The 57671-nt window shown below is 72.5% G+C and carries 55 protein-coding genes (1 of these 55 running past the window's edge); 48 read left to right on the forward strand and 7 right to left on the reverse strand.

Translation table 11 applies throughout. The features are described from left to right. The 7 genes from OGL89_RS05240 to OGL89_RS05270 form a co-directional block, all read left to right on the forward strand. Window positions 1-747: pilus assembly protein FlpE (locus OGL89_RS05240; RefSeq protein WP_263118843.1), on the forward strand; the 747-nt coding region annotated here is incomplete at its 5' end. After that, entirely contained in the window at window positions 744-1919 is a 1176-nt protein-coding gene (locus OGL89_RS05245) for a TadA family conjugal transfer-associated ATPase (protein WP_263118844.1), read from the forward strand. The genes OGL89_RS05240 and OGL89_RS05245, both read left to right, overlap by 4 nt. Before the next feature lie 28 nt (window positions 1920-1947). Then, entirely contained in the window at window positions 1948-2622 is a 675-nt protein-coding gene (locus tag OGL89_RS05250) for a hypothetical protein (protein WP_263118845.1), read from the forward strand. 107 nt (window positions 2623-2729) lie between these two features. Next, the gene (locus OGL89_RS05255; protein ID WP_263118846.1) at window positions 2730-3251 is read left to right on the forward strand and encodes a secretion system protein; all 522 of its coding nucleotides are present in this window, start codon (window positions 2730-2732) and stop codon (window positions 3249-3251) included. Window positions 3252-3395: 144 nt separating this feature from the next. Next, window positions 3396-3698, forward strand: coding sequence for a DUF4244 domain-containing protein (locus OGL89_RS05260; RefSeq protein WP_263118848.1), 303 nt, complete (start codon window positions 3396-3398; stop codon window positions 3696-3698). Between the two features lie 22 nt (window positions 3699-3720). After that, complete coding sequence (locus OGL89_RS05265) at window positions 3721-4038, forward strand: TadE family type IV pilus minor pilin (RefSeq protein WP_263118849.1); 318 nt, start codon at window positions 3721-3723, stop codon at window positions 4036-4038. A gap of 13 nt (window positions 4039-4051) precedes the next feature. Further along, entirely contained in the window at window positions 4052-4495 is a 444-nt protein-coding gene (locus OGL89_RS05270; RefSeq protein WP_263118850.1) for an Rv3654c family TadE-like protein, read from the forward strand. 89 nt (window positions 4496-4584) lie between these two features. On the opposite strand, the gene OGL89_RS05275 is transcribed toward OGL89_RS05270, so the two are convergent. After that, on the reverse strand, window positions 4585-7200 hold the full coding sequence (locus tag OGL89_RS05275) for a DEAD/DEAH box helicase (RefSeq protein WP_263118851.1): 2616 nt from the start codon (window positions 7198-7200) through the stop codon (window positions 4585-4587). A 218-nt stretch (window positions 7201-7418) separates the two neighbouring features. Here OGL89_RS05275 and OGL89_RS17130 point away from each other — a divergent pair, with 218 nt between their 5' ends. The 26 genes from OGL89_RS17130 (at window position 7419) to mmsB (ending at window position 39010) form a co-directional block, all read left to right on the forward strand. Next, window positions 7419-7772 (forward strand): STAS domain-containing protein, encoded by a 354-nt coding sequence (locus tag OGL89_RS17130; protein WP_263118852.1) that lies wholly within the window; start codon window positions 7419-7421, stop codon window positions 7770-7772. 150 nt (window positions 7773-7922) lie between these two features. Further along, on the forward strand, window positions 7923-10220 hold the full coding sequence (locus OGL89_RS05285) for a sodium-translocating pyrophosphatase (RefSeq protein WP_263118853.1): 2298 nt from the start codon (window positions 7923-7925) through the stop codon (window positions 10218-10220). 84 nt (window positions 10221-10304) lie between these two features. Then, window positions 10305-10715 carry a hypothetical protein gene (locus OGL89_RS05290; protein ID WP_263118854.1) on the forward strand — a complete coding sequence of 137 codons (411 nt, stop codon included), beginning with the start codon at window positions 10305-10307 and terminating at the stop codon, window positions 10713-10715. 8 nt (window positions 10716-10723) lie between these two features. After that, a complete protein-coding gene (locus tag OGL89_RS05295; RefSeq protein ID WP_263118855.1) occupies window positions 10724-11377 on the forward strand; it encodes a histidine phosphatase family protein in 654 nt (217 codons plus the stop codon). Window positions 11378-11742: 365 nt separating this feature from the next. Then, complete coding sequence (locus OGL89_RS05300; protein ID WP_263118856.1) at window positions 11743-12864, forward strand: extracellular solute-binding protein; 1122 nt, start codon at window positions 11743-11745, stop codon at window positions 12862-12864. Next, entirely contained in the window at window positions 12861-13700 is an 840-nt protein-coding gene (locus tag OGL89_RS05305) for an ABC transporter permease (protein WP_263118857.1), read from the forward strand. The genes OGL89_RS05300 and OGL89_RS05305 overlap by 4 nt, the downstream gene beginning before the upstream one ends. After that, window positions 13697-14491 (forward strand): ABC transporter permease subunit, encoded by a 795-nt coding sequence (locus OGL89_RS05310; RefSeq protein ID WP_263118858.1) that lies wholly within the window; start codon window positions 13697-13699, stop codon window positions 14489-14491. Before OGL89_RS05305 ends, OGL89_RS05310 begins: the two co-directional genes overlap by 4 nt. Next, the gene (locus OGL89_RS05315; protein ID WP_263118859.1) at window positions 14488-15567 is read left to right on the forward strand and encodes an ABC transporter ATP-binding protein; all 1080 of its coding nucleotides are present in this window, start codon (window positions 14488-14490) and stop codon (window positions 15565-15567) included. The genes OGL89_RS05310 and OGL89_RS05315 overlap by 4 nt, the downstream gene beginning before the upstream one ends. A 64-nt stretch (window positions 15568-15631) precedes the next feature. After that, entirely contained in the window at window positions 15632-16399 is a 768-nt protein-coding gene (locus OGL89_RS05320) for an amidohydrolase family protein (RefSeq protein ID WP_263118860.1), read from the forward strand. Continuing rightward, a complete protein-coding gene (locus OGL89_RS05325) occupies window positions 16396-17100 on the forward strand; it encodes a GntR family transcriptional regulator (RefSeq protein ID WP_263118861.1) in 705 nt (234 codons plus the stop codon). Before OGL89_RS05320 ends, OGL89_RS05325 begins: the two co-directional genes overlap by 4 nt. 11 nt (window positions 17101-17111) lie before the next feature. Then, entirely contained in the window at window positions 17112-18554 is a 1443-nt protein-coding gene (locus OGL89_RS05330) for a hypothetical protein (protein ID WP_263118862.1), read from the forward strand. A gap of 133 nt (window positions 18555-18687) precedes the next feature. Beyond that, window positions 18688-19779 (forward strand): succinylglutamate desuccinylase/aspartoacylase family protein, encoded by a 1092-nt coding sequence (locus OGL89_RS05335; RefSeq protein ID WP_263118863.1) that lies wholly within the window; start codon window positions 18688-18690, stop codon window positions 19777-19779. Between the two features lie 239 nt (window positions 19780-20018). Then, window positions 20019-21551, forward strand: a complete 1533-nt coding sequence (locus tag OGL89_RS05340; RefSeq protein ID WP_263118864.1) for a methyltransferase — start codon at window positions 20019-20021, stop codon at window positions 21549-21551. 163 nt (window positions 21552-21714) lie between these two features. Continuing rightward, complete coding sequence (locus OGL89_RS05345) at window positions 21715-22956, forward strand: biotin/lipoyl-binding protein (protein ID WP_263118865.1); 1242 nt, start codon at window positions 21715-21717, stop codon at window positions 22954-22956. Then, on the forward strand, window positions 22949-23686 hold the full coding sequence (locus OGL89_RS05350) for an ABC transporter ATP-binding protein (RefSeq protein WP_276582037.1): 738 nt from the start codon (window positions 22949-22951) through the stop codon (window positions 23684-23686). The genes OGL89_RS05345 and OGL89_RS05350 overlap by 8 nt, the downstream gene beginning before the upstream one ends. Continuing rightward, complete coding sequence (locus OGL89_RS05355; protein WP_263118866.1) at window positions 23683-24915, forward strand: ABC transporter permease; 1233 nt, start codon at window positions 23683-23685, stop codon at window positions 24913-24915. The genes OGL89_RS05350 and OGL89_RS05355 overlap by 4 nt, the downstream gene beginning before the upstream one ends. A 23-nt stretch (window positions 24916-24938) precedes the next feature. After that, on the forward strand, window positions 24939-25838 hold the full coding sequence (locus OGL89_RS05360) for a DUF5666 domain-containing protein (RefSeq protein WP_263118867.1): 900 nt from the start codon (window positions 24939-24941) through the stop codon (window positions 25836-25838). Further along, window positions 25831-28056, forward strand: coding sequence for an HlyD family efflux transporter periplasmic adaptor subunit (locus OGL89_RS05365; protein WP_263118868.1), 2226 nt, complete (start codon window positions 25831-25833; stop codon window positions 28054-28056). The genes OGL89_RS05360 and OGL89_RS05365 overlap by 8 nt, the downstream gene beginning before the upstream one ends. A 291-nt stretch (window positions 28057-28347) precedes the next feature. Beyond that, window positions 28348-29190 (forward strand): pyrroline-5-carboxylate reductase, encoded by an 843-nt coding sequence (gene proC, locus OGL89_RS05370; protein ID WP_263118869.1) that lies wholly within the window; start codon window positions 28348-28350, stop codon window positions 29188-29190. Between the two features lie 7 nt (window positions 29191-29197). After that, window positions 29198-30214: a LacI family DNA-binding transcriptional regulator gene (locus OGL89_RS05375; protein WP_263118870.1), complete on the forward strand. Its 1017-nt coding sequence runs from the start codon at window positions 29198-29200 to the stop codon at window positions 30212-30214. A 587-nt stretch (window positions 30215-30801) separates the two neighbouring features. Further along, complete coding sequence (locus tag OGL89_RS05380; protein ID WP_263118871.1) at window positions 30802-32340, forward strand: FGGY-family carbohydrate kinase; 1539 nt, start codon at window positions 30802-30804, stop codon at window positions 32338-32340. A gap of 22 nt (window positions 32341-32362) precedes the next feature. Continuing rightward, the gene (locus OGL89_RS05385) at window positions 32363-33070 is read left to right on the forward strand and encodes an L-ribulose-5-phosphate 4-epimerase (RefSeq protein ID WP_263118872.1); all 708 of its coding nucleotides are present in this window, start codon (window positions 32363-32365) and stop codon (window positions 33068-33070) included. An 11-nt stretch (window positions 33071-33081) separates the two neighbouring features. Beyond that, window positions 33082-34644 carry an L-arabinose isomerase gene (araA, locus tag OGL89_RS05390; RefSeq protein WP_263118873.1) on the forward strand — a complete coding sequence of 521 codons (1563 nt, stop codon included), beginning with the start codon at window positions 33082-33084 and terminating at the stop codon, window positions 34642-34644. A 415-nt stretch (window positions 34645-35059) separates the two neighbouring features. Beyond that, on the forward strand, window positions 35060-36202 hold the full coding sequence (gene chvE, locus OGL89_RS05395) for a multiple monosaccharide ABC transporter substrate-binding protein (RefSeq protein WP_263118874.1): 1143 nt from the start codon (window positions 35060-35062) through the stop codon (window positions 36200-36202). A gap of 79 nt (window positions 36203-36281) precedes the next feature. After that, window positions 36282-37832 carry a multiple monosaccharide ABC transporter ATP-binding protein gene (gene mmsA, locus OGL89_RS05400; RefSeq protein ID WP_263118875.1) on the forward strand — a complete coding sequence of 517 codons (1551 nt, stop codon included), beginning with the start codon at window positions 36282-36284 and terminating at the stop codon, window positions 37830-37832. Next, window positions 37829-39010 (forward strand): multiple monosaccharide ABC transporter permease, encoded by a 1182-nt coding sequence (gene mmsB, locus OGL89_RS05405; protein ID WP_263118876.1) that lies wholly within the window; start codon window positions 37829-37831, stop codon window positions 39008-39010. The genes mmsA and mmsB overlap by 4 nt, the downstream gene beginning before the upstream one ends. A gap of 754 nt (window positions 39011-39764) precedes the next feature. Here mmsB and OGL89_RS05410 read toward each other — a convergent pair. The 3 genes from OGL89_RS05410 to OGL89_RS05420 form a co-directional block, all read right to left on the reverse strand. Then, window positions 39765-40904, reverse strand: a complete 1140-nt coding sequence (locus OGL89_RS05410; RefSeq protein ID WP_263118877.1) for an ROK family transcriptional regulator — start codon at window positions 40902-40904, stop codon at window positions 39765-39767. Beyond that, window positions 40901-41536: a TrkA family potassium uptake protein gene (locus OGL89_RS05415; RefSeq protein ID WP_263118910.1), complete on the reverse strand. Its 636-nt coding sequence runs from the start codon at window positions 41534-41536 to the stop codon at window positions 40901-40903. Before OGL89_RS05415 ends, OGL89_RS05410 begins: the two co-directional genes overlap by 4 nt. A gap of 421 nt (window positions 41537-41957) precedes the next feature. Next, complete coding sequence (locus OGL89_RS05420; RefSeq protein WP_263118878.1) at window positions 41958-43337, reverse strand: potassium transporter TrkG; 1380 nt, start codon at window positions 43335-43337, stop codon at window positions 41958-41960. Between the two features lie 73 nt (window positions 43338-43410). Here OGL89_RS05420 and OGL89_RS05425 point away from each other — a divergent pair, with 73 nt between their 5' ends. From OGL89_RS05425 to OGL89_RS05455, 7 genes are all read left to right on the forward strand, one after another. Next, on the forward strand, window positions 43411-44592 hold the full coding sequence (locus tag OGL89_RS05425) for an acetoin utilization protein AcuC (protein ID WP_263118879.1): 1182 nt from the start codon (window positions 43411-43413) through the stop codon (window positions 44590-44592). 104 nt (window positions 44593-44696) lie between these two features. Beyond that, complete coding sequence (locus OGL89_RS05430) at window positions 44697-44945, forward strand: helix-turn-helix domain-containing protein (protein ID WP_263118880.1); 249 nt, start codon at window positions 44697-44699, stop codon at window positions 44943-44945. 205 nt (window positions 44946-45150) lie between these two features. Beyond that, the gene (locus OGL89_RS05435) at window positions 45151-45249 is read left to right on the forward strand and encodes an AURKAIP1/COX24 domain-containing protein (protein WP_003792170.1); all 99 of its coding nucleotides are present in this window, start codon (window positions 45151-45153) and stop codon (window positions 45247-45249) included. A gap of 360 nt (window positions 45250-45609) precedes the next feature. Then, a complete protein-coding gene (locus tag OGL89_RS05440; protein ID WP_263118881.1) occupies window positions 45610-46797 on the forward strand; it encodes an extracellular solute-binding protein in 1188 nt (395 codons plus the stop codon). A 10-nt stretch (window positions 46798-46807) separates the two neighbouring features. Further along, complete coding sequence (locus OGL89_RS05445; protein ID WP_263118882.1) at window positions 46808-47755, forward strand: sugar ABC transporter permease; 948 nt, start codon at window positions 46808-46810, stop codon at window positions 47753-47755. After that, window positions 47745-48674 (forward strand): carbohydrate ABC transporter permease, encoded by a 930-nt coding sequence (locus tag OGL89_RS05450; protein WP_263118883.1) that lies wholly within the window; start codon window positions 47745-47747, stop codon window positions 48672-48674. The genes OGL89_RS05445 and OGL89_RS05450 overlap by 11 nt, the downstream gene beginning before the upstream one ends. Before the next feature lie 69 nt (window positions 48675-48743). After that, window positions 48744-49772 carry a LacI family DNA-binding transcriptional regulator gene (locus tag OGL89_RS05455; RefSeq protein WP_346770679.1) on the forward strand — a complete coding sequence of 343 codons (1029 nt, stop codon included), beginning with the start codon at window positions 48744-48746 and terminating at the stop codon, window positions 49770-49772. A gap of 286 nt (window positions 49773-50058) precedes the next feature. Here OGL89_RS05455 and OGL89_RS05460 read toward each other — a convergent pair whose 3' ends face one another. Beyond that, on the reverse strand, window positions 50059-50628 hold the full coding sequence (locus OGL89_RS05460) for a GNAT family N-acetyltransferase (protein ID WP_263118884.1): 570 nt from the start codon (window positions 50626-50628) through the stop codon (window positions 50059-50061). Continuing rightward, window positions 50625-51434: an HAD-IB family hydrolase gene (locus OGL89_RS05465; protein WP_263118912.1), complete on the reverse strand. Its 810-nt coding sequence runs from the start codon at window positions 51432-51434 to the stop codon at window positions 50625-50627. Before OGL89_RS05465 ends, OGL89_RS05460 begins: the two co-directional genes overlap by 4 nt. Window positions 51435-51538: 104 nt before the next feature. On the opposite strand from OGL89_RS05465, the gene OGL89_RS05470 reads away from it, so the two are divergent. Continuing rightward, the gene (locus tag OGL89_RS05470; RefSeq protein ID WP_263118885.1) at window positions 51539-51811 is read left to right on the forward strand and encodes a glutaredoxin family protein; all 273 of its coding nucleotides are present in this window, start codon (window positions 51539-51541) and stop codon (window positions 51809-51811) included. Window positions 51812-51820: 9 nt separating this feature from the next. Next, a complete protein-coding gene (locus OGL89_RS05475; protein ID WP_263118886.1) occupies window positions 51821-52453 on the forward strand; it encodes a redox-sensing transcriptional repressor Rex in 633 nt (210 codons plus the stop codon). A gap of 120 nt (window positions 52454-52573) precedes the next feature. Here the strand turns inward: OGL89_RS05475 and OGL89_RS05480 are convergent, their stop codons facing one another. Next, the gene (locus tag OGL89_RS05480) at window positions 52574-53119 is read right to left on the reverse strand and encodes a YceI family protein (protein WP_263118887.1); all 546 of its coding nucleotides are present in this window, start codon (window positions 53117-53119) and stop codon (window positions 52574-52576) included. Between the two features lie 101 nt (window positions 53120-53220). Between OGL89_RS05480 and OGL89_RS05485 the strand changes: the two genes are divergently transcribed. The 6 genes in view from OGL89_RS05485 to ccsB are tightly spaced (at most 37 nt apart) and all read left to right on the forward strand, a layout consistent with a single transcriptional unit that may run on beyond the window. Beyond that, window positions 53221-53691, forward strand: a complete 471-nt coding sequence (locus OGL89_RS05485; protein ID WP_346770680.1) for a MarR family transcriptional regulator — start codon at window positions 53221-53223, stop codon at window positions 53689-53691. A 36-nt stretch (window positions 53692-53727) separates the two neighbouring features. Further along, the gene (locus OGL89_RS05490; RefSeq protein ID WP_263118889.1) at window positions 53728-54384 is read left to right on the forward strand and encodes a histidine phosphatase family protein; all 657 of its coding nucleotides are present in this window, start codon (window positions 53728-53730) and stop codon (window positions 54382-54384) included. Next, complete coding sequence (locus OGL89_RS05495; RefSeq protein WP_263118890.1) at window positions 54381-54968, forward strand: TlpA disulfide reductase family protein; 588 nt, start codon at window positions 54381-54383, stop codon at window positions 54966-54968. The genes OGL89_RS05490 and OGL89_RS05495 overlap by 4 nt, the downstream gene beginning before the upstream one ends. After that, on the forward strand, window positions 54965-55786 hold the full coding sequence (locus tag OGL89_RS05500; protein ID WP_263118891.1) for a cytochrome c biogenesis protein CcdA: 822 nt from the start codon (window positions 54965-54967) through the stop codon (window positions 55784-55786). Before OGL89_RS05495 ends, OGL89_RS05500 begins: the two co-directional genes overlap by 4 nt. Window position 55787: 1 nt before the next feature. Then, window positions 55788-57431, forward strand: coding sequence for a cytochrome c biogenesis protein ResB (locus OGL89_RS05505; protein WP_263118892.1), 1644 nt, complete (start codon window positions 55788-55790; stop codon window positions 57429-57431). Between the two features lie 37 nt (window positions 57432-57468). Next, a protein-coding gene (ccsB, locus tag OGL89_RS05510) for a c-type cytochrome biogenesis protein CcsB (RefSeq protein WP_263118893.1) crosses the window boundary here: on the forward strand, window positions 57469-57671 show its beginning. Its footprint extends 844 nt past the window's final position; only the first 203 of its 1047 coding nucleotides appear in the window; it begins with the start codon at window positions 57469-57471; its stop codon lies off the right edge, out of view.

A 57671-nucleotide genomic window follows, 5' to 3' on the forward strand; every position in this document is an offset into this window, starting at 1 on the left:
GTGCGGAGCCCGTGGAGCGGCGAAGGCGGGACCTGGGGCGCGGCTCGGGGCGCTGCGGCGGTGGCGGGCGCGGTCGGGGTGCTCGGCGCTCGCGGCGGTGCCGGTTCCTCGACCCTCGCCGCGCTGCTCGCGCTCACCTGCGCCCGGGCGGGTCTGACCGCGCTGGTGCAGGTGGGGCGGGGTCCGGCGCTGGACGCGGTCCTGGGCACCGAGCACGGCACCGGTCTGCGCTGGCCCGACCTGGCCGAGGCGCGCGGGGTGGTGGATCCGGAGCACCTGGCCGGGGTGCTGCCGCGCTGGCGCCGGTGCCGGGTCCTGTCCCCGGACGACACCCGGCCCGGTCCGATCCCCGGCGGGGTCGAGTCCGATGTGCTCCGGGCGCTGCGGCAGGGGCACGCCACCGTGGTCGTCGACCTGGACCGGGCCGCGGTCGGCGCGGGCACCTGCCCGGCGCTGGAGCACTGCGACCGGGTGGTGCTCCTCGTGCCCCGGGACATCCCCGCGGTGGCCGGGGCCCGCGTCCTGCTGCCGCGGCTGCCGTCCGGTGTGCGGGTCGGGGTCGTCACCCGGCGGCCGTCCCCGGGCGGACTGGGTGGGCCGGAGATCGCTGCGGCGCTCGACCGGTCGTGGTGGGGCGAGCTGCCCGGCGGACGGGCGGTGGCCCGCGCGGTGGACGCGGGGGTCGGCCCGGTCGCCGGACCCGTGCTGCGCCGTCGGCTCCGTCGTCTGGCACGGCTGCTCGGATGAGCGCCGACCGGGCGGTGGACGACGCCCTGCTCGCCGCGGTCCGGGACCGGGTGGCGCGCGGGACCGGACCGGTCACCCCCGAGCGGCTCGCCGCCGCGCTGCGGGAGACCGGCGCCGTGGTCGGCAGCGCGGCCGCGGAGCAGGTGGTGGTCGGTCTGCGTGCGGAGCTGCTCGGAGCCGGGCCCTTGCAACCGCTGCTGGACGACCCGGAGGTCACCGATGTCCTGGTCAACGGTCCGCGCGACGTCTGGATCGACCGGGCCGGGTCCCTGCAGGCCGTCCCGATCGACCTGGGCGACGCCGCGGCGGTCCGGATGCTCGCCGTGCGACTGGCTGCCACCGGCGGGCAGCGGCTCGACGACGCACGCCCGACCGTCGACGCCCGGTTGCCGGACGGCACCCGGCTGCACGCCGTGCTGCCGCCGGTCGCCGACGGCTGCACCGCCCTCTCGCTGCGTGTGGTGCGTCACCGGCCGTTCACCCCCGCGGACCTGGTCGCGTGCGGCACGCTGGCCCCCGGGGTGGACGCCGTGCTCGAGGCCCTGGTCCGGGTGCGGGCGAACCTGCTGGTCTCCGGTTCCACCGGCACCGGGAAGACCACCGTGCTGTCCACGCTGCTGTCGCTGGCGGACCCGGGTGAGCGGATCGTCTGCATCGAGGAATCCGGCGAGCTGGCTCCTCGCCACCCGCACGTGGTCCGGCTCCTGGTCCGCAGGCCCAACGTCGAGGGTGCCGGTGAGATCTCGCTCGCCGACCTGGTGCGGGAGTCGTTGCGCATGCGCCCGGACCGCGTGGTGCTCGGCGAGTGTCGCGGCGCGGAGGTGCGTGAGGTGCTCGGTGCGCTCAACACCGGACACGACGGCGGCTGCACGACGGTGCACGCGAACGCGGCGCAGGACGTGCCCGCACGGTTGGCGGCGTTGGGGGCGCTGGCCGGGATGACGAGCGAGGCCCTGGCAACGCAGGCGGTCAGCGCGCTGCACGCGGTCGTTCATCTGCGCCGCGACGGCGGATGCCGACGGGTGACCGAGATCGCGGTCGTCGGTCGGGACCGGGACACCGGCGACCTGACCGTGGAACCGGCGGTGCTGTCGCCGATCGGCGGGGAGGCGGTCGCCGGGCCGGGCTGGGCGCGGTTGGCGGACCGGATCGGGTGGGGGCGATGGGGGTGAACGCGGCCGGACGGGCCGGGTGCGGCCGATGAGCACCGTCGCCACCGTGGTGGGCGGCCTGTGCGGGCTCGCCGTGTGGTGCGGGTCCGCCCGGACAGGTCGGGGTCCGGCGTGCGGCACGCCCGGGGCGGTGCGCGGTCCACGGGGACGGGACCGCCCCCGGCCGACCGGCGATCTGGTGCGGCTCCTGGCCCGGGTCGGTGCCGGGCTCCGTGCCGGGGCCTCCCCACCCGAGGCCTGGGCGACCGTGCTCGGCCGGCGGGTCGACGCATACGGCGTGCCGACGGTCGAGGCCGTGCTGGACGCGGTGCGGTGCTCCGCGGACGCCGACCCGGTCGCCGCCCGGCACGCCGCCCACGTGATCGCGGCCTGCCGGGTCGCGACGGAACTGGGCGCGCCGCTCGCCCCGGTGCTGGAAAAGGCGGTCCGCACAGTCGAGGACGAACACCGGGCCGAGGCCGAGACCGAGGCGGCGCTGGCCGGACCGCGCCAGACCGTGCGTCTGCTGACCTGGCTCCCGGCCGGGGGCGTGCTGCTCGGTGCCGTGGTGGGGGCCTCGCCGGTGACCGTGCTGCTCGACGGCGGAGTCGGCACGTCCTGCCTCGTGCTCGGCCTGGTCGCCGCCCTGACCGGGCGCGCCTGGATCCGGCGACTGGTCGGGCGGACCCGGGCCGCGGGGGCGCCGTTCCCCGAGCGGGACTGACGGGGGTCCCGGTGATCGCGGCCGCCGTGCTGCTGGCAGTGCTCCTGGCTCTGCCGCGGCCGGACCGGTCACGGCTGTCGGTCGCCCCAGCGCCCAGGGGCGTGCCGGTGACCGATCCCGCGCTGGTGCTCGACCTGATCGCCACCGCCGTGGAGTCCGGCGCCGACCTGCCGCGCGCCCTGTCGACGGTGGGCCGGGCGATCGACGGTGGCGCCCGCCGGGACCCCGACGGTGACACCCGCTGGGCGGTCGACCGCGACACCCGCCGGACCACCGACCGCGACACCCGCCGGGCAGCCGACGGCGATGCCGGTGCGGTGCTGTGCCGGGTCGCGACCGCGCTCCTGGTCGGCTCGGACTGGACGACCGCCTGGGAGGGCGCGCCGACCGTTGTCCTGCCGGTCCGGGACGCGCTCGGCCCGGCCTGGACGGCAGGGGTCTCGGCGGTCCCGGCACTGCGCTCCGCGGCGGTGGAGGAACGGCGACGGCGACGCCGGCTGGCCCAGGAGGCGTGCGCACGCCTGGCGGTGCGCCTCGTGCTGCCGCTCGGGCTGTGCTTCCTGCCTGCCTTCGTGCTGATCGGTGTGGTGCCGGTGCTGATCTCGTTCGCCGGGCGGCTGGGCTGGTGACCGCGTCGGACGTGCCGTCGTCTGTCCACAGCCGAGGGACCGGCCCGGTGGTCCACAGGAACTCCCGCCGGCCCTGGAGCACCGCACGGGACGAGGCGCAGGGTCGTCCTGACCGGCAGGGAGCCGGACCAAGGAGAGGGAGCGATGGACAGCGAATCGCAGCAGGCACGGGTGACTCCGGGACAGGTGACCGAGCCGACGGAGACGGAGGGACGACCTCTCGCCACGGTGATCGCCCTGCGGGACCCGGCACGTGCCGACCGTCGGCACGCACGGCGTCGACGTCGGTGGCGGACCGGGACGGCCGACGCGGGCATGGCGACCGCGGAGTACGCCGTGGTGCTGTTGGCCGCGGTGGGCTTCGCCGGGCTGCTGATCGTCATCCTGACCTCGGGTGAGGTGCGGGAGATGCTCACCGGACTCGTCCGTGACGCCCTCTCGGTGTGAGCCCGCGCGGGACCGTGGGGCGGTGACCGCCGAGTTCGCGGTGCTGCTCCCGGTGGTGACGCTGATGATCGCCGGTGTGCTGGCGATCGGCTCCAGCGCGGTCGCCCAGATGCGGTGCGCCGACGCGGCGCGGGCCGGTGCGCGCAGTGCCGCGCTGGGCGAGCCGGACAGTGTGGTCGCCGAGGTCGCTGAACGGGTCGGCGGCGGGCAGGTGCGGGTGGGCGTGCAGCGGTCGCTCGAGTGGGTCCGGGTCGAGGTGCACCAGGAGCTGGGGCCGCGGGTTCCGGTGCTCGGGGCGATCACGGTACGGGCGGAGGCGACGGCATGGGTGGAGCCGTGAGCGGGGGACGGAGGTGACGGAGCCCGGGCACGCGTCGCGGACCTTCGCGTCGTCGGACCGAGGTGCGACGCCGGCCAGGGGTGCGACGTCCGACCGGGGCGCGTCGTCGGACCGGGGCGCGTCGTCGGACCGGGGCGCGGCGTCGGTCCTGGTGATCGCGATCCTCGGTCTGGTGGTCCTGCTGGCCGGGTGGCTGCTCCTGCTCGCACAAGCGCAGTCGGCGCGCGGGGTGGCGCAGACCGCCGCCGACCTGGGTGCTCTCGCGGGGGCGACCGCGATGCGCTCCGCGGGCGACGGGTGCGCGGTGGCTCGGGAGACCGTGCGCCGGAACGGTGCCGAGCCGGAGAGCTGCGAGCTGCTGGGCGGTGGGGTGCTCCGGGTGCGGAGCGCGGTCCCCACCGTCCTCGGCGCCGCGTCGGCGGCGGCACGGGCGGGTCCCGCGAGCGCCCGGGGGTGAGCGGCCACCGGGTGAGCGGCCACTGGGGTGAGCGGCTACCGGGGTGAGCGGCCACTCGGGTGGGCGGCCACCGGGAACCCCCACCCCGGTCAGGTGTGCGACAGCACCGCGTCCAGCAGCCGGACCGCGGCCGCCTTCTCCAGCGGGTTGTTGCCGTTACCGCACTTCGGCGACTGCACGCAGGCGGGGCAGCCGGTCCGGCACGGGCAGGTCTTGACGGCGTCCCGGGTGGCGCGCAGCCAGGTCGCGCCCAGGTCGAACCCGCGCTCGGCGAATCCCGCGCCGCCGGGGTAGGCGTCGTGCACGAAGACCGTCGCCGTCCCGGTGTCGGCGTGCATCGCGGTGGAGACCCCGCCCAGGTCCCACCGATCACAGGTCGCGAGCAACGGGAGGAGACCGATCGAGGCGTGCTCCGCGGCGTGCAGGGCGCCGGGGGCGAGCTCCTGGGTGACGCCCGCCTGGTCCAGGACCTCCGCGGGCGCGGTCCACCAGACCGCGGTGGTGCGCAAGGTCCGTGCGGGGAGCTCCAGGGTCTGCGATCCGAGGATCTGCAGGTCCGGGATCCGCTTGCGCTGGTAGCTCATCACCTGGCTGGTCACGTCCACCACACCGAATCCCCAGGTGATCGGGCCCCAGTGCTGCTCCTGGAGCGTCTCCTGGATCTCGACGGTGGTCAGCCAGCGCGACCAGGTGCCGTAGTCGACGTCCCGGCGCTCGGCGAGGGCGATGCCGTCCGTCAGGTTCAGCTCGGACACCACGTAGCTCGCGCCCTGGTGCACGTAGACCGCGCCGTCGTGCACGGTGGAGTCGGCGGATGCCGCGTCGACGGTGCCGAGCAGGCGCCCGGTGGCCGACTCGACCACCCGGACCGGATCGCCGCCGGTGCCGCGCAGGTCGGTGAGCCGGGTGGCCGACTCCGGGTGCGTCCAGTACCAGCCGGACGGTCGGCGCCGCAGCGCGCCCTGCGCGACCAGCACGTCCAGCAGCTCACGGGTGTGCGGTCCGAACAGGTCCAGTTCCTCGGCCCGCAGCGGGGTCTCGGCGGCAGCGGCGCACAGGTGCGGCGCGAGCACGTACGGGTTCCCGGGATCGAAGACGGTGGCCTCGACCGGTGCGTCCAGCACCGCCTCTGGGTGGTGCACGACGTAGGTGTCCAGCGGGTCCTCGCGGGCGACCAGGATCACCAGGCCGTCGGTGCCCGCCCGTCCGGCCCGCCCGGCCTGCTGCCACAGCGACACCCGGGTGCCGGGCCAGCCCGCGATCACCACGGCGTCCAGTCCGGAGATGTCCACCCCGAGCTCCAGCGCGTTGGTGGTGGCCAGCGCACGCAACCGGCCGGTGCGGATCGCCTCCTCCAGCTCCCGCCGCTCCTCGGGCAGGTACCCGCCGCGGTACGCCGCGACCGCCCCGGCGAGGTCGGGGTGCACCGGATGCAGCCGTTCGCGGGTCACGGTCGCCACCGACTCCGCGGCCCGGCGCGAACGGGTGAAGGCCAGCGTCCGCGCACCGGCGGCGGTGAGGTCGGCCAGCAGTTCGGCGGTCTCCGCGGTCGCGGAGCGGCGCGGACGGTCGGCATCCTCGGCGATCACGTCCTCCCCGGTGCCGACCGGGCCGTGGCCCTCGCCGGGAACGGGGTCGGGCGTGCCCGTGGCGGCCCCGGTGCGGCCGTGCACGTCGCCCTCGGCCTCGTCGGCACCAGCAGCACCGGCATCCGCGACCTCGGTCGTGCCGTCGCGGCCCGGCGGACCGTCGGCGCCCGCACCGTCCCCCACCCGGTCCACGTCCACCGGCACCCCGGACAGCGGCAGCGCCCAGGGGTCCTCCTCCGGGAGCAGCTCCGACCACGGCCCGGTCACCCCGGGCAGTTCCGGCGGCTGCCACAGCGCGATCGTCTTGCGCCCCGCGGGTGAGGCGTCGACGTGCACCGAGTGAACTTGGTCCGGGTCCACCCCGATCAGCCGTCCGGCGCTTGCGGCCGGGTCGGCGGTGGTGGCCGACGCCAGCAGGAACACCGGGTCCGCGCCGTACAGCCCGGCCAGCCGCCGCAGTCGCCGCAGCACCGCCGCGACGTGCGCCCCGAACACCCCGCGGAAGGCATGGCACTCGTCCAGCACCACGTAGCGCAGGGATCCGAGCAGCCGTGACCAGCGCCGGTGCTGGGGGAGCAGGGCGAAGTGCAGGAAGTCCGGGTTGGTCAGCACCACGTCGCCGTGATCGGCGATCCACCGGCGTTCCTCTCGGCCGGTGTCCCCGTCGCAGGTGGAGACCCGCAGGTCCCGGATGCGGCCCGCGGTCAGCAGGCGGTCGACCGCGCTGAGCTGGTCGGCGGCGAGCGCCTTGGTCGGGCACAGGTACAGCACCGATCCGCGCCGGGTCACGGTCTCGATCCGGCCCCGGTCGGCGGCGGGCACCTCCCTCGTCGCGCGCACCGAGGTCAGTGCGGGCAGCCAGAACGCCAGGGATTTGCCCGACCCGGTCGACGTGGACAGGACGGTGTGCCGACCGGACCACGCGGCGTCGGCGGCCTCCGCCTGGTGCTGCCAGGGCTGATCGACCCCGAGCACCTGGTACCCGGCCACCAGAGCGGGGTCGGCCCACTCGGGCCAGGGCGCGGTGCGACCGGCACGCTGCGGGAGCTCCCGGAGGTGGGTCAGCCGACCGTCGCGTCGGCCGTCGGCCAGCAGCCGGTCCAGGAGTGAGTCCACGGCACCATCCTCGCCCCTGCGTCATGACCTGGTGCCGGCGCGCTCGGGGACCGGCGTGCCCGAGGACCGTCGCTACCGCCTGGGTAGCGTGCCGCCGGCACCCGCGACGACCGACCCACGACCGGGTGCCGCAGCAGGCACGAGGAGGGGGCGAATCACCGCAGACTGCGCCCCCACTCGTCTGTTTGAATGCTCTCAGCAGGGAGGGGAGTGCATTCGTGGACGTCACTGTGTCGAGCACCACCGTGAACGGCCGGACGGTCGTCGACGTCACCGGGGAGGTGGACGTCTACACCGCCCCGGCCCTGCGCGAGCGGCTGACCGCACTGGTCGAGTCCGGTCGGACCGACCTGGTGGTCGACCTGACCGCGGTCCGGTTCATGGACTCCACCGGCCTCGGACTGCTGGTCGGCGTCCTGAAGCGCATTCGCGGGCTGGACGGCCAGCTACAGCTCGTGATCGACGCCGAGCGGCTGTTGAAGGTCTTCCGGATCACCTCACTGGACCAGGTCTTCACGATCCGGGAGACCCGGGAGGAGGCCCTGGGCGCGCCCGGGACCGCGGAGGACTGAGCCGGTTCAGCTCGTCGGGACGAACGGGCCGCCGGAAACGTCGGGCGGCCGCGTGGAGGTCGTACAGTGCTGCTCTGCTCGGCAACGGGGCCGGGCTCGATCCGCCGCGGCCTGCGCCACCCGGTGCTCCCCGTGGTGCGAGGGGGAACGATGGTCGATCTCGGCTCGGGAAGTCTCGTCATCGTCGCGGTGGTCGCCGTGGTGGCGGTCGCCGCACTGGTGATGGCGGTGGTGCTCCGCCGCCAGGTGCTCGCCGCGGACGAGGGCACGCCCTCCATGCGGGAGATCGCCGCCGCGGTGCAGGAGGGGGCGCAGGCCTACCTGTCGCGGCAGCTGCGCACGCTGAGCGTGTTCGCGGTGGTGGTGCTGCTCCTGCTCCTGCTGTTGCCCGGCGACGCGAGCGTGAAGATCGGTCGCTGCGTGTTCTTCGTGCTCGGAGCGGCGTTCTCGGCGTCGATCGGCTACCTCGGCATGTGGCTGGCGACCCGGGCGAACGTCCGGGTGGCCGCGGCGGCGTCCCGGCCCGGCGGTCGGGCGGAGGGCGCCCGGATCGCGCTGCGGACCGGTGGCGTGGTCGGGATGAGCGTGGTCGGGCTCGGGCTGCTCGGTGCGGCGGCCGTGGTGCTGCTGTACCGCGGTGAGGCCCCGGCGGTGCTGGAGGGGTTCGGCTTCGGCGCGGCACTGCTGGCGATGTTCATGCGGGTCGGCGGCGGGATCTTCACCAAGGCGGCGGATGTCGGCGCGGACCTGGTGGGCAAGGTGGAGCAGCACATCCCGGAGGACGACCCCCGCAATGCGGCGACCATCGCGGACAACGTGGGCGACAACGTCGGCGACTGCGCCGGGATGGCCGCCGACCTGTTCGAGTCCTACGCGGTGACCCTGGTGGCCGCGCTGATCCTGGGCCGGGCCGCGTTCGGTGAGCACGGGCTGGTGTTCCCGTTGCTGGTCACGGCGATCGGGGCGGTGGTCGCGGCGCTCGGCGTGCTGGTGACCCGGGTGCGCGGGTCGGAGAGCGGGCTGACCGCGATCAACCGGGGCTTCGCGATCGCTGCTGTCGCCGGTGCGGTGCTGGCCGGGGTCGCCGCGCTGATCTACCTTCCCTCGAGCTTCGACGCCCTGGGCGGCACCGCCGGGTTGCGGGCCCACCCCGGCGATCCGCGGTGGGTGGCTGCCGGTGCCGTGCTGATCGGGGTGCTGCTGGCCGGGCTGATCCTCTGGGTGACCGGCTACTTCACCGGCACTGATTCCAAGCCGACCCTCCACGTGGCCCGGACCACCCGGACCGGCGCGGCCACCGTGGTGCTGTCCGGGATCGGGGTCGGCTTCGAGTCGGCGGTCTACACCGCGGGGATCATCGCGGCCGCGATCTGCGGGGTGTTCCTGCTGGCCGGGGGATCGATCGCGCTGGCGCTGTTCCTGGTCGCCCTGGCCGGCTGCGGTCTGCTCACCACGGTGGGCGTGATCGTCGCGATGGACACCTTCGGGCCGGTCAGCGACAACGCCCAGGGCATCGCGGAGATGTCCGGCGACGTCACCGGCGAGGGCGCCCAGATCCTCACCGACCTGGACGCGGTGGGCAACACCACCAAGGCCGTGACCAAGGGCATCGCGATCGCCACCGCCGTGCTGGCCGCGACCGCCCTGTTCGGCTCCTACGCGGACGCGGTGAGCACGGCGATCGCCGGCCTCGACCTGTCGGCGCTCCCTGGCGACATCGTGCTGGCGATGACCGACTACCAGATCATCAGCCCGGTCACCCTGGTCGGCGTGATCCTGGGCGCGGCCACCGTCTTCCTGTTCAGCGGTCTGCTGATCGACGCCGTCACCCGGGCCGCGGGCGCGATCGTGCTGGAGGTCCGTCGTCAGTTCCGCGAGCTGCCCGGGATCATGACCGGCGAGCAGCGTCCGGAGTACGGCCGGGTGGTCGACATCTGCACCCGGGACTCGCTGCGCGAGCTGGCCACCCCCGGTCTGCTGGCGGCGTCCGCGCCGATCGCGGTCGGTTTCGGGTTGGGCGTCGGACCGCTGGCCGGGTTCCTGGCGGGGGCGATCAGCGCCGGTGTGCTGATGGCGGTGTTCCTGGCCAATGCCGGTGGCGCCTGGGACAACGCGAAGAAGCTGGTCGAGGACGGCCGGTTCGGCGGCAAGGGCTCCCCGGAGCACGAGGCCGCGGTGATCGGTGACACGGTCGGCGACCCGTTCAAGGACACCGCCGGCCCGGCGATCAACCCGCTGATCAAGGTGATGAACCTGGTCGCGCTGCTGATCGCCCCGGCGGTGGTCACGATCAGCGTCGGGGACGACGCGAACCAGCCGCTCCGGCTGGCGATCGCCCTGGTCGCGACCGCGGTGGCCTTCGGTGCGGTGGTGATGTCCCGGCTCCGGGCGGCCCGGGTCGACACCGGCACGGCGATCACCGAGGAGACGGTCGACTCGCGGGTGTGAGCATCGGGTGCGCGGGGTGGAGGTCCGGCTCGTGGACCTGTGGCAGACCTCGCCCCGCGCCGCCCGGTACGGCAGGGTGGTCGTATGCGCCTCGCCCATGCCGCCGCCGGCCTCGCCCTGCTGATCCCGCTCGCCGCCTGCTCCGGTGGAGGTGATGACGAGGTGACGGCCTTCTGCGACCAGGGGGAGTCGACGCTGGCCGAGGTGGACGCCGCCGGCGCGCTCGGTGACGACGCCGCCGGGTTCGCGGATGCCGTGTCCGAGATCAGCCAGGGCTTCGCCGACGTCGATCCGCCCGCCGACATCGAGGACGACTGGCAGACGCTCGGCGGGGTGTTCGCCGACCTGGCCACCTCGTTGGACGGCGTCGACCCGGATGACCAGGAGGCCTTCGCCGCGGCGCTGACCGAGTTCTCCGAGCAGGTGTCCTCCACCGACCTGGACGATGCCTCCGACCGGGTGTCCGCGTACATCACCGACCACTGCACGGAGTGATCCGCCGCATGCAGCTCCACCTGATCCGGCACGGCCAGACCCCCTCCAACCTCACGCACGCGCTGGACACCGCCGCGCCGGGCGCCCCGTTGACCGCCGAGGGTGAGCGCCAGGCCGCCGCGGTGGGCCGGGTGTTCGCCGGGCGGCCGTTGCAGGCGGTCTACGCCTCGCACCTGACCCGGGCGCAGCAGACCGCCGCCGAGGTCGCGGCCCCGCACGGGCTGGAGGTGCTGACCCGGCACGACCTGCGCGAGATCCTGGCCGGCGATCTGGAGATGCGCACCGACGAGCCCTCGGTCGAGCGCTATCTCGGCACCATGGTGGCCTGGGCGGCCGGTGACCTGGACCGGGTGATGCCCGGCGGCGAGTCGGGACACGACACCCTGGCCCGCTACGACCGGGTGGTGGCCGAGGTCGTCGCGACCGGAGTGCGGGAGGCCGCCCTGGTCAGCCACGGCGCGATCATCCGGTTCTGGGCGGTGCTGCGCGGCACCAACCTCGACCCGACCAGCGCCGCCGACCGCTGGCTGGACAACACCGGCGTGGTCAGCCTGGTCGGCGAACCCGGCGACTGGCAGGTCACGCAGTGGCAGGACGAGGTCGTCGCGCACCGTTCCGCCACCCCCGGCGACGGTCCCGGCGGACAGCCGCTGCCGGCGTAACCGGGCGCGCCGCGTCCCCGGTCGGCGCCCGCCGTCCCTCGGCGCGCGAATTCGGTACTTCCGCACCGAGATCGGTACCCGCGCGACCGGACTCGCTGCCGAGGTGCCGGACTCGGCGACGGGCGTTCGACGGGCGACGGGCGTCCGGCTCGGCGCGAACCCGCGGGCTGCCCGCGGGGAAGCCTCAGGTCCGCGCCTTGATCGGGCTCGGGTCGCAACGCAGAGTTAACCGGCGAGGAATCCCGGTGACTCATCCGCTTCCTAGATTGTCGACAATCGACACAGTGCCTCGCCCCGGGATCGCCGGCGCGTAGGGCCCGCTGTCGTGACGATCGCAGTCCGCACCAGGAAGGCAGGGCACGCCCATGCGCACCACCTCTTTCCGCACCGCCCCCCGACGGCACGATTCCCGACGACGACGTCCCGCCAGTGCCGCGGTCGCCCTCGGAGCGGCGGCCGTCGTCGCCCTGGCAGCGTGCTCGTCGGGTGGCGACGACGTCCCGTCCGGGGACGGTTCCGGTGGCGGCCTGTCCGGGACCATCACCGCCGCCGAGTGGGGCGGGGTCTGGGACACCGCTCTCCAGCAGGTCAGTCCCGGCTTCACCGAGGACACCGGCGTGGAGGTGGTCAACAGCGTCAACAGCGGCAGCGTGCTGGCGATGATGGAGCAGAACCCCGGCCTCTACGACGTGGCGTGGAACATCGGCACCAGCGGAGTCCAGAGCCTCCAGCAGGGACTGGTCGAGCCGATCGACACCTCGCGGATCGAGAACCTGGACGCCATCAACCCCACGCTGCTCGACGCCCTCACGGTGGACGGGGAGCTCGCGGCGGTGCCGATCAGCTTCGGCACCACCGGCATCCTGTACCGCTCGGATCTGGTGCCCTTCGAGATCACCTCGTGGGAGGACCTGTGGGACCCGCGCCTGGAGGGCCAGATCACCATCCAGAACGCGCCGTCGATCGGCGGGCTCTTCGTGATGATGGCGGGGGGTGAGGCCTTCGGCGACGGCATCGAGGACGTGGACGCCGGCTTCGAGGCGATGCAGGAGCTCGAACCGAACATCCAGTCGCTCTACTCCAACAGCGCGGAGCCGATCAACGCCCTGGCCTCCGGGACCGCCTCGGTCGCGGTCACCTTCGCGAACTACGGGGTGGACCTCAGCGATCAGGACGTGGAGATCGTGATCCCCGAGGGCGGGTCGCCCTGGAGCCTGCAGGCGATCTCGATCCCGGTGGACGCGCCGAACAAGGATGCCGCGTACGCCTTCATCAACTACATGCTCGAGACGCAGACCCAGGTCGACTGGGCCGATGCGGCGGCGATCGCACCCGCCCGCGGGGACGTCGAGCTGCCGGCCGAGACCCAGGACAAGGTTCGCGAGACCCCGGAGGTCGCCGCCGAGATCTGGCCGATCGACTGGGTCTGGTTCGGGGAGAACGTCGATGCGTGGACCACGCGCTGGCAGGAGATCTTCACCCAGTGACCGCCGTCGACACCGCCACCCGCCGGTCGGCGTGGGGCGGCTGGTCGCTGGCCAGCCCGCTGACCGTGTTCATCGCTCTGTTCTTCCTCGGGCCGTTCGTCACCGTGGTGCAGTCCGCGCTCGCGGTGGACGGCGGCGCCGGGACGGGGAACTTCTTGCGTGCCGTCGACAGCCCGGTGTTCTGGCGGGCGGTGGGCAACACGCTGCGGACCTCGCTGCTCGCCGTGGCCGTCACCGCGGTGATCGCGTTGCCCTTCGCCTACGGCCTGGTGCGCAAGCCCCGTGGCCGGCAGCTGATGCTGTCGCTGCTCTTCGCGCCGCTGGTCATCAACGGCGTGGTCCGGATCTACGGGCTCCAGGCCACGCTGAACCTGGTCAACCAGACGCTGCTCGACCTGGGCCTGATCCGGACCGCGCTACCGCTGAACTACTCGATGACCGGCATCGTGATCGGGCTGGTGGTCTTCCAGCTCCCGTTGATGGCGATCACGGTGTACTCCAGCCTGGCCCGGCTGGACCACACCCTGATCGCCGCAGCGCACACCCTCGGGGCCGACCGGCTGCGCACCCTGCTGCACGTGGTGCTGCCCAGTGCCGTTCCCGGTCTGGTCGGCGGGTCGATCCTGGTCTTCGCCAACTCGGCCGGGTCGTACATCCTTCCGGCGATGCTGGGCGGCGGCAGGGTGCTCACCCTGCCGCAGCTGGTCTACAACAGCGTCACCACCGACGTGGAGTGGGGGTACGGCTCCGCGCTGGCGCTGATCCTGGTGGTGCTGGTGGTGCCCTTCCTCTGGGCCGCCTCCACCCGGCAGCGGGACACGGGGGTGTCCCGATGAGGCGCACTCCGTCCTGGTTCGCCCTCACCGTCTCGGTGGTGCTGCTGGTCCCGTTGGTCGTGGTGGTGGGGATGGCGTTCAACCCCGGGGCCTATTCGGTCTTCCCGCCACAGGGCCTGTCGACCCGGTGGTTCGAGGCGGCGTGGTCCAACCCGTCCTTCCGTCGGGCGCTGGGTCTCAGCGTGCAGATCGCCGGGATCACCGTGGTGGTGGGGCTCGCGCTCGCGCTGCCGGCCGCGCTGGCCGTGGTCCGGGGCGCTCCGCGGGTGCGCCGGGCGGTGCAGGCGATGACCTTCGGACCGTTGGTCGTGCCGGAGGTGCTGCTCGGCCTGGGGATCCTGATCCTGGTCAATCGCGTCGCCGGGGTCGGGAACGCCGGGGTCTGGTCGATCGTGGTCGGTCACGTGCTGGTCGGGATCCCCCTGGCCATGCAGGTGCTGATCGCCGGGCTGTCAGGGATGAGCCCGCAGCTGGAACGGGCGGCGTGGACACTGGGCGCCTCGCGGATGCAGGCCTTCGTGCGGGTCACCCTGCCGCTGGCGGCACCGGCCATCGCCAGTGCTGCGCTGTTCCTGTTCATCTTCTCCTTCGACAACGTGAGCATGTCGCTGTTCCTGTCCCGTCCGGGCAGCACGCCGTTGCCGATCTACATGTACCAGTACATCCAGTACCGGGCCGATCCGACCGTCGCCGCGATGTCCACCCTGCTCATCGTGGTCGGCCTGGTCGCCGCTCTGCTGGTCGGACGCCTCGGCGGTCTGACCCAGATCGCAGGAAGGTCGAAGAAGTGACCGAGACTCCCGTGCCCTACCTGCGCCTGTCCGGCGTGGCGAAGACCTACCCCGGCGGCGGTGGCGTGCGCGCCACGTCCGTGGACCTGGACGAGGGGGAGATGCTGGTGCTGCTCGGCCCGTCGGGCTGTGGCAAGACCACCCTGCTCAACATGGTCGCCGGGCTGCTCGAACCGGATCAGGGCAGTGTGCTGATCGGGGGTAAGGACCTCACCCGGGTCCCGACCCACCAGCGGAACATCTCGATGGTGTTCCAGACCTGGGCGCTGTTCCCGTCGATGACCGTGGCCCAGAACGTGGCCTTCGGACTGAAGATGCGGCGGGTGCCCAAGGCGGAGCAGCGCGTGCGGGTGGCCGAGGCGCTGCGGGTCGTGCGGCTGGAACACCTGGCGGACCGCCGTCCCGCCCAGCTGTCCGGCGGGCAGCAGCAGCGGGTCGCGCTGGCCCGGGCGATCGTCACCCGCCCCCGGGTGCTGCTGCTGGACGAGCCGTTGTCCAGCCTGGATCACCAGATCCGGGTGGAACTGCGCCGCGAACTGCGCCGGCTGCAGCGGGAGCTGGGGCTGACCGGCGTCTACGTCACGCACGACCACGCCGAGGCGCTCGCACTCGGCGACCGGATCCTGGTGATGCGGACCGGGGAGGTGGTCGAGGGCGGTGAGCCGCGCGAGGTCTTCGCCCGGCCGCGACACCGCTACACCGCCGAGTTCCTGTCGGTCGGCACCGTGCTGGACGCGGAGGCGGGCTCCGTCCCCGGTTCCTACCGCACCGCACTCGGGGTGGAGGTCACCCCGGCCGAACCGGCCGGTGAACAGCCTTACGGGGCGTTCTGCCTTCGACCGACCAGCATCCGGCCGGTCGGCGAGTGGGAGCCCGGATCGCCCGGCCGCAGTCGGCACACCGCCACGGTGGTCTCGGTGGAGTACGAGCCCGCGGGGATCAGCTACGGCGTGCAGATCGAGGGCGCGCCGGTGCTGTACCTGTTCACCTCGCGCACCGACACGCCCACGGCGCTCGGCGACCGGATCGTCGTCGAGTGCGACTGGACCGAGGCGATCCCCTTGGTGGCCGCATGAGTCCGCCGGTCGCCACCCCAGCGACCTGCCCACCCCGACCGCACATCCACCGAGAGGCCCGCGGATGATCATCGACCTGCACGGACACATCTGGAACACTCAGCTCGACCGGACCGACGAGGTGGTCGCGCAGATGGACGAGGTCGGCCTGGACCGGCTCTGCGTTCTGCCGATCGCCCCGTACATGAGCAACGACGACGTGGCCGTGCTGGTGGCGAAGCAGCCGGACCGGTTCATCGGCTTCGCCTCGGTGGTGCCCTTCGCCCAGACCACCTCCATCCCCCGCCAGGACCCGATCGAGGAGCTGGAGCGCGCGGTCACGGAGCTCGGCCTGCGCGGCCTCAAGCTGCATCCGCTGATCCAGGGGTTCTCCCTGGCCGACCCGGGGCTGGCTCCGGTGGTGCAGGCCGCGGGACGGCTGGGAGTGCCGGTCCTGTTCCACACCGGGCCGTCGTTCGGGCGCAACGGCCGCACCGACAACGGCCGGGTCGAGCTGATCGACGACCTGGCGATGATGTGCCCGGACACGGTCATCATCGCCGGGCACGCCGACCCGCTGGGCGCGGCGCCCTACATCGCGCACAAGCACCCGAATGTGTACCTGGAGACGTCCATCGCCTGGCCGCGGTACTGCAAGCTGATCCCAGGGCTGGCACGGGACGCGATCGACATCGCCACCCCGGAGAAGATCCTCTACGGCACCGACTTCAGCCTCGGCAAGCAGCAGCGGGTGCGTGACCTGACCGCTGTGCTCGACGGGGCGGATCTCAGCGACGAGGAGCGCGAGATGATCGAACACGGTAACGCCCAGCGCATCCTGGGGATGCCATGAGCGGCGCGACCGGGTGGGACGCGCCGTCGTCGCTGACCTCCTCGGTGGCCGACTGGATCGCCGCGGGGATCGTCACCGGCCGGTGGGCTGCCGGTGACCGCCTGCGGGAGATCGAGGTGTGCGAGGAGCTCGGGGTGTCCCGCGCCCCGGTCCGGGAGGCGATCCGGATGCTGCACGAGAAGGGCCTGGTCCGGCACGTGCCGCGGATCGGTGCGGTGGTCAGCCATTTCTCCACCGAGACCGTGATGGACGTGTACGAGATGCGCGCCGTGCTCGAGGAGTGGATCTACCGGCAGTCGGTGCCCGCCCTGGAGTCCGACGACCTGGAGCAGCTCGACCGGCTGCTGGCCGAGATGGAGCAGGCCCGGGCCGCCCACGACTACGACGCGTTCTTCGAGCGCGGCTGGACCTTCCGGCAGATGCTGCACTCGGGTTCGACCAACGCGGTCGCCCTGGAACTGGTCGACCAGCTCCGGTCCCGGCTGCACTCACTGCCGCAGGTGCTGCGGGAGGACGACGACCACGTGGACGCCACCAGCACCGCCTATCGGCAGATGCGGGACGCGGCGGCCCGGGGCGACGGCGAGGCGGTCGGTGCCGTGGTGCACGCGTTCATGCTGGCGGTCGGCGCTCGGGTCTGTGAGCGCTACAGCCAGGCACCGCAGCGGTTCGGTGACAGCCTGCGCCGGAGCATCCAGTGACAGGGCCGGCGGTGACTGCAGCGCGGGACTACCTGGCGCAGACCGAGGACCTGCGCCGGGTGTCCGAGCACCTGTTCCTGGATCAGCAGACGATCATGCCGCCGGCGGCCACCGAGGACCGCGCCCGGCAGATCGGGCTGCTGGAGCGGATGATCCGGGACCGGCTGGCCGCCGACGAGTTCGCCGCACTGCTCGACGCGGCCGAGGCCGAGGCCCCGGACACGGTGTGGCTGGCGGCCGCGCGCCGCGACCTGGACCGGGAGCGCCGCCGGCCGGCCGCCGCCCAGGAGGCGTTCGCCTCGGTGGGGATCCGGGCCAACAGCGCCTGGCGGACCGCCCGGGAGCAGAACCGGTGGCAGGACTTCGCCCCGTGGCTGGCCCGCATGGTGGAGATCAACCTGGAGGTGGCGCAGGCGCTGGGTCACGACGAGCACCCGCACGACGCGCTGCTCAGCGTCTACGACCCGGGGCCCGGCACCGCCGAGCTGGACAGCCTGTTCGCGCGGCTCCGCCCGGAGCTGGTCCGGCTGAGCGCGGGCCGCCGGCAGGTGGAGGTCACCGAGTCGCCGGTGGTCCCGCCGGACACGCTGCTGGCGATCGCCGCCGACGTCTGCCGGCTGGTCGGCTTCGACCTGGAGCGGGGCGCGCTGGCGTTCTCCCCGCACGGGTACACCAACCCCGGGGGCCCGAACGACGTCCGGGTCACGTTCCGGGCGGACCGGCCGGTGGTGGCCACCCTCGGGACGGTGCTGCACGAGCTGGGCCATGCGCTGTATGAGCAGGGAGTGGACCCGGAGCTGTGGGGCACCAGCGCGGGCCGCGGGGTGATGCCCTATCTGCACGAGTCGCAGTCGAAGTTCTGGGAGAACATCGTCGGACGGCGGGGCGATCTGATGCCGGTGCTCGCCGACCTGATCGCCGCGCACCTGGGGCCAGGAGTGCCGGGCTGCTCGGCGGAGGAGATCGGGAACCTGTTCCTGCACGGCCCGATGTCGATGATCCGGACCGAATCGGACGAGATCTCGTTCAACCTGCACATCCTCCTGCGCTGGGAGGTCGAGCGGGGGCTGTTGTCCGGGACGCTCGCCGTCGACGACATCCCGGACCTGTGGTTCGCCCGCAGCGTGGAGTACTTCGGCCGGGAACCGCGGGACATGGCGGAGGGGCCGTTGCAGGACCCGCACTGGTGCCGGCGGTACATGGGCCTGTTCACCTCCTACGTGGTGGGCAACCTCGCCTCGGCGCAGTTCGCCGAGGCGCAGGCCGCCGACGGGGTGGACATCGGCGCCGCGATCGCGGTCCGCGACCTCGGCCCGGTGCTCGGTTGGCTGCGCCGCGAGGTGCACGCGCCCGGGCGCAGTCTGCCGATGACCGAGCTGCTGACCCGCACCACCGGACGGCCGCTGGACGCCGATCCGTACCTGCGTCACATGAGGGGGCGGTACGCGGACTGAGCCGCGCGGCCGCCCACTCCCCCGACGCCCACACCCTCGAACCCGACGGCGCGCCGCGCCGTCATCCGGTCGTGCCTCGATCCGTCGCGTCCACGGCCGTCCCCATCCGCCCGTCCGATCGGAAGGAACCACCATGTCGTCCGTCAACGCCCTGTTCCCGCCCACCGTCCTCGACTGGGACGCGGGGGCGCCCTACGTCACCGATCCCGGCCAGGTGCTGGACATCCCTGCCGGCACCCGTGCCAGCTTCCGGGTGCCGATCGCGCGTCGCGCCTCCGGGGAGAACCTGGCGATCACCGTGCACGTCGCCCGCGGCCGGCAGGAGGGTCCGGTGCTGGGCCTGATCGCCGCCGTGCACGGCGACGCGATCTACGGTTCGCACATCGTCCGCGAGGCCTACCGGCGTCTCGACCTGGACGAGCTGTCCGGCACCGTGATCGCGGTGCCGGTGGCCAACCCGGTGGCCTTCGAGTCGCACACCCGCGCCACCGGCCAGGGCTGGAACACGGACATGAACAACATGAACCGGGTGTTCCCGGGCAGCGCGGGCGGATGGGTGAGTCAGAAGCTCGCCGACGGTCTGGCCCGGTTCGTGCTCGACCACGTGGACGCGGTGCTGGACTACCACTGCGGCGGTGACACCTCCATCGACTACACCCTGGTCAGCGGGGACAGCACCGAGGCCGAGCGCCGGGTGCAGGACTTCACCCGCCTGATGGCGACCCCGCTGGTCTTCGTGCACGACAAGGATCCGTACTCCGGCACCGTGGACGAGTACGTACGGGGCCGAGGCAAGCTGTGCATCGTCGCCGAACAGGGTGGCAACACCATGCCGGAGGGCTTCCTCGACCTGTCGATGCAGCGGGTGCGCAACTTTCTCACCGGTCTCGGCATGGTGCCGGGGGACCCGATCCTGCCGGATCGGCAGCTGGTGATGCGGGAGCGGTTCCTGGTGCGGATGGACCACGGCGGCCTGTTCGTCCCGGCGGTCGGCATCGAGGCGCTCGCCACCGTGGTGGACGGCGGGACCTTGCTCGGCACCGTCGTGGACCCGCACTCGATGGAGGTGCTCCAGGAGGTCCGGGCGCCGTACGAGCGCTCCGCGATCCTGATGTCCCGGCCTGGGCTGTCCCGGGTGAACCCCGGCGACTACGGCTACATCATCTCCCGGGCGGACACCGGGGTGTGGGTGGACGCCCCCGCCACGTCGCGGATCGCGGTCTGAGCGGCCGGCGGCGGTGCACCGCACCGCCGCCTCGCGTCCGCCGCACCGCCTCTCCGGTCGGTACCCGCCCCCGCGTGCCGCCCCCTCGCGCGTGAGTTCGGTACTTCCGCACTGAAATCGGTACCCGCGTGACCGAACTCGGCGCCGACGTACCGAACTCGGCGTAGCGCAGGGCGGTCGGCTCGGCGCGGTGCGGGCGGCGCGGGGCGGTCGGCGGGCGATCCGGGAGAATGGCACCCGTGCACACCGATGGCTCCGCCCCGACCGCCGACCCCACGCTGACCGAGGCCCTGCGCGCCGACCTCGTCGCGGCGGACTTCACCGTCGACGGCGTGGAGGACCTGCTCGGGCCGACGGCCGCGGCCGCCCTGCACCGGGAGGAGCCGCTGCCCGCCCTGCGTGCCACAGAGGCGGCCTCCGATCCGCGCGCCGCTCTCGTGCGCGCCTTCGTGCTCGGCACCGAGGTCCCGCGGGTCGCCCTGGACGCCGCCCTGCCCGCGCTCGGCGTCGACGGCGCGGTGCGTCTCGGTCTGGTGGAGACCGACACCGACGCCGTGCGCGCCCGGGTCGACCTGCGCCCCTACGAGGCGGCCGACGGCGCCGGACAGGTCGACTGGTGGATCGCCTCCGACCTCGGCGAGCTCGCCACCGGAGGCGCCCTGCGCACCGACCACGTGCTCGGCGTCGGCGGTGCCTCGACCACCCTCGCGCAGGTCACCGTGCGCGACCCGCGCGGCCGGACCCTGGACCTGGGCACCGGCTGCGGCATCCAGGCGCTGCACGCCGCCCGGCACAGCGACCAGGTGGTCGCCACCGACATCTCCGCCCGGGCGCTCGACTTCGCCCGGTTCAACGCCGCACTGGCCGGCACCGAGCTGGACCTGCGCGCCGGTTCCATGCTGGAGCCGGTCGCCGGGGAGCTCTTCGACCTGGTGGTGTCGAACCCGCCTTTCGTGATCACCCCGCGCGGCCGGGCCGACGTGCCGCAGTACGAGTACCGGGACGGCGGCCGCACCGGTGACGCGATCGTGCGCGAGCTGATCACCGGGGTCGGCGGTGTCCTGGCGCCCGGCGGTGTGGCGCAGCTGCTGGGCAACTGGGAGGTCCGTCGCGGGGAGGCCTGGCACGAGCGGGTCGCCGCGTGGCTGGACGAGTCCGGGCTGGACGGCTGGGTGGTGCAGCGCGAGAGCCAGGACCCCGCCCAGTACGCCGAGACCTGGATCCGGGACGGCGGCACCTCCCCGGACCGCGACCCGGCGGGCTGGCGGGAACGGTACGGCGCCTGGCTGGACGACTTCGCGCAGCGGGACGTCGAGGCGATCGGCTTCGGCATCGTGGTGCTGCACCGCCCGCTCGACGGCCGGACCACCACGCTGCGGCGCTTGGAGGAGGTCACCGGCACGGTCCGGCAGCCGCTCGGTCCGGTGATCTCCGCCGCCCTCGCCGCTCACGACCGGCAGACCGCGCTCACCGACGTGGAGCTGTCCGCACGGCACCTGCGGGTCGCGCCGGACGTTACCGAGGAGCGCTACCTGCGACCCGGCGACACCGACCCGCAGATCGTGCTGCTCCGCCAGGGCGGTGGCTTCGGGAGGACCGTGCAGGTCGGCACGGCGCTGGCCGGCTTCGTCGGCGCCTGCGACGGGGAGCTGTCGGTGGGGCAGATCGTCGGCGCGCTGGCCGCGCTGCTCGGCGTCGGCGCGGACGCGGTGGCGGCGGACGTGCTGCCGGAGGTGCGCGGGCTGCTCACGGACGGGCTGCTCGTGGAGTAGTCCACACAGCGTGGCCACAGCGTCGTGCTACGGCCACCCCAGGACCGCTCCCTAGCGTCGGGCCAGCGGCGCGGGTCGAGTGCGAACTCCCCGCGTCATCCGGACCGTCGTGAGGGAGAACATGCTGTCGCTGTGGAGGCGAACCCGGCCGTGGGTGCGGGTCGTGAGTGTGAGTGCGGTGGTCGTGCTGCTCGCCGTGGCGGGGACGGGGGTGTACTGGTTCGGCTTCCGGAACGACTCCGCGACGGCCGCCGACGCCGGGTCCACCACCACGACCGTGACGGCGAGCACCACCACCTTCGAGCAGTCGGTGTCCGCCACCGGCACCCTCACCCCGGCGGTGCAGGAGGACGTGAGCTTCGCGGTCTCCGGCACGGTGACCTCGGTGGACGTCGCCGCCGGTGACACCGTCACCGCGGGGCAGCAGCTGGCCACCGTGGACACCCTGCAGCTGAACGCCGACCTGCTGTCCGCCAAGAGCGACCTGGTCAGCGCGCAGGCCGACCTGACCGACGCCGAGGACGACGCGGACGGCTCGGACTCCTCCGACGCGCAGATCGCCTCGCTCACCGCGCAGGTCGAGGTCAAGCAGGCCGCCTACGACGCGGCGGAGGAGGACATGGCCGCGGCCACCCTCACCGCGCCGGTCGCCGGGCTGCTGACCGAGGTGAACGTCGCGGTCGGCGACGCGGTCACCGGCTCCGGCTCGTCGGGGTCCTCCGGGTCCTCCAGCGGCTCGAGCGCGGACGCGATGGGCGGCGGCTCGACCACCTCCACCACGACCACCAGCTCCACGTCGCAGTTCGTGATCATCGGCACCGACTCGTGGTCGGTGGACGTCACGGTGGACGAGACCGACGTCGCGCTGATCGCGGTCGGGGACCAGGTCGAGCTGACCGGCGACTCCCTGGACGAGACGCTCTACGGCACGGTCTCCGAGATCGGGCTGGTCTCCTCCAGCACCGGCGGCGTCGCCGCCTACCCGGTGACCATCGAGCTCACCGGCTCCCCCGAGGGACTGCACGACGGCACCTCCGTCACCGCCGAGATCATCTACGAGCGGCGGACGAACGTGCTGGCCGTGCCGAGCGCCGCGGTGACCACGGAGGACGGCCAGTCCGTCGTCACGCAGGAGGGTGCGGACGGCGAGCAGGTCAGCACCGTGGTCACCGTCGGCGAGACCTCCGGGACCATGGTCGAGATCACCGACGGCCTGGCCGAGGGCGACGAGGTGCTGGTCACCACGTTCACCCCGGGCGCCGGGTCCGGCAGCGGCTCCGGCGACGACACCCAGCAGGGCCAGATGCCGGAGATGGGTTCGGGCGAGATGCCGGACTTCAGCTCCGGTGAGATGCCCGGTGGCGGCCAGATGGGCGGCGGTCAGATGGGTGGCAGCAATGGCTGAGCTGCTCCTGGACTCCGGCGCCCTGGTGTCGGGCGAGCCCGGCGATCCGGTGATCGAGCTGGCCGGGGCCCGCAAGACCTACCGTTCCGGCACGATCGAGTTCGAGGCGCTGCGCGGGATCGACCTGCGGATCGGCACCGGCGAGTACGTGGCGATCATGGGCCCGTCCGGTTCCGGCAAGTCGACCCTGATGAACATCATCGGCTGCCTGGACGTCCTGACCGAGGGCAGCTACCACCTGGCCGGCGAGGATGTCGGTGAGCTGGACGAGGTCGATCTGGCCGAGGTGCGCAACCGACGTCTCGGTTTCGTCTTCCAGCAGTTCCACCTGCTGCCCGCGCTGTCGGCCTGGCGCAACGTCGAGCTCCCGCTGATCTACCGCGGCATCCCCGCGCACGAGCGGCGCGAGCGGGCCGTCGCCGCGCTGGAGCGGGTCGGTCTGGGCGAGCGCCTGGACAACCGGCCGGGTGAGCTCTCCGGCGGTCAGCAGCAGCGGGTCGCGGTGGCGCGCGCGCTGGTCGGCGAGCCGGCCCTGATCCTGGCGGACGAGCCGACCGGCAACCTGGACTCGGTCTCCACCGAGGACGTGCTCGCGCTGTTCGACGAGCTGCACGAGCAGGGCCGCACCATCGTGCTGATCACGCACGAGCTGGAGGTCGCCCAGCGCGCCCGCCGGATCGCGTTCGTCAAGGACGGCCTGGTCCAGTCCGACGAGGTGAACCCGCGATGAGCTGGGCCGAGACCTTCCGCACCAGCTGGTCCGCGGTGCGCGGGCACAAGCTGCGCTCGCTGCTCACCGTGCTGGGCATCCTGATCGGCATCGCCGCGGTGATCCTCACCGTCGGCCTCGGTCTGGGCACCCAGAAGGACGTGAGCCAGCAGATCAGCTCGCTGGGCTCCAATCTGCTGATCGTCACGCCCGGGTCGAGCACCGATTCCGACGGCCTGCGCGGCGGCTTCGGCACCGCGGCCACCCTGACCCGGTCGGACGCCGAGGCGCTCGCGTCCTCGGTGAACACGCCGGACGTCGGCGCGGTGGCGCCGGAGAAGGAGTCGTCCACCTCGGTCGAGGCGAACGACACCAACTGGACCACCACCGTGGTCGGCACCACCGTCGACTGGCTGGACGTCCGCTCCCGCAGCGTCACCTCCGGCGAGTTCTTCACGCAGGACGACGACGACAGCGGCGCCCTGGTCGCGGTGATCGGACAGACCACCGCCACCGAGCTGTTCGGCACCACCAACGTGGTCGGCCAGTCGCTGACCATCGCGGACACGTCCTTCCAGATCGTCGGGGTGCTGAGCTCGGCCGGGTCGAGCACCGACTCCGACCTGGACGACATCGTGGTGGTGCCGCTCACCACAGCGGCCAACACCGTCTCCGGCGGGCTGGACCGCAACGCCCTGAGCACCGTTTACATCCAGGCGGCGTCGGCGGATCAGCTGTCAGCGGCGTACCAGGAGTCGCAGACCCTGTTGCTCAACCTGCACGGCATCACCGACGCGGACTCCGCGGACTTCACCATCGACTCCCAGGACTCGCTGGTCAGCACCGCGACCTCCGTCTACCAGACGCTGACCGTGCTGCTCACCGGCATCGCGGCGCTGTCCCTGCTGGTCGGCGGCATCGGGGTCATGAACATCATGCTGGTCTCGGTCACCGAGCGGACCCGGGAGATCGGTCTGCGCAAGGCCCTCGGCGCACCGCCGTGGGCGATCCGGCGCCAGTTCCTGGTCGAGGCGGCCGTGCTCGGCCTGGCCGGCGGTCTGCTCGGCGCGGCGCTCGGCATCATCGGCGCCTACACGCTCCCGTCGGCACTGGGCACCTCGATCGTGATCTCCGGTGCGGCGGTCGGCGGCTCGGTGGCCGTCGCCATCGCGATCGGGATCGTCTTCGGGGTCTACCCCGCCACCCGCGCGGCCAAGCTCGCGCCCATCGACGCCCTGCGGTCCGAGTGACCGCGCCCCACCTGAGGAGAACCATGTCCCGCACGCTCACCACCCGTTCCCGCACCCTGCTCGCACTGCCCGCCGCGGCCTCCGTCCTGGTGCTGCTCGCGGCGTGTTCGTCCAGCTCGGACGACAGCAGCTCGGTCGCCACCTCCGACAGCGACAGCAGCTCCAACGCCCAGCCCGCCGGCGGTGACCAGATGGGCGGTGGTGGCGTCTCGGGCGAGATCGCCGCGGTCTCCGACGCGCTGATGCAGGTCCAGGGCGACGACGGCCAGACCGCCGTCACCTGGGATGACAGCACCAGCATCACCCAGACCGTCTCCGCGGCCCTGACCGATATCACGGTCGGCGTCTGCGTCACCGCGGTGGTCGGCGACGACGACCTCGCGACCAGCATCGCGATCAGCCAGCCGGTCGACGGCGAGTGCACCGGCGGGTTCGGCGGCGGCATGGTCGGCGGTGGCGGCATGCCCAGCGGTGACGGCGCCGACTCCGGCGAGGCCCCCGCCGACATGCCGACCGGGATGCCCGAGGACGGTGAGATGCCGGACGGCGCGCCCACCGACATGCCCGAGGGCGGCGGATCGGGCGGCGGCTTCGGCCAGGTCACCTCCGGCCTGGTCACCGCGGTCGACGGCACCAGCATCACCGTGGACGCGGTGTCGATGGGCCAGCCCGGCGACGACTCCACCGAGTCCACCACCGAGTCGACCACGGTCACCGTCGGCGACTCGACCACCTACACCACCAGCGCCGACGCCGACTCCACCGCGATCACCGTCGGCCGGTGCGTGGTGGCCCAGGGCGAGCAGGACGACTCCGGCCAGATGGCCGCGACCAGCCTGACCCTGTCCGACGCCACCGACGGCAGCTGCTCCACCGGCTTCGGCGGCGGCCGCCCGCAGGGCTCGGAGGACTCCGATGCGTGACCTGCTGCGCCGGCACCGCGCCGCCCCGACCGGGCCGCGCTCGTCGTCCGCACGTCGCCGGGTGCTCCGTCGCCGCCGCCTGGTGACCGGCGGCGTGGCCGGGGCGCTGGTGCTCTGCCTGCTCGGTGGGGGAGTCGCGCTCGCCTCCCGCTCCGGCAACTCCGGGTACACCACGGCCATCGCCGCGGTGGACGGGGTGGACCAGACCATCGACGCCACCGGCACTGTCTCCTCCGCCACCCTGCTGGACCGGTCGTTCTCGGTCGCCGGCACCGTCGGCTCGGTCGACGTCGCGGTGGGTGACACGGTGACCGCCGGACAGGTGATCGCCTCGCTGGACGTCACCTCGCTGCAGGAGGCGGTGGACGACGCCGAACAGGTGGTCGCCGACGCCGAGCAGAAGCTCGCGGACGACAAGGACTCCCAGACCTCCTCCAGCAGCTCGTCCAGCTCGTCGTCCTCGTCCTCGACGTCGACCTCCTCCGGCTCGTCCGCGCCGACCACCGGCACCGAGTCCGGCACGGGCGGTGGATCCGACGCCGGGACGGGGTCCGGCACCGGCTCCGGCGAGGCCTCGGGCACGGACACCGGCTCCGGGACCGGGACCGGCACCGGTCAGGGCGGTACCGGCGGCGACACGACAGACCCCGCCGTCACCGAGGCGATCACCGCCGTCACCGCCGCCCAGGAGGCTCTGCTGGCCCAGTACCAGACCGCGCAGGCGGCGCTGGCGACGTCCAGCACCGCGGTCACCGACTCGTCCACCCTCTGCCAGCCGTTCCTGGACGCGACCGCGGACACCGGGGCGGACTCGGGCTCGACGGACCCGGGCACCGGGACGGACTCCGGTTCGACGGACTCCGGGTCGACCGACTCGGGGACCGACTCCGGTTCGACGGACTCGGGGTCGACCGGTACGGGATCGACCGACGACGGCACCACCGAGGACGCCACGGCCACCCCGGCCGCGTCTCTCACCGGCACCGGCACCACCGTCTCGCTGGTCGCCGCGGTCTCCACCGACACCACCGACACCACGACCGCGGACGACCTGGCCGCGTGCCAGCAGGCGATCACCGACGTGCTCACCGCGCAGACCGCCGTCGACGAGGCCCAGCAGGCCCTCACCACCGCCGCGGACACCCTGAACGCGGCGGTCGCCACCGCCCAGCAGGCGCTCACCGACGCGGCGTCCTCCGACGCGGGCTCCACTGATGCGGGCTCCACCCCGGACACGTCGACCGACTCGGGTACGTCGACCACCCCGTCCACGTCGACCGACTCGGGCACCTCGACCCCGGCCACCGGCGGCACCGATTCCGCGTCGGCCGCCACCGGTTCCAGCGACACCTCCGGCGGATCGTCAGCCGGCAGCTCCGGCAGCGGCTCGTCCGGCTCCAGCATGTCCGGCTCGGGCAGCACCGGTGGCTCGACCACCGCCACCGCCGCGGACCTGCTCGCCGACCAGGCCGCGATCGACCTGGCGAACGCCGACCTCGCGCTGGCCCAGAGCAAGCTGGACCTGGTCGACCTCACCAGCCCGGTGAGCGGCACGGTCGCAGCGGTGTCCATCGCGGTCGGCGACGAGGTCGAGGCCTCGTCCAGCTCCGCGGTGATCACGATCATCGGCGACGACGGCTACCTGGTCTCGACCACCGTGTCGCTCAGCCAGGTGGATCTGGTCGAGGTCGGGCAGGAGGCCAGCATCTCGGTGACCTCGCAGGACGACACGCTCACCGGCACGGTCAGCTCGATCGGGGTGCTGAACTCCTCCAGCTCCTCCGACCCGGCCTACACGGTCGAGATCGCGGTCGACTCCCCGGACGTGACGCTGTTCAACGGCTCGTCCGCCCAGGTCTCGATCGCGGTGGCCGCTGCCGACGACACCCTGACCGTCCCGTCCTCCGCCGTACACCTGGACGGCAGCACCGCCACCGTGCAGGTCCTGCGCGACGGCAGTGTGGAGGAGGTCGAGGTCGAGCGCGGGGCAGTCGGCTCCGAGCTCACCGAGATCACCGACGGCCTGTCCGAGGGCGACGAGGTCGTGCTCGCCGATCTCGGCCAGTCGCTGTCCACCGATGACGACGAGGAGGAGTCCACCGGACTGACCGGCCTGGGCTCGTCCTCCTCCGACTCCTCGGACTCGGGCAGCTTCACCCCGCCCGACATGGGGTCGTTCTCCGGCGGCCAGATGCCGGGCGGTGCACCCGGACAGTGACCCCCGCGCGCCGGGGCGGACGCGGAGGCGCCCCGCCCCGGCCCGCGCACTCCCGCCCGCGCAACACGTGCCCGCGCAATCCCCGCACGCGCACTCAGGGCGGTTGCGTCACCGAGAGGCCACGAAGCGTCGGACATTTCGCCCGGCGAGCGACGGTTCGTGGCTTCTCGGCGCCACGGGCGGCGCGCGGGTGGAGGTCGGCCAGAGTTGGGGACGGGGAGCGGGGCACCGGCTGCGCGGGTGACGGATAGGCTCCGGCTGATCGGACCGCAGCACTCGGAGGTTCCCCGCATGACCCAGAACACCACCGGACAGCCCCGGGCCGCCGTGCTCGGCGGCGGCGTGATGGGCGAGGCCCTGGTCTCCGCCCTGCTCACCGCCGGATGGGACATGGACGACGTGGCGGTCACCGAGCGCAGTGCGATCCGGGCCAACGAGCTGTCCAGCCGCTACGGCGTCCGGTCCGCCGACCCGAACCCCAAGACGGTCCGCTCCGCCGGTCTGGTGCTGATCGCGGTCAAGCCGCAGGTCGTCCCCGAGCTGCTCGCCGAGATCGCGGACTCCGTGCGGCCCGGCACCCTGATCGTGTCGGTCGCCGCCGGGATCCCGCTGTCGGTCTACGAGCAGGCGCTGCCCGAGGGCACCCCCGTGGTCCGGGTCATGCCGAACACCCCGGCGCTGGTCGGCAAGGGCGCGTCCGCGATCGCCCCCGGTTCCCATGCCACCGACGAGCACCTGGACCTCGCCGAGCGCGCCCTGGCCGCCACCGGCCTGGTGGTCCGGGTGCAGGAGAAGGACCTGGACGCGGTCACCGCGATCTCCGGATCGGGTCCGGCGTACGCGTTCTACCTGATCGACGCGATGGCCGAGGCCGGGGTGCTGCTCGGCCTCGGCCGCGACCTGGCCACCCGACTGGCGGTCGCCACCGTCGAGGGCTCCGCGACCCTGGCCGCCCAGACCGGCGATCACCCGGTGGTGCTCCGCGAGCGGGTGTCCTCGCCGGGCGGCACCACCGTCGCCGGAGTGGCACAGCTGGACGCGCACGGGGTGCGGGCCGGAGTGGTCGCCGCCGCCCGGGCCGCTCACGACCGCTCCCGTGAGCTGGGCGAGGCCGCCCGCGCCCCGAGGGACTGAGCCCGTCATGACCGATCACCCCCGCCCGCCCGCGATGAGTGACGTCGCCGCGCGGGCCGGGGTGTCGCACCAGACGGTGTCCCGGGTGCTGAACGACCACCCGAGCGTCCGGCCCGAGACCCGGGACCGGGTGCTGGCGGCCATCGCCGAGCTGGGCTACCGCCGGAACAGCGCCGCCCGTGCCCTGGTCACCCGGCGCTCCGGCGCGTTCGGCGTGCTGACCACTGCCACCGGGCACCACGGACCGGCCAGCACCCTGCTGGAGGTCGAGCGCGCCGCCCGCGAGGTCGGCTACTACGTCTCGGTCGCCGCGGTCGACCGGTTCGAGTCGGACACCCTGCACTCCGCCCTCGACCACTTCATGGACCAGGGCGTGGAGGGGGTCGCCATCATCGCCCCTCAGGTCGACGTGGCAGAGGCGGTCACCGCGTTCGCCGCTCCGGTGCCCACCGTGATGGTGACCTCCGGTGGTGGCCGCTCGTCCGCCGACGGTCTGGTCAGCGTCGGGGTCGACCAGCGGGCTGGGGCCAGGGATCTGGTCCGGCACCTGGTCGGGCTCGGACACCGGGACATCGTGCACCTGGCCGGTCCGCAGGACTGGTTCGACGCCCGCGACCGGTTGGCCGGCTGGCAGGAGGAGTGCGCCGCCGCGGGCCTGGACACCCGCGAACCGGTCCGCTGCGACTGGTCGGCGGACGCCGGGTACCGGGCCGCCCAGCAGCTGATCGCCGACGGTCTGCCCTCCGCGATCCTGGCCGCCAACGACCAGCTGGCGCTGGGCGTGCTGCGCGCCTGCTGGGAGCACGGCATCGACGTGCCCGGTCGTCTCTCGGTCACCGGGTTCGACGACGAGGTCGGTGCCGGTTTCTACACCCCGCCGCTGACCACGGTGCGCCAGGACTTCGCCGCGCTCGGCCGCGCCGCCGTCGACGCGCTGGTGCGGTCGCTGGCCGGGGAGCCTGCCGCCGACGTCTCGCTCTCGGCGACGGTCGTCCTGCGCGCCAGCACCGCCGCCCCGCACTGACCGCAGGGTTTCTGACCCACCCCAACCCGAACCCCGCACCCGCACTCCGGCCGCGCTCCGCGACGTTCTCGCGAGATCGGCATCTCGCCCCGGCCTCCTGGCGTGTCGCCCCGCGTGTCCGGCGCGAACTGCCGACCTCGCCTGCGGGTCGTGTGGCCGGGCGCCGGGATCACGTGGCCCAGCGCCCAGGGATCACGTGGCCCTGCGCCGGGGGTCGTGCGGCCGGGCGCCCGGGGATCACGTGGCCCGGGGCCGGGGGTCGTGTGCCCAGCGCCCGGGGATCACGTGGCCCTGCGCCGGGGGTCGTGCGGCCGGGCGTCCGGGGCTCGTGTGGCCCGGCGCCCATGGCTCGTGTGGCCCGGCGCCCGCGGCTCGCACCGGCCCCGACCCACGGTCCGCCCAGGCTCACCCCGTGGCGCGCACCGGCGCTGGCCTGCGCGGTCGCCGGGGACGGGGACCGCCGCCGTGTCCGGCCTCGACGGGAGCGCTATGTGAGCGCTAACATCAGCACAGGCCGCTGACGTCCGTCGGTGACCGCCGCCCGCCGACCCCTCGGCACGGGCCCCGAACCGATGGAGGAATCGGCGATGGCGCAGGACACCACCTGGCTGGGCATCGAGCTCGGCTCCACCCGGATCAAGGCCTGTCTGATCGGGGCCGACCACACGCCGCTGGCCACCGGCTCGCACGCCTGGGAGAACCAGTTCGTCGATCGGCTGTGGACCTACTCGCTGGACGACGTCTGGTCCGGGCTGCGTGCGGCGGTCGCCGACCTGCTCGCCGACGCGGCCGACAAGGGCGTCCCGGTGACCGGGATCTCCGGGCTGGGCATCTCCGCGATGATGCACGGCTACCTGGCCTTCGACGCCGAGGACCGGCTGCTGGTGCCGTTCCGCACCTGGCGCAACACGAACACCGGCGCCGCCTCCGCCGAGCTCACCGAGCTGTTCGGCACCAACATCCCGCTGCGCTGGTCCATCGCCCACCTGCACCAGGCCGTGCTGGACCATGAGCCGCACGTGCCAGAGCTGGACTTCGTTACGACGCTCGCGGGGTACGTGCACTGGCAGCTCACCGGGCAGAAGGTGCTCGGGGTCGGCGACGCGTCCGGCATGTTCCCGATCGACCCGGCCACCCACGACTACGACGCGACGATGGTCGCCGCCTATCCCGGCCCGGACGTCACCGCGCTGTTCCCGCGGGTGCTGGTCGCCGGTGCGGACGCCGGCACGCTGACCGCCGAGGGCGCCGCCCTGCTCGACCCGAGCGGCACCCTGACCGCCGGCACCCCGCTGGCTCCGCCGGAGGGTGACGCGGGGACCGGCATGGTCGCCACGAACTCGGTCGCGCCGCGCACCGGCAACGTCAGCGCGGGCACCAGCATCTTCGCGATGGTGGTCCTGGAGCAGCCGCTCGCCCAGGTGCACCACGAGCTCGATCTGGTGACCACCCCCGCGGGCGACCTGGTCGCGATGGTGCACTGCAACAACGGCGCCAGCGAGCTCGGTGCCTGGGCGGAGGTCTTCGGCCAGTTCGCCGCGGCCGCCGGGCACCCGATGCAGCCGGACGAGGTCTACGGCGTCCTGTTCCGCGCGGCACTGGACGGCGCCCCCGACGGCGGTGGCCTGATCGCCTACAACCACCTGTCCGGAGAGCCGATCGCCGGGCTGACCGAGGGCCGTCCGATGGTGGTGCGCACCCCGGACAGCACCCTCGACCTGCCGAACTTCGCCCGGACCCAGATCGCCGGGGTCTTCGGGACGCTCAGCCTCGGCATGCAGGTGCTGGCCGGCGAGGGCGTGGCGATCGACAGCATGTTCGCGCACGGCGGCCTGTTCCGGACCGCCGGGGTGGCCCAGCGACTCCTCGCCGCCGCGATCGGGGCGCCGGTCGCCGTGGGGGAGACCGCCGCGGAGGGCGGGGCCTGGGGCATCGCGGTGCTCGCCGCGTTCCAGGGCCAGGCCGACGGCGCCTCCCTCGACGACTACCTGACCCACCGGGTGTTCGGCGACGCGCGCCTGGACGTCACCGACCCGGACCCCGCGGACGTCGCGGGCTACGCCACCTACCTCGACCGTTACCGCGCCGGGCTCGCCGCCGAGCGGGCCGCCGCCGACGCGATCTGACCGACGCACCCCTGGAGGATCCATGCCCCTCACCGACTACCCCGAGCACGTCCGCGAGGCGGTCGCCGCCACCCGCGAGGTCGTCGCCCGCCTGCACGCCGAACTGCCCCGCTGGGGCCTGGTCGTCTGGACCGCCGGCAACGTCTCCCAGCGGGTGGTCGTCGATCCGGAGCACGGTCCCTCCGAGCGCGACCTGCTGGTGATCAAGCCCTCCGGCGTCACCTACGACGAGCTGACCCCCGAGTCGATGGTGGTCTGCGACCTGGACGGCACCCTGGTCGACGGCGAGCGGAGCCCGTCCAGCGACACCGCCGCGCACGCGTACGTCTACCGGCACCTGCCGGAGGTCGGCGGCGTCGTGCACACGCACTCGACCTATGCCACCGCCTGGGCCGCACGCGCTGAGCCGGTGCCGTGCGTGCTGACCATGATGGCCGACGAGTTCGGCGGCCCGATCCCGATCGGCCCGTTCGCCCTGATCGGCGACGACTCGATCGGCCGCGGCATCGTCGACACGCTGCGGGAGTCCCGCAGCCCCGCGGTGCTGATGCAGAACCACGGCCCGTTCACCATCGGCCAGGACGCCAAGGCCGCGGTCAAGGCCGCCGTCATGGTCGAGGAGGTCGCCCGGACGGTCCACATCTCCCGGCAGCTCGGTGACCCGCTGCCGATCCCGCAGGACAAGGTCGACTCGCTGTTCGACCGCTACCAGAACGTCTACGGCCGCTAAGGAGCCAGCACATGACCTCACCCCACGAAACCACTCGCTCCGCTCCCGCTTTCGCGGGGACCCCGAGGACCAAGCACTACGCCGACCGTGAGGTCTGGTTCCTCACCGGATCGCAGGACCTCTACGGCGAGGACACCCTGCGCCAGGTCGCCGAGCAGTCCCAGCAGGTCGCCCGCACCCTCGACGAGGCCGCCGACGTGCCGGTGCGGATCGTCTGGAAGCCGGTGCTCAAGGACTCCGGCAGCATCCGCCGGGCCGTCCTGGACGCGAACGCCGACGACCGGGTGCTCGGTGTGATCACCTGGATGCACACCTTCAGCCCGGCCAAGATGTGGATCGCCGGGCTGGACGCCCTGCGCAAGCCGCTGCTGCACCTGCACACCCAGGCCGGGGTCGAGCTGCCCTGGGACAGCATCGACATGGACTTCATGAACCTGAACCAGGCGGCGCACGGCGACCGGGAGTACGCGTACATCGCCACCCGGCTGGGCGTGCCGCGCACCACCGTGGTCGGCCACGCCACCAACCCGGCCGTGGCCAAGCGGGTCGGCACCTGGTCGCGCGCGGCCGCGGGCTGGGCCGCCACCCACGAGCTGAAGCTGGCCCGGTTCGGCGACAACATGCGCAACGTCGCCGTGACCGAGGGCGACAAGACCGAGGCCGAGCTGCGGTTCGGCGTCTCGGTGAACACCTGGGGCGTGAACGACCTGGTGGCCGCGGTGGACGCGGTCTCCGACGCCGAGGTCGACCGCACCGTGGCCGAGTACGAGGACCTGTACGAGGTCGTCGCCGAGCTGCGCCGGGGCGGGGAGCGGCACGACTCCCTGCGCTACGCCGCGCGTCAGGAGGTCGCCCTGGAGACCCTGCTGACCTCGCTGGGGGCCCGGGCGTTCACCACCAACTTCGAGGACCTGGGCGCCCTGCGCCAGCTGCCCGGCATCGCGGTGCAGCGCCTGATGTCCAAGGGCTACGGCTTCGGTGCCGAGGGCGACTGGAAGACCGCCGTCCTGGTGCGCGCGGCCAAGGTGATGGGCGAGGGGCTGCCCGGCGGTGCCTCGTTGATGGAGGACTACACCTACGACCTGACCCCGGGCGCGGAGAAGATCCTCGGCGCGCACATGCTGGAGGTCTGCCCCTCGCTGACCACCAGCACGCCGCGGGTGGAGATCCACCCGCTGGGCATCGGCGGCAAGGAGGACCCGGTGCGGATGGTCTTCGACGCCGACCCGGGGGAGGGCGTCGTGGTGTCGATGGCGGACATGCGCGACCGCTTCCGGCTGACCGCCAACGTGGTGGACGTGGTCCCGCCGTCGCAGCCGCTGCCGAACCTCCCCGTGGCCCGTGCGGTCTGGGAGCCCCGGCCGGACTTCGCCACCTCCGCCGAGGCCTGGCTGACCGCGGGCGGCGCGCACCACACCGTGATGTCGACCGCCGCGGGCATCGACGCCTTCGAGATCTTCGCGGACATCGCGGGGACCGAGCTGCTGGTGATCGACGAGCACACCACCCGTCGTGGCTTCCGCGACCAGGTGCGCTGGAACCAGGTGTACTACCGGGTGGCCCAGGGTCTCTGACCACCTCCGGCCCGACGACGCCCGTCCCTCCGCGCGAGGGGCGGGCGTCGTCGTGTGTTCGGGCTCTTGAGTTTGTTCAGCGAACCCAGCCACCCACTCGGCGGATGTGAGCATCGCATCCGAGACCTCCGGACCTGCAGGTCACGCACGCTTCTGACCTGCGTTAACGCTCACATCAACCGGGTGCGACCCGTCGTTATCCACTTGCAACCTACGGCCGTCCGACGTTGGCTTGACTTCTTGAAGTCAACCCCCGAGAGTTTCAGCGTGCCCGGCACCGACGCCTGAAGGTGCACCGCGGACGACCCGATGACGGTCCGTCCCGGCTCAGGGGGAAACGAGCGATAGGTACGACGGTGGCCGACGTGCCACCGGTGACGACGAGGTCAGCACCCCTCTCAAGGAGGAGAAGGACATGAAGAGCATCAAGTTCGCGGTCGTGGCCGGGGCGCTCGCCCTGGGCCTGGCGGCGTGCTCCGGCGGTGGCGCCGGCAGCAGCAGCGGTTCGGGCGACGAGAGCGCCGACCCCAGCGACCAGACGATCGGCGTCGCGATGCCGACCGAGACCTCGGAGCGCTGGATCGCCGACGGCAACGCCGTCAAGAGCCAGCTCGAGGACGCGGGCTACACCGTCGACCTGCAGTACGCGGCGGACGACATCCCGACCCAGTCCCAGCAGATCGACCAGATGATCACCAAGGGCGTCGACCTGCTGATCGTCGCCTCCATCGACGGCACGGCGCTGGCCAACCAGCTGCAGGCCGCCGCGGACGCCGGCATCCCGGTCATCGCCTACGACCGCCTGATCAACGGCACCGAGAACGTCGACTTCTACGTCACCTTCGACAACTACAACGTCGGTGTGCAGCAGGCGACCTCGCTGCTGGTCGGCCTCGGCCTGATGAACGCGGACGGCTCCGAGGGCACCGCCACCGGTCCGTTCAACGTGGAGCTGTTCGCCGGTTCGCTGGACGACAACAACGCGCACTTCTTCTTCCAGGGCGCGATGGACACCCTCCAGCCGTTCATCGACGACGGCACCATCGTCGTGAAGTCCGGCCAGACGGACATCGAGCAGGTCGCCACCCTGCGCTGGCTGCAGGAGACCGCCCAGAAGCGCATGGAGGACCTGCTCACCTCCAGCTACTCGGACGGCAGCAAGGTCGACGGCGTCCTCTCGCCCTACGACGGCATCTCCCGCGGCATCATCACGGCGCTGCAGAACGCCGGCTACGGCGACTCCATCGAGGCGGGCCTGCCCATCGTGACCGGTCAGGACGCCGAGATCGCCTCGGTCAAGCTGATCAACGACGGCGTGCAGTTCTCCACCATCTTCAAGGACACCCGCAAGCTCGCCGAGCAGGCGGTCACGTCCGCGGAGTCGTTCCTCCAGGGCGACGAGCCCGAGGCGAACGACACCGAGACCTACGACAACGGCGTGAAGGTCGTCCCGTCGTACCTGCTGGAGTCGGACATCGTCTACCAGGACAACATCCAGTCGCTCCTCATCGACTCGGGGTACTGGACCGAGGACCAGGTCGCCAGCGGCCAGGCCTGATCCATCCCCCACCCGCTCCCGGGGCCGGCGCGATCCGGCCCCGGGAGCACCCCATCGCATGAGGAACGAGGACGGCTGCATGAGCGACCACATCCTTCAGATGCAGTCCATCACCAAGACCTTCCCGGGCGTGAAGGCGCTGCAGGACGTGAACCTGAACGTCCGTCGCGGCGAGATCCACGCCATCTGCGGCGAGAACGGCGCCGGGAAGTCGACCCTGATGAAGGTGCTCTCCGGGGTGTACCCGCACGGCACCTACGACGGCGAGATCCTGTTCGACGGAGAGAAGGTCGAGTTCGGCTCGATCAACGACTCCGAGGACAAGGGCATCGTGATCATCCACCAGGAGCTCGCCCTGGTGCCGTACCTGTCGGTGGCCGAGAACATCTTCCTCGGCAACGAGCGCCAGTCCGGCGGCTTCATCGACTGGAACAAGGCGAACTCGGAGGCCGCCCAGCTGCTGGCCCGGGTCGGCCTGGACGAGAACCCCACCACCCCGATCGGTCAGCTCGGCGTCGGCAAGCAGCAGCTGGTGGAGATCGCCAAGGCGCTCTCCAAGAGGGTCAAGCTGCTGATCCTGGACGAGCCGACCTCGGCCCTGAACGACTCCGACTCCGAGCACCTGCTCGACCTGCTGCGCCACCTGCGCGGCCAGGGGATCACCTCGATCATGATCTCGCACAAGCTGAACGAGATCGCCGACATCGCGGACTCGACCACGATCATCCGTGACGGCAAGACGATCGAGACCCTGGACATGGAGGCGGACCAGGTCACCCAGGAGCGGATCATCCGCGGAATGGTCGGTCGCGACCTGGACAGCCGGTTCCCCGACCACGTGTCCTCCATCGGCGAGGAGGTGTTCCGGGTCGAGGACTGGCACGTCGAGCACCCCACCCAGCCGGGCCGGGTCGTGGTCGACGGCGCGAACTTCGCGGTGCGCGCCGGGGAGATCGTCGGCATCGCCGGCCTGATGGGCGCCGGGCGCACCGAGCTCGCGATGAGCATCTTCGGACGCTCCTACGGCCGGAACATCTCCGGCCGGGTGTACCTGCACGGCAAGGAGATCAGGACCCGCTCCGTGCAGGAGGCGATCGGCCACGGCCTCGCCTACGCCACCGAGGACCGCAAGACCTACGGCCTCAACCTGATCGAGGACATCCGGCGGAACATCTCCGCGGCGGCACTGAAGAAGATGTCGGCCGGCGGCTGGGTGAACGGCAACGAGGAGATCAAGGTCGCCGAGGAGTACCGGCGGTCCATGAACATCAAGGCGCCGACCGTGATGGCGCTGACCGGGAAGCTCTCCGGCGGCAACCAGCAGAAGGTCGTGCTGTCCAAGTGGATCTACACCGATCCCGAGGTGCTGATCCTGGACGAGCCCACCCGCGGCATCGACGTCGGTGCCAAGTACGAGATCTACACGATCATCAACAAGCTCGCGGATGCCGGGAAGGGCGTCGTGGTCATCTCCTCGGAGCTGCCCGAACTGCTCGGCATCTGTGACCGCATCTACACCCTCGCATTCGGCCGGATCACCGGCGTGACCGACCGGCAGAACGCGACACAGGAAGGGCTGATGGAGCTCATGACGCAGGAACGCGACCACCAGAAGGGGGCCCTCCAGTGACGGCGGTGACCGGGCTGCGGGACATCTTCACCAAGAACCTGCGCCAGAGCGGCATCTACATCGCGTTCGTGGCGATCATCGCCCTGTTCGCGTTCCTGACCGGCGGCACGCTGCTGCAGCCGGGCAACATCACCAACATCGTCCTGCAGTACTCCTACATCCTGATCCTCGCGATCGGCATGGTGATCGTGATCATCGGCGGTCACATCGACCTGTCGGTCGGATCGGTGGTGGCGCTGACCGGTGCGGTCTCCGCGGTGCTGGTGATCAAGAACGGCAACCCGTGGTGGGTCGGCATCCTGGCCGCGCTCGCGGTCGGTCTGCTGGTCGGCGCCTGGCAGGGCTTCTGGGTGGCGTACGTCGGGATCCCGGCGTTCATCGTGACCCTGGCCGGCATGCTGCTGTTCCGCGGTCTCACCTACGAGGTGCTGGACAACATCTCGCTGTCGCCCTTCACCGGCGCGTACCAGAAGGTGGCCGGCGGCTTCCTGAACGGGTTGTTCGGCGGCGACGGCTACGACGTCTTCACCCTGGTGATCGCGGCGATCGCGGTGGTCGGCTTCGCGGCCGCGTCCTACCGCTCCCGGATGGGCCGGGTGCGCTACCAGCAGTCGGTCGAGGCCATGCCGCTGTTCATCGCGAAGATCGTCGCGGTGGCCGTCGTGGTCATGCTGTTCGCCTGGCAGCTGGCGCACTCGCGCGGTCTGCCGATCGTGCTGATCATCCTCGCGGTGCTGATCCTGGCCTACAACCTGGTCACCAACCGCACGGTCTTCGGCCGGCACGTCTACGCGATCGGTGGCAACCTCTCCGCCGCGCAGCTGTCCGGTGTGAAGGTCAAGCAGGTCAACTTCTGGATCTTCGTGAACATGGGCTTCCTGGCCTCGGTCGCGGGTGTCATCTACTCCTCGCGCTCGAACGGCGCCCAGCCCGGTGCCGGCAACATGTTCGAGCTGGACGCGATCGCGGCCTGCTTCATCGGCGGCGCGTCGACCACCGGTGGTGTCGGCCGGGTCACCGGCGCGATGGTCGGTGGCCTGATCATGGCCGTGATGTCCAACGGCATGCAGCTGATGGGCGTTCCGCAGTCGACCCAGCAGATCGTCAAGGGCCTGGTGCTGCTGCTGGCCGTGGCCTTCGACATCTACAACAAGCGCCGGGCGGGCACCGCGCGCTGATCGGACGCGGGACGCACCGACCGGCGGGGAACCCGGTCGGTGCGCCCCGCCCGCTCCGGCCCCCGGGCACGGAGCCGCACGACCCGGCAGGGCCGGGACCCCACCGCACAGGGGGTCCCGGCCCTGCTGCCGTGCGGGGCCGACGGTCTGCGCCGGCCCCGGGCGCACGCCGCGCCGACCTTGTCGCGCCCGCGCTCTCCGCGCCACGCGCACGCAGCGACAAACTCTGCCGTGCCCGAGACCCTGCCGCGGCCGAGACCCTGCCGTGCCCGAGACCCTGCCGTGCCTGACCGTGCCGTGCCTGAGACCCTGTCGCGCCCGACCGTGCCGCGCCCGACCCTGCCGTGTCCGCGCAACACGCCATCCGCGCCCGACTCTGGCATCGCCGAGAAGTCATTTCCCGTCGGCCAAATCGCCCGATCAGCGACACAGAATGGCTTCTCGGTGAGATCGATCGTGCTGCGGGGGCATCGTGCCGTTGCTGAGGGCGCACGAATGCAGGGCTCGGGGCCTCTCAGGCGTGCACTTGTGCCCTCTCGCGCGTGATCGGCCCGGACGCGCAGGCTCGACCGCGCGGGCTCGGTCGTGATGAGCTGGACGCGCGGGCTTGGCCGCGCAGGCTCGTCCGCGCAGGCTCGGACGTGTTCGGCCCAGACGCGCGGGCTCGTCCGCGCAGGTCCGCACGCCCCAGATGCGCGGGCTCGTCCGCGCAGGTCCGCGCGCCCCGGACCACCGGCCCGGCCGCGCAGCCCCGTCAGCCCGCGAGCATCCCGGCGAGCGCCGTGTCCCGCGCGAGCAGCAGGGCGCCCCAGGCCGGGGCGCTCGCGCCGAGCTCGCCCGCGACGACGTCGACCACGGCCCCGGAGGTCACCGCGGTCCGTTCGGCCAGCACCTCGCGCAGCGGGTCGAGCAGCAGGTCGCCGGCCCGGGACAGCGCACCCCCGACCACCAGCACGTCCGGATCGAGCACCGTGCACACCGAGGCCATCGCGGTGCCCAGGTGCCGACCGACGTCGGAGAGCACCCGGCGGCAGCCGGGATCGCCCTGTGCCGCGCGGTCCAGCACCTCGGCGAGGGTCATCGGCCCGTGGCTCGCGGCCAGCAGCGACGTCACCGCGGCCGAGCCCGCGTACACCTGGAGACACCCCCGGTTGCCGCAGGAGCAGACCGGGCCGAGCGGGTCGATGGTCAGGTGCCCGAGCTCGCCCGCGGTGCCGGTGCGACCGTGCACCAGCTCGCCGTCGTGCACGATCCCGCCGGAGACGCCCTGGGAGATCGACACCTGGACCACCGTGCTGCGACCGCGTCCCGCGCCCTGACGGGCCTCGGCCAGCGCGGAGAGGTTGCCCTCGTTGTCGAAGACCACCGGGGCGGGGGCGAAGAGCTCGGGCTGGGCGACCACCGGTCCCCAGCCGTCCCGGACCCCGGCACCGCCGACCCGGCCGGTGCGGACCTCCACCGGCGCGGGCACCCCGACCGCCACCTGCAGTACGTCGGCCGGGTCGAGGTCCTGCTCGGCCAGCAGCCCGGCAGCCAGGCTGCGCGCGGCGTCGACCGCGACATCGGCGCGGTGCCCGTCCGGCAGCACCTCGACCGCCTCGACCACCGCCCGCCCGTCGCCGGGGTCGAGCAGCACCCGGGCCTCGTCCAGGTAGCAGTGCACGCCGACCAGCGGTCCGCCGGGGCCGATCAGGGTGACCGCCCGCGCCCGGCGGCCGGTCCGGACCACGTCGCGGACCCGGACCAGGCGGTCGTCGATCAGCCCGCTCACCACCGTGGACACCGTGCCCGCGGTGAGTCCGGTGGCGGCGCCGATCTCGACCTGGGTCAGCTCGCCGGAGTGCCGGAGGGCGGTCAGCACGGCCACCCGGCTGCGAGGCGCGGCGCTGGTCACGGCCGGGCCGCGAACCTCTCCAGCAGGTCGGCGTGCCCGGAGACCACCAGCAGGTCGTTGGCGGAGATCCGGGTGTCCGGCGACGCGTACACGAAATCGATGCCCGGGCTCTTGACCCCGATCACGGTCACGCCGTAGCGCTCCCGGATCCGGGACTGGGCGATCGTGAAGCCCTGGGTCTCGCGCGGCGGGCGCATCTTGACCACGGTGAAGCCGTCCTCGACCTCGATGTAGTCGAGCATCTTCCCGGAGACCAGGTGCGCGACCCGGGACCCGGCGTCGGCCTCCGGCAGCACGACGTGGTGCGCCCCGATCCGCTGCAGGATCCGCGCGTGCTCGGCGCTGACCGCCTTGGACCAGATCTGGGGTGTGCCGATGTCCACCAGATTGCCCGTGATCAGCACGGACGCCTCCAGGTAGGACCCGACCCCGACCACCGCGACCGAGAAGTCGCGCGCGCCGAGCTGCTCCAGCGCCTCGGGATTGGCGGCGTCCGCCTCGACCAGCGGGATCCGACCGGACCACTGCGCGACCAGTTCCGGGTCCCGTTCGACGGCGAGCACGTCCTGTCCGAGCCGGTCGAGGGTCGCGGCGATCGCACTGCCGAACCGGCCCAGGCCGATCACCAGCACGCCGGAGTCGCGGCGGGGATCCTTGCGCTTGGCCTGGCGTTCCCACGGGCGGTCGTGCGAGTCCGCCTCCTCGCGGGGTCCGCGACCGCCGAGCGGCGTGCGCCGGTCACCGAACGGGCCCCGACGACCGTCCCGGGTGCCCTCGGGCGACCCGGTGTCCCGCAGGGGTTCACGGGTCTCCTCCGGGTCCGGGTCGGCGCCTCGGGGCTGCCGGGCGTCGTCCCCGCCCGGCCCGCGCGCGTCCCGCGGCTCGCGTCCCGGCCGACCGCCCCACGGCCCACGGCGTCCGTCGCCCCGTCGGGGGTCGTCGCCACGCCGGCCGTCCCGGCGCCCGGCGCCCTGTCCGGCGTCGTCCCCGCGTCCCTCGTCCGTGCTCACGTCGTCCGGCCTCTCGTTCCGGCCGTCCCCGGCCCGGGTGCTGTCATCCAATGATCGGCCTCTCCTCGGGCAGCCGGATGACCCGACGACGGCTGCGCAGCGCCAGGGCGGCGGCGAGCGTCATCGTGCCGGTCCGGCCGATGAACATCAGGACGGTGAGCACGTATTTGCCCGCGTCCGGGAGATCGGGGGTGAGCCCGGTGGTCAGTCCGCAGGTGGCGAAGGCCGAGATCACCTCGAACAGCACCACGTCCAGCGTCTCGTTCGGCACGATGGCCAGCAGGAGCAGGGAGGCGGTCAGCACGATGGTCGCCGACACCAGGGACACCGCGATCGCGACCTGCAACGCCTCGCGCGGGATCCGGCGACCGTAGGCCTCCACGTCCCGGTCGCCGCGCGCCTCGGCCCGGATCGCCAGCAGCATGACCGCCAGGGTGGTCACCTTGATCCCGCCGGCGGTCGACGCCGACCCGCCACCGACGAACATCAGGGCGTCGTGCAGCAGCCAGGTGCTCTCGTGCATCTGGCTGACGTCCACGGTCGCGAACCCGCCCGACCGCGGCATCACCCCGGCGAACAGGGAAGCCAGCAGGGTCTCGTTCCAGCCCACCCCGCCCAGGGTGCGCGGGTTGGTCCACTCGAAGGCCGCGACCATCACCGTGCCGAAGGCGACCAGCGCGGCGCTGGTGACGATGGTGAGCTTGGCGTGCAGGCTCCACCGGTGCGGTCGGCGCAGCTTCTTGATCACGTTGAGGATCACCGGGAAGCCGAGCGACCCGATGAACACGCCGATGATGATCGGCAGCAGCATCCACCAGTCCCCGGCGAAGGGCCGCAGACCGTCCGCGGTGGGGACGAAGCCCGCGTTGTTGAAGGCGGAGACCGCGTAGAACAGCCCGTGCCACGCCGCCTCACCCCAGGAGTCGCCGACGATCCGCAGCCGGGGGACCAGCACCAGCGCGATGATCACCTCCAGCATGGTGGAGGTGACGATCACGGTGCGCAGCAGGGAGCCGACCTCGCCCAACCGGGTGGTCTTGGTCTCCGAGGTGACCAGCAGTCGCTGGGTCAGCCCGATCCGCCGGGACACCGCGAGTCCGAGGATCGAGGCCAGCGTCATCACGCCCAGGCCGCCGATCTTGATCCCGACCAGGATCACCACGTGCCCGGCGGTGGACCAGTAGGTGCCGGTGTCGACCGTGACCAGCCCGGTGACGCAGACCGCGGAGGTCGCGGTGAACAGCGCGTCGACGAACGGCGCCCGCTGGCCGGAGGCGGTGGCCCAGGGCATGGACAGCAGCCCGGTGACCAGGGCGATCACCGCGGCGAACACGCCCAGCGCCAGCCGGGCGGGCGACTGTCGGGCCAGGCGGTCGATCAGCTCGCGGCCGGACCAGAGCACGCCGGGCAGACCCCGTGCCATTCACCCTCCGTCCGCCGCTCGACCGTTCGACGGCCAACTCTCCCACGCGCGTGGGCACGGCTACGGTATGGGCATGTCGCAGCGGGTGCGCGTGGTGTGGACCCCCGAGCTGCTGGATTACGACTTCGGCCCCGGGCATCCCATGGCTCCCCTGCGGTTGGACCTCACGATCCGGCTGGCCGGGGACCTCGGTCTTCTCGACCACTCCGATGTCGAGGTGGTCGGCGCGGAGCCGGCCGCCGACCACGTGCTGCTCACCGCGCACGAGCCGGAGTACGTGGCGGCGGTCCGGCGCGCCTCCGACGGCGGTCACGGCGACCCGGCGCGCGGCATCGGCACCGAGGACGACCCGGTGTTCCCCGGGATGCACGAGGCGGCGGCCCGGGTGGTCACCGGCAGCCGGGACGCGGCGCTCGCGGTCTGGCGGGGTGAGGTCGCGCATGCGGTGAACCTGACCGGGGGGATGCACCACGCGATGCCGGGCGCGGCCTCCGGCTTCTGCGTCTACAACGACGCGGCCGTCGCGATCCGTGCGCTGCTGGCCGACGGCGCGCAGCGGGTGGCCTACGTGGACATCGACGCCCACCATGGCGACGGGGTGCAGGCGGCTTTCTGGGACGACCCCCGGGTGCTGACCGTGTCGGTGCACGAGAGCGGCCGCACCCTGTTCCCCGGCACCGGCGATCCGGTGGACATCGGCGGCCCGGGAGCGCACGGCGGCGCGGTGAACCTGGCGCTGCCCGCCCACACCGGTGACACGGGCTGGCTGCGGGCGATCGACGCGGTGGTGCCCGAGGTGCTGCGCGCCTTCGCGCCGGAGTTCCTGGTCACCCAGCACGGCTGCGACGCCCACGTCGAGGACCCGATCGCGAACCTGGACGTCAGCGTGGACGCAGAACGCCTGGCCTCCGCCTGGCTGCACCAGCTCGCGCACGAGGTCGCCGGTGGCCGTTGGCTGGCGCTCGGCGGCGGCGGGTACGCGGTCGTCGACGTCGTGCCCCGGGCCTGGACCCATCTGCTGGGCGAGGCGACCCACCGCCCGGTGGACCCCGCGACCCGCGTGCCGCGCTCCTGGCTGGACCAGGCCGTGGAGCTGTACGGCCGGGAGGCGCCGGGGTCGATGACCGACGGCGCGGAGCTGCGCTGGCGCCCGTGGTCGACCGGATTCGACCCGGACGACGCGGTGGACCGGGCGATCACCGCGACCCGCCGTGCGGCCTTCCCCGCGCTCGGCCTGGATCCCGGGGTGGAATAGCCCGCTGTCGCAGCAGTCTCACCTTTCACAGGAACACCACCACCCACTACAGTTGCGACGTCCATCCCCCGCACCCGACGTGCGACGACGAAAGAGCGGCCAGCATGAGCGAGCAGTCCCGGCGCGTCCGGTTCCTCACCGTGGCCGAGGTCGCCGAGGCGATGCGGGTGTCGAAGATGACCGTGTACCGCCTGCTGCACTCCGGTGAGATGCCGGCGGTGCGGGTGGGCCGCTCGTTCCGGGTCCCGCAGGACGCGCTCGACCAGTACCTGGCCACCGCGCAGTTCGACGTCGACCCGGCCGAGCAGGAGGGTGACCCCGGCGCGGCCGACCCGCGGCGGATGTCCTCCTGATCGCCCCTGCACCCGGTCGCGGCGCGGTCACTGCGTCGGATCGACTAGGGTAGGGGCGGACTTTCCCGTGCGTGGGGGTCCCGCGAGTGCTCGCGAGCCGGAGGCGACAGCGTCCGTCCGCAGGTCACGTGGGACGCGCTGCGCGTCGATCGACCACTACCGGCGGACGCCCCACGCGCTCGCCACCGGAAGCGAGTGAGGACCCATGGGCTCCGTCATCAAGAAGCGCCGCAAGCGCATGGCGAAGAAGAAGCACCGCAAGCTGCTGCGGAAGACGCGTCACCAGCGTCGCAACAAGAAGTGATCGTGGCCGCCCACTAGGGCGGTTCCCGAGCGAGAGGCGCCCCGTCGACCCCGGTCGACGTGGGCGCCTTCGTCTTGTCCGTTTTCGGCGATTGTCTACAACGATGTAGCAAACTCTTGACGCGGAATGCCCGCACTGCTTCACTCGCTTCCGGCGGCTCTTCAACGTTGAAGAGCCAGGCGCTTCAGCGCGCCAGCCCGCAGGTGGAGGAGGTCGACGGTGATCTCACCGGACGGTCAGGGCATCAGCAGACGGACACTGATCCGCGGCGCGATGCTCGGAGCCGGCGCTCTCGCCGGCTCGTGGGCGCTCAGCGGCTGTGGCGGATCGGCCGCCGCGGCAGGAGCGACCCGGATTCAGATGTGGCACCTGTTCACCGGCGGTGACGGGGGCATCTTCCAGCAGATGCTCTCCGAGGTGCAGAACGAGGACCCCACGCTGGCCATCGATCCGGTGGTCCTCACCTGGGGCGCTCCCTACTACACGAAGCTCATCATGGCGTCGGTCGGCGGACGTTCCCCCGACCTGGCCGTGATGCACCTGACCCGGGTGGCCGGGTGGGTCCCGGGCGGCGTGCTCGACCCGTGGGACCTGGACACGCTCGCCGAGCACGGGGTGACCCGGGACTCGTTCCCGCCCGCGCTCTGGGACCGGGCGACCATCGACGGTCAGCTCTGGGCCGTCCCGCTGGACTTCCACGCCTTCCTGCTGTTCTTCGACAAGGGGCTCGCCGACCAGGCGGGCATTCTCGGCTCGGACGGGAAACTGGTCGGCGTCGACTCCCCGGACGGTTTCCTGGACGCCGGGCGCGCGATGGCCGACGTCACCGGGTACGCCGGGATCGGTTACGGCTACACCGGCGACGGCTCGCAGATGTCCCGGATGCTCTGGGGCCTGTACGGCCAGACCGGTGCCGAGATCACCCTGACCCCCGGCCAGGACGCCCAGCTCGACCGGGACAAGCTGATCGAGGTGGTCACCTTCGTGCAGTCGATGCTGGACGACACGGTGGCGCTCGCGAACAGCGACTACAACGCCGCGGTGGCCTCGTTCAGCACCGGCCGGGTCGGCATGTGCTTCAACGGCAACTGGGAGCTGCCGACCTTCGTCAACGCAGGGGTCGACGTGGACGCGATGCCGATGCCGACCCTGTTCGGCACCCCGGGCACCTACGGCGACTCGCACTGCTTCGTCCTGCCGCACCAGGTCAACGTCGACCCGGAGCGCCGGGAGGCCGCCTACCGCACCGTCGCCGCGATGCTGAACAAGTCGCTGCTGTGGAGCCAGGGCGGTCACATCCCGGCCAACAGGGCGGTCACCGAGTCCGCCGAGTACAAGGCGGAGCTGCCGCAGGCGCACTACGCGGAGGCCAGCCAGAGCGCCGTCTTCGACCCGCAGGCCTGGTTCACCGGGTCGGGATCGGACTTCCAGGCCCGGGTCGGCGAGGTGCTGCAGACCGCGTGGCTGGACAAGGGATCGCCCGAGACGGCCGTGGACGGTCTGATCGACCGCCTGAACGCCGCCCTCCAGACCAAGCCGCCGGCGTGAGGAGGCCGTGATGACCACGCAGATCACCACCCCGCAGACGGTCGAGGTCGGCAAGCCCCCGCGGTCGCCGCGGTCCCGCCGAGCGCGGGAGGGTCGCGGCTGGCCCTTCGTCGTGCCGTTCCTCGTGATCGCGACCCTGTTCCTGATCGTCCCCACCCTGTACGGCCTGGGTCTGAGCTTCACCGAGCAGTCGTTGATGGGCAACGGCGGCTGGGTCGGCCTGGACAACTACGCCGAGGCGCTGGGCGACAGCACCCTGTGGGCCACCCTGGGCCACACCATCGCCTTCACCGTGATGAGCACCGTCCCGCTGGTGGTCGTCGCCCTGGTGATGGCGCTGCTGGTCTACACCGGGCTGCCCGGGCAGTGGCTCTGGCGGCTGGCGTTCTTCGCGCCGTACATGCTGCCGGTCGCCGTCGTCGTGCAGATCTGGGTCTGGTTGTTCCAGCCGGAGATCGGCTTCCTGAACTACTGGCTCGACCGGTTCGGGCTGGACAAGGTCGGCTGGCTGACCGACACCAACGTGGCCATGTGGTCGATGGTGCTGCTCACCCTGTGGTGGACGGTCGGCTTCAACTTCCTGCTGTACCTGTCCGCGCTCCAGTCGATCCCGGACCAGATGTACGAGGCCGCCGCGCTGGACGGAGCCGGGTCCTGGCGACGACTGTTCTCGATCACCCTGCCGCAGCTCAAGGGCACCACCGTGCTGATCACCGTGCTGCAGCTGCTGGCCTCGCTGAAGGTCTTCGACCAGATGTTCATCGCTTTCAACGGCGGTTCCGGACCGGGCGGCGTGACCCGGCCGATCCTCCAGTACATCTACGACACCGGCTTCACCGGCTACCGGATGGGCTACGCCTCGGCGATGTCGTACATCTTCTTCGCCCTGATCATCGTGGTGACCCTGGTCTTCCAGCTGTTCACCACCCGTCGGCGGGAGGCCCACCGTGGCCACTGAGACCCTGAGTCCGCTGAGCCCGGGACAGCGTGCCCGACGGGCCTGGACCGAGCGGCGGGACGACAACCGCCGCACCCGCGCCCTGGTGCTCGGGCAGTCGAAGATCGCCACCACGCTGGCCGTCGTCGTGCTGGTCGTGATGGCCGCCAGCTGGCTGCTGCCCATGCTCTGGGCGATCAGCACCAGCTTCAAGACCGAGGCGCAGGCGCAGTCGACGCCGCTGCAGTGGTTCCCGGACGGCGGCTTCACGCTGGAGAACTACACCACCGTGTTCTCCCGCGGTGAGGTGATGCGCTGGATGGGCAACACCCTGCTGATCGCGGGCGCGGTGACCCTCCTGACCGTCGCGCTGTGCGCCCTGGCCGGGTACGGGTTCTCCCGCACGAGGTTCCGCGGCCGGAACCTGCTGTTCGCGGGCACGATCGCCCTGATCGCCATCCCCGGGCAGATCCTGATCGTCCCGCTGTTCCGGCAGATGCAGGCGATCGACGCCGTCGACACCTACTGGGGCGTGATCCTGCCGCAGCTGGTGGCGCCGGTGATGGTCTACATCTTCGCCAAGTTCTTCTCCGAGATCCCGCAGGAGCTGGAGGACGCGGCGCGGGTGGACGGTGCCGGGCACTGGCGGACGTTCTGGTCGATCGTGCTGCCGATCTCCCGGCCGATCGTCTCCGCGGTCGGGATCTTCGTGTTCATCGGCGCCTGGAACAACTTCCTCTGGCCGTTCATCGTCACCAACAACCCGGACCTGATGACCCTGCCGGTCGGTCTGTCCACGGTGAAGAACGCCTACGGCACGATCTATGCGCAGACCATGGCGTCGGCGATGATCGCAGCCGCCCCGCTGATCATCCTGTTCATGCTGTTCCAGCGCCAGATCGTCAAGGCGGTCGCCACCACGGGTCTCGGCGGTCGTTAGGCCCACCGGGTGACCCCGTGGGATGTGCTAGAACCACGGGGTCATCCAGTGCGGGCTGAGGAGGTCACGGTGGGCGCAGCCCGACGGTCGAGCGGCGCGACCATGCACGACGTCGCCCAGCTGGCGGGGGTGTCGGTCAAGACGGTCTCCAACGTCATCAACGGTTACCCGCACATCCGCCCGGCGACCAAGGAACGGGTCGAGGACGCGATCGGCGTCCTCGGGTACCGGGTGAACATCACCGCCCGCAGTCTGCGCCGGGGGCGTACCGGCATGATCGGCCTGGCCCTGCCGGAGCTCGGGCTGCCGTACTTCGCCGAGCTCGCCGAGACGATCATCCGGGTCGCCGAGGAGACCGGCACCCTGGTCCTGATCGAGCAGACCAATGCCAGCAGGGATCGTGAGATCGAGGCGCTGGGCTCCCGGGTCCGGCACCTGACCGACGGGCTGATCTTCTCCCCGCTGGCCCTCGGCCAGGAGGACGTCGGCCTGTTCGACGTCGACTTCCCGATGGTGCTGCTCGGAGAGCGGGTGTTCGGCGGCCCCACCGACCACGTCACCATGGACAACGTCGCCGCCGCCCGCGCCGCCACCGAGCACCTGCTCGCCCGTGGCCGGCGCCGGATCGCCGTGATCGGCGCCCATCCGGGGGAGCGGGTCGGCACCGCCGCGCTCCGGGTGCAGGGCTACCGCGAGGCGATGGCCGCCGCCGGGCTCCCGGTGGACGAGCGCCTGGTCGCCGAGGCCGGTGCCTGGCACCGCTCCACCGGCGACGCCGCCATGACCCGCCTGTTGGACGACGGGGTCGAGATCGACGCCGTCTTCGGCCTGAACGACGCGGTGGCCCTCGGTGCGATGCACGCGCTGCGCCTGCACGGTAGGAGCATCCCGGACGACGTCGCGGTGATCGGCTTCGACGACATCGAGGAGGCGGCGTACTCCGCGCCCACGTTGAGCTCGGTCGCCCCCGGCGCCGAGCAGATCGCCCGGACCGCCGTGGAGTACCTGCTCCAGCGCATCGAGGGCACCGCCCCCGATCAGGCCCGTCAAGTGGTCACCGACTTCTCGATCGTCACCCGTCAATCGACCGGCGGTTGATCAACCCCCCGGTTGTCCAACCGCCGTGCTCTCGACGTCCGACGGTGCCGACGGATGCCGCGGAGCACCGCACGGCACCGGTCGGCGATGCCGCTCGGCCGGTGGCGCTCCGCCGTGCCCGGGGCCCGACGTCGGTACATCCGCGCCGAGTTCGGTACCCCGGGTCACGATCTCGGCGCCGTTGTACCGAACTCGGCGGAGCCGGTCACGCCGCCGGTGGGCGACCTCGGGTCCTGCGGCGGCGTGGGGCGCGGTGGATCGCGCGGGGGTGAGGGTGTGCGGCAGGTCAGAGCGGGCGGAACAGGACCAGGTCGCGCTCGACCCGCCGGCCGACCGTGAAGGTGCGCTCGCCCGCGACCGCGAAGCCCGCGCGCCGGTAGAACGCCTGTGCCCGTGCGTTCCGGCCGTTCACGCCCAGGACCACGCCGTCCGCACCCGCCTCGCGCGCCGCGTCCAGGGTCGCGGTCAGCAGAGCACCGGCGATCCCGCTCCCCTGTGCGTCCGGGTGCAGATAGCACTTGGACAGGTAGGCGGTCCGCGCGGGGTCGGTCAGGACGGCGGCCAGCTCCTCGTCCAGCGGCTCGCCGATCAGCGTCAGCGTGTACCCGACCAGCGCGCCGGCGTCCTCGGCGACCAGCACCAGGTGCCCGGGTGCGCGCAGGTGCGCACCGAAGTGCTCCGCCGTGAGGTGCGCGGCGATGAACGCCCGCTGATCGTCGGCAGGCATGTCCGGCGGGCACGCGAGCGGGAAGGTCAGTGCGGCGAGCTTCGCCAGCGCGGTCGCGTCGCCGGTCCGGGCGACCCGCAGGGTGACGGTCGACGTGGTCCCCCCGGGAGCAGCGAGTTCCTCGCTCACCGACCCCACCGCGTGCGCAGTCGACGCTGGACCGCCCGGGCCACCAGGGCCAGCGCCCAGATCGACCCGGCCGCGGTGGCCGCGTCCACCCCGCGTCGGGTGCGGGCGCGGCGGTTGCGGAACTCGCGCATCGGCCAGCCGACCTCCGCCGCATGCCGACGCAGCCGGGCGTCCGGGTTGATCGCGCACGGGAAGCCGACCTCGGACAGCAGCGGCACGTCGTTCGCGGAGTCGCCGTAGGCGAAGGACTGCGAGAGATCCAGGCCCTGCTTCTCCGCGAGCGCCCGGACGCCCTGCGCCTTGGCCTGTCCGTGCATCATGTCGCCGACCAGGCGTCCGGTGTAGAAGCCGTCGGTGTGCTCGGCGATCGTGCCCAGCGCCCCGGTCGCGCCCAGCCGCCGGGCGATCAGGTCGCCGATCTCGGTCGGGGTCGCGGTGACCAGCCAGACCTGGTGCCCGGCGCGCAGGTGCTGCTCCAGCAGGCGCTGGGTGCCGGGGAAGATCCGCAGGGCGAGCACCTCGTCGTAGACGTCCTCGGCGACGGTCAGCACCTCGGCCACGGACCGGCCCTGCATGATGCTGAGCGCCCGGTCCCGGACCTCGGCGATCTGCGCCTTGTTCTCGCCGAACATGAGGTAGTGCGCCTGGTGGAAGCCGAACCGGACGATGTCCGTGGTCCGGAAGAACCCCCGGCGGTACAGCCCGACACCCAGGTGGAACGCGCTCGCCCCCCGGATGATCGTGTTGTCGACGTCGAAGAACGCGGCGACCGTCGACCCGGTCGCCGGGGCGTGCTCCGCGATCAGCTCGCCCACGGTCCGGCCGTCGGCCGCCGGCTGCGGACGGCCGTCGGGGCTCTCGGCGGGATCGGGCACCCGGCCACTGTAACGAAGCGGCCTACGCTCGTCCTGTGACCACTCTGAACAGCCGCGTCGTGCTCTTCACCCGGCCGGGCTGCCACCTGTGCCAGGCCGCCCGCGAGGTCGTCCGGCAGGTCTGCGGTGACGACTGGCGGGAGGCCGACGTCGACGACGACCGGGTCCGGACCGGTGACGGACGACCCGCCGCGGCGGCCTACGGGGAGCTGCTGCCGGTGCTCGAGGTCGACGGCCGCCGGGCCGGTTACTGGCAGATCGACGCAGATCTGCTCGTCGCAGCTCTGAATCGGCCCGCGAAGCCCTAACCTGGGACCGTGCGCCCGCTGCCGTCGACCACCGTCGCCCGACTGCCGGGATACCTGCGCTCGCTGGGCGGCCTCGCGTCCGAGGGGGCACACACCGTGTCCTCCGACCAGCTGGCCGACCTGGTGGGGGTGTCCCCGGCCCAGCTCCGCAAGGACCTGTCCTATCTGGGCGCGGGGGGACGTCGTGGCGTGGGCTACGAGGTCGACAGCCTGCGCCGCCAGATCGCCCAGGTGCTCGGCATGACCGAGGAGCGTCGACTGGTCATCGTCGGCATCGGTAACCTCGGTCACGCGCTGGCGACCTACTCCGGGTTCGCCGACCGCAGCTTCGAGCTGGTCGGTCTGGTGGACACCGATCCGGCCGTCGTCGGCAGCACGGTCGCCGGGCACGTCGTGCGGCACGCCACCGAGCTGGAGGCCGTCGTCCAGGAGGGCCAGGCGACGATCGCGATCCTGGCCACCCCCGCGTCGGCCGCCCAGCAGACCGCCGATCGGCTCGTCGCCGCCGGGGTGTCCGGCATCCTCAACTTCGCCCCCCGCACGGTCCGGGTCCCGGACGACGTCGAGGTCCGGGAGGTCGACCTCGGCTCCGAGCTGCAGATCGTGGCCTTCCACGCCCGGAGGTTGAGCTCCGAGAGCTGAGCCCCGCACCAGTGCACGAAGGCCCGGCCACGGCAGGGGGATGCGTGGCCGGGCCCTCGTGGGCTCGCGGGACGGGTGCTGTCGGCGGCTGTTCGCGTCAGCACCCGTCCGAGGGGAGGTTCAGCCCTTGATGGCGGAGACCTCGAGTGCGATGTTGACCTTGTCGCTGACCAGCACGCCGCCGGTCTCGAGCGCGGCGTTCCAGGTCAGGTCGAAGTCCTTGCGGGAGATCGGCAGGGTGGCGGAGAAGCCCGCGCGCTGGTTGCCGAACGGGTCGGTGGCGGCGCCGCCGAACTCGACGGCCAGCTCGACGGACTTGGTCACGCCGTGGATGGTCAGGTCGCCGGTGACGACGTAGTCCTCGCCGTCGCCCGTGACGGAGGTCGAGGTGAAGGTCCACTCGCCGAACTTCTCCACGTCGAAGAAGTCGCCGCTCTTGAGGTGGCCGTCGCGGCCCGCGTCACCGGTGGTGATGGTCGACGGGTCCAGGGTGGCGGACACCGCGGAGAGCTCCAGGTCGTCGCCCACGGTGATGGCGCCACCGGTCACGGCGACGGTGCCCCGCACCTTGGAGATACCGGCGTGACGCACGGTGAAGGACGCCTCGGTGTGCGACGGGTCGATGTTCCAGGTGCCGGCGACGAGGCCGGTGGGGAGAGCGGTCATGATGTCCATCCTCGTTAGTTGAAGCGTCAATCGCTGGTAGTTGAGATTTCTACTACAGTGGGGACCAGGATGCAAGAGGGCGTGTGAGGGAGGATGTCCCGGTGACCGACGTGCAGTGGCTCAGCGACGACGAACAGGGCTGGTGGCGGGCCTACCGCGACGGGACGGCGCGACTGCTGGACGTGCTCGGGCACGAGCTCGAGCAGGACACCGGACTGTCCCTGGGCGAGTACGAGGTGCTGGTCCGGCTGTCCGAGGCGCCGGAGCGCACGCTGCGGATGTCCGAGCTGGCCGGCGAGCTGGCCCACTCGCGCAGTCGTCTGACCCACACCATCCGGCGGATGGAGAGCGCCGGTCTGGTCGAGCGGACCCCCTGCCTCCAGGATGCCCGCGGGGTGAACTGCACCATGACCCCGATCGGCTACCGGCAGCTGGTGGACGCGGCGCCCTCGCACGTCACCTCGGTGCGCCGGCACCTGGTCGAGGCGCTCAGCCCGGAGCAGATGCGGGCGCTCGGCGAGGCGATGGCCGCGGTCGGCGTGGCGCTGCAGGACGCCTCGGTCGAGGAATGAGCCTGAGCACCCAGACTCGTTTGCGAGACTGACGCCATGGTCACCACCACCGTCCACCTGATGCGGCACGGCGAAGTGCACAACCCGGAGGGTGTGCTCTACGGCCGGCTGCCCGGCTACCACCTGTCGGAGCGCGGCGTCGCGATGGCGGAGAAGGTGGCCGCGTACCTGGCCGGACAGGCCGACGGGCCGCGTCGGGACGTCACGGTGCTCTACGCCTCCCCGCTGCAGCGCGCCCAGGAGACGGCCGCGCCGATCTCCGCCGCCCTCGGGCTCGAGATCCGGACCGACCCCGGCCTGATCGAGGCGGAGAACGCCTTCGAGGGCCTGACCTTCGGCGTCGGCGACGGCTCGCTGCGGCACCCGAGGCACTGGCCGCTGCTGGTGAACCCGTTCCGGCCGTCCTGGGGCGAGCCCTACACCGAGCAGGTCGCCCGGATGGTCGCCGTGGTCGAGAAGGCCCGGGACGAGGCCCGCGGGCACGAGGCCGTCCTGGTCAGCCACCAGCTGCCGGTCTGGATCACCCGCCTCGCCCTGGAGAACCGCCGGCTGTGGCACGACCCCCGCCGTCGCCAGTGCTCGCTCGCCTCGCTGACCAGCCTGACCTACGACGACGACCGGCTGGTGGGGATCGGCTACACCGAGCCCGCCGCCGACCTGCTGCCCGGCGCCTCCGCGGTGGCCGGAGCATGACAGCCCGTCGTCGCACCGTCGCCACGCTGCTGGTCGCCGGGCTGCTCGCCCTGACCGCGTGCACCGGCGGCTCGCCCTCGGGCGGCTCCACCACCGACGCGGGCTACCAGTCGCAGGACGGCTCCTTCACCTCCTGGCCGGCCGGCGACCGGCAGGGTCCGGTCGCGGTCGCCGGGACCGACTACGAGGGCGCGACCCAGGACACCGCCGACTGGCTCGGCGACGTCGTCGTGCTGAACACCTGGTACGCGGCCTGCCCGCCCTGCCGTGAGGAGGCGCCGGACCTGGTGGACCTCGCGAACGAGTACGCCGACCAGGGCCTGCACGTGCTCGGGATCAACGGGGTGGACGACGCCGGCGCGGCCGAGTCCTTCCAGCGCACCTTCGACGTGCCCTACCCGAGCATCGACGACCGGGACAAGGCCGCGGTCGCCGCGCTCCAGGGCGTGGTGCCGATCCAGGCCACGCCGACCACGGTCGTGCTCGACCGCGAGGGCCGGGTCTTCGCCCGGATCGTCGGGATGGCCGAGGGCTCGACCCTGCGGGCGCTGGTCGAGGAGGCGCTGGCCGAGGACGCCGCGTGATCCCGGCCTCCGTCGGCGCGGACTTCGCCCAGACCGCCGCCACCGGGTCGCTGCTGGTCGCGGTGCCGGTCGCAGTGCTCGCCGGACTGGTCTCCTTCGCCTCGCCCTGCGTGCTGCCGCTCGTCCCGGGCTATCTCGGGTACCTGGGCGGGATGTCCGCCGCGGTGGCGCCCGCCGGTGGCCTGCCCGCGCAGCCCGGTCGGCTCGGCACCGCGTCGCGGACCCGGGCGCCCCGTGGCCGGCTGGTGGCCGGGGTGCTGCTGTTCGTCGCCGGGTTCACCGCGGTGTTCCTGGCCTACGGCTCGCTGGCCGGGTCGCTCGGCCGGCTGCTGCTGCAGTGGCAGGACCCGGTCACCCGGGTGCTCGGCGTGGTGACGATCGTGATGGGCCTGGCGTTCTGCGGGCTGCTCCCGTTCTGGCAGCAGGACCGCCGACGGCTGATCGCCCCGCGGGCCGGGCTGTGGGGGGCGCCGGTGCTCGGCGTCACCTTCGGCATCGGCTGGACCCCGTGCATCGGACCGACCCTGGCCGCGATCCTGGCGATGTCCCTGGACGGCGGATCCGCCGGCCGGGGGGCGCTGCTCGCCCTGGCGTTCTGCGCCGGACTGGGGGTGCCCTTCGTGCTGGTCTCGTTCGGGGTGCAGCGCAGTCGCCGGGTGCTGGACTGGCTCGGCCGGCACCGGCTGGCCGTGATGCGGGTCGGCGGCGGCCTGCTGATCGTGCTCGGCCTGGCCATGGTCACCGGCGTCTGGGGCCATCTCGCCACCTGGCTGCAAGGCATCCTGACCGACTCCCAGCCCTTCATCCCGGCGGTGTGACATGACGCAGAGCTACCGTCCCGAGGGCCTGGAGGACGCGTTCACCGAGGGGGGCGGCACGCCGCCCGCCCAGGTGCCGTCGATCGGGGTCGTCGGCTGGCTGCGCTGGATGTGGCGGCAGCTGACCAGCATGCGTGTCGCCCTGCTGCTGCTCATGCTGTTGGCGGTCGCGGCGGTGCCCGGCACGGTCTGGCCGCAGAACGCGCAGGACCCGGACAAGGTCGCGACCTATCTGACCGATCACCCGTCGCTGGGTCCGTTCCTGGACCGGTTGCAGGTCTTCGACGTGTACTCGTCGGTCTGGTTCTCCGCGATCTACCTGCTGCTGTTCGTCTCCCTGGTCGGCTGCATCCTGCCCCGGTCGAAGACGCACTGGCGCGCGATGCGCGGTCGTCCGCCCAAGGCGCCCCGGCGCTTCGACCGGTTCCCCGCCCAGGCGGCCGGTGAGGTCGGCGGCACGCCGGAGCAGGTGGCGCGGACCGCCGCCGGGCTGCTGGGCGCCGGCCGGCGGTTCCGGGTCGACGTCAAGGACGAGGGCTCCGGCGTCTGGAGCGTCGCCGCCGAACGCGGGTACCTGCGCGAGACCGGCAACCTGGTGTTCCACCTCGCGCTGGTCGGGCTGCTGGTCTCGGTGGCCGCCGGGCAGCTGCTGCACTACCGCGGCCAGGCGATCATCGTCGAGGGACGGGCGTTCGCGAACACACAGAGCGACTACGACACCTTCGAGGCCGGGGCCGCCTTCGACCCGTCGTCGCTGTCCCCGTTCAGCCTGCGCCTGGACTCGTTCGAGAGCCGGTTCGACCCGGACACCCTGCAGTCCCGCGACTTCACCGCCCATGTCACGCTGACCGAGCCCGGTGCGGACCCCGAGTCCGAGATCATCAAGGTGAACCACCCGCTGGAGACCGGCGGCGCCAAGGTCTACCTGCAGGGCAACGGCTACGCGCCCCAGGTCACGGTCCGGAACGCCGACGGGGACGTGACCTTCTCCGGCGCGGTGCCGTTCCTGCCGCAGGACACCGTGTACACCTCGCAGGGCGTGATCAAGGTCCCCGACGTCACCTCCGGCCCGCAGATCGGACTGCAGGGGGTGCTGCTGCCCACCGCGGAGTCGATCGGCGCGGGCATCTACCGCTCCACCGACCCGCAGCCGAACGACCCGCTGCTCGCCCTCGCGGTCTGGACCGGCGACCTCGGGCTCGACGACGGCATCCCGCAGAACGTCTACCAGCTGGACGAGACGGGCCTGACCCAGGTGATGGCGGACGACGGCACGGCGCTGACCCTCTACCTGAAGCCGGGGGAGACGGTCGACCTGCCGGACGGGCTGGGCACGATCACCTTCGAGTCGCTGCCCCGCTTCGTGGCGCTGGACCTGCGGCACGACCCGTCGCTGCTGTGCGTGCTGGTGTTCGCCCTGCTGGCCTTCGCCGGGCTGGCCGCGTCGCTGTTCGTGCCGCGCCGCCGGATCTGGCTGCGCCTGCGTGACGCAGCCCCCACGGATTCTCAGGACGAAGGTCCCGGCAATGGCCGTACAGTGGTGACCGCCGCGGCGTTGGCGCGCGGTGACGACGTGGGGCTGCAGGCGGAGCTGGACCGGGCGATGGACCGGCTCCTCGGCCGGGACAAGACCGCAGCCCAGTGACGACGCGCGGGCCCAGCCCGGACGAGGACGGCAGAACATGGCAATCGGCGACATCAGCACCCTGCTGGTCTGGGCTGCCGCGACGGCATTCACCATCGCGCTGATCGCGTACTCCGTGGCCCTGGCGCGGGTGGCCGACGCCGCCACCGCCGAGCACCGCACGGAGCGTGCGCGCAAGATCGCCGCGGCGAAGGCGGAGAAGGCGGCCGTCGGCGCCGGGGGCGGCCTGATCCTCCCGGT

Origin of the sequence: Cellulomonas sp. RIT-PI-Y (assembly GCF_025642745.1) — a bacterium.
In the GTDB taxonomy this organism is placed as follows: domain Bacteria; phylum Actinomycetota; class Actinomycetes; order Actinomycetales; family Cellulomonadaceae; genus Cellulomonas.

Coding starts and splice junctions, on each gene's coding strand:
- chvE (WP_263118874.1), top strand. CDS start 35,060: ATGAAGAGCATCAAGTTCGCGGTCGTGGCCGGGGCGCTCGCCCTGGGC.
- OGL89_RS05480 (WP_263118887.1), bottom strand. CDS start 53,119: ATGACCGCTCTCCCCACCGGCCTCGTCGCCGGCACCTGGAACATCGAC.
- OGL89_RS05295 (WP_263118855.1), top strand. CDS start 10,724: ATGCAGCTCCACCTGATCCGGCACGGCCAGACCCCCTCCAACCTCACG.
- OGL89_RS05435 (WP_003792170.1), top strand. CDS start 45,151: ATGGGCTCCGTCATCAAGAAGCGCCGCAAGCGCATGGCGAAGAAGAAG.
- OGL89_RS05490 (WP_263118889.1), top strand. CDS start 53,728: ATGGTCACCACCACCGTCCACCTGATGCGGCACGGCGAAGTGCACAAC.
- OGL89_RS05430 (WP_263118880.1), top strand. CDS start 44,697: ATGAGCGAGCAGTCCCGGCGCGTCCGGTTCCTCACCGTGGCCGAGGTC.
- OGL89_RS05335 (WP_263118863.1), top strand. CDS start 18,688: ATGTCGTCCGTCAACGCCCTGTTCCCGCCCACCGTCCTCGACTGGGAC.
- OGL89_RS05245 (WP_263118844.1), top strand. CDS start 744: ATGAGCGCCGACCGGGCGGTGGACGACGCCCTGCTCGCCGCGGTCCGG.
- OGL89_RS05425 (WP_263118879.1), top strand. CDS start 43,411: ATGTCGCAGCGGGTGCGCGTGGTGTGGACCCCCGAGCTGCTGGATTAC.
- OGL89_RS05365 (WP_263118868.1), top strand. CDS start 25,831: ATGCGTGACCTGCTGCGCCGGCACCGCGCCGCCCCGACCGGGCCGCGC.
- OGL89_RS05285 (WP_263118853.1), top strand. CDS start 7,923: ATGGTCGATCTCGGCTCGGGAAGTCTCGTCATCGTCGCGGTGGTCGCC.
- OGL89_RS05325 (WP_263118861.1), top strand. CDS start 16,396: ATGAGCGGCGCGACCGGGTGGGACGCGCCGTCGTCGCTGACCTCCTCG.
- OGL89_RS05350 (WP_276582037.1), top strand. CDS start 22,949: ATGGCTGAGCTGCTCCTGGACTCCGGCGCCCTGGTGTCGGGCGAGCCC.
- OGL89_RS05375 (WP_263118870.1), top strand. CDS start 29,198: ATGACCGATCACCCCCGCCCGCCCGCGATGAGTGACGTCGCCGCGCGG.
- OGL89_RS05420 (WP_263118878.1), bottom strand. CDS start 43,337: ATGGCACGGGGTCTGCCCGGCGTGCTCTGGTCCGGCCGCGAGCTGATC.
- OGL89_RS05320 (WP_263118860.1), top strand. CDS start 15,632: ATGATCATCGACCTGCACGGACACATCTGGAACACTCAGCTCGACCGG.
- OGL89_RS05380 (WP_263118871.1), top strand. CDS start 30,802: ATGGCGCAGGACACCACCTGGCTGGGCATCGAGCTCGGCTCCACCCGG.
- OGL89_RS05300 (WP_263118856.1), top strand. CDS start 11,743: ATGCGCACCACCTCTTTCCGCACCGCCCCCCGACGGCACGATTCCCGA.
- OGL89_RS05355 (WP_263118866.1), top strand. CDS start 23,683: ATGAGCTGGGCCGAGACCTTCCGCACCAGCTGGTCCGCGGTGCGCGGG.
- araA (WP_263118873.1), top strand. CDS start 33,082: ATGACCTCACCCCACGAAACCACTCGCTCCGCTCCCGCTTTCGCGGGG.
- OGL89_RS05250 (WP_263118845.1), top strand. CDS start 1,948: ATGAGCACCGTCGCCACCGTGGTGGGCGGCCTGTGCGGGCTCGCCGTG.
- OGL89_RS05260 (WP_263118848.1), top strand. CDS start 3,396: ATGGACAGCGAATCGCAGCAGGCACGGGTGACTCCGGGACAGGTGACC.
- OGL89_RS05495 (WP_263118890.1), top strand. CDS start 54,381: ATGACAGCCCGTCGTCGCACCGTCGCCACGCTGCTGGTCGCCGGGCTG.
- OGL89_RS05505 (WP_263118892.1), top strand. CDS start 55,788: ATGACGCAGAGCTACCGTCCCGAGGGCCTGGAGGACGCGTTCACCGAG.
- OGL89_RS05290 (WP_263118854.1), top strand. CDS start 10,305: ATGCGCCTCGCCCATGCCGCCGCCGGCCTCGCCCTGCTGATCCCGCTC.
- OGL89_RS05385 (WP_263118872.1), top strand. CDS start 32,363: ATGCCCCTCACCGACTACCCCGAGCACGTCCGCGAGGCGGTCGCCGCC.
- OGL89_RS05445 (WP_263118882.1), top strand. CDS start 46,808: ATGACCACGCAGATCACCACCCCGCAGACGGTCGAGGTCGGCAAGCCC.
- mmsA (WP_263118875.1), top strand. CDS start 36,282: ATGAGCGACCACATCCTTCAGATGCAGTCCATCACCAAGACCTTCCCG.
- OGL89_RS05440 (WP_263118881.1), top strand. CDS start 45,610: ATGTGGCACCTGTTCACCGGCGGTGACGGGGGCATCTTCCAGCAGATG.
- OGL89_RS05360 (WP_263118867.1), top strand. CDS start 24,939: ATGTCCCGCACGCTCACCACCCGTTCCCGCACCCTGCTCGCACTGCCC.
- proC (WP_263118869.1), top strand. CDS start 28,348: ATGACCCAGAACACCACCGGACAGCCCCGGGCCGCCGTGCTCGGCGGC.
- OGL89_RS05310 (WP_263118858.1), top strand. CDS start 13,697: ATGAGGCGCACTCCGTCCTGGTTCGCCCTCACCGTCTCGGTGGTGCTG.